The sequence below is a fragment of the Pelagimonas sp. genome (assembly GCF_058892305.1).
Genome location: NZ_JBZXVN010000036.1, coordinates 1 through 54,387, shown reverse-complemented (window position 1 = coordinate 54,387; position 54,387 = coordinate 1). Strand labels below are relative to the sequence as shown.

47 protein-coding genes and 1 pseudogene are annotated in these 54,387 nt (G+C 56.5%); 27 read left to right on the top strand and 21 right to left on the bottom strand.

Features of this window, described 5'->3' with window-relative positions:
* Nucleotides 1-6 precede the first annotated feature (6 nt).
* Nucleotides 7-177: pseudogene (locus AC5EFR_RS15605) on the top strand (biotin/lipoyl-containing protein); the annotation flags it as partial.
* Between the two features lie 119 nt (nt 178-296).
* A complete protein-coding gene (locus AC5EFR_RS15600) occupies nt 297-608 on the top strand; it encodes a hypothetical protein (protein WP_493576713.1) in 312 nt (103 codons plus the stop codon).
* A gap of 12 nt (nt 609-620) precedes the next feature.
* Here AC5EFR_RS15600 and AC5EFR_RS15595 read toward each other — a convergent pair whose 3' ends face one another.
* From AC5EFR_RS15595 to AC5EFR_RS15580, 4 genes are all read right to left on the bottom strand, one after another.
* Nucleotides 621-1,121 (bottom strand): hypothetical protein, encoded by a 501-nt coding sequence (locus tag AC5EFR_RS15595; RefSeq protein ID WP_493576712.1) that lies wholly within the window; start codon nt 1,119-1,121, stop codon nt 621-623.
* Complete coding sequence (locus AC5EFR_RS15590; RefSeq protein WP_299923236.1) at nt 1,122-1,508, bottom strand: GFA family protein; 387 nt, start codon at nt 1,506-1,508, stop codon at nt 1,122-1,124.
* Between the two features lie 112 nt (nt 1,509-1,620).
* Entirely contained in the window at nt 1,621-5,352 is a 3,732-nt protein-coding gene (locus tag AC5EFR_RS15585; RefSeq protein WP_493576711.1) for a translocation/assembly module TamB domain-containing protein, read from the bottom strand.
* Nucleotides 5,352-7,160 (bottom strand): autotransporter assembly complex protein TamA, encoded by a 1,809-nt coding sequence (locus AC5EFR_RS15580; RefSeq protein ID WP_493576710.1) that lies wholly within the window; start codon nt 7,158-7,160, stop codon nt 5,352-5,354. Before AC5EFR_RS15580 ends, AC5EFR_RS15585 begins: the two co-directional genes overlap by 1 nt.
* Before the next feature lie 267 nt (nt 7,161-7,427).
* On the opposite strand from AC5EFR_RS15580, the gene AC5EFR_RS15575 reads away from it, so the two are divergent.
* Both AC5EFR_RS15575 and AC5EFR_RS15570 read left to right on the top strand, forming a co-directional pair.
* Nucleotides 7,428-8,426: an Lnb N-terminal periplasmic domain-containing protein gene (locus AC5EFR_RS15575; RefSeq protein ID WP_493576709.1), complete on the top strand. Its 999-nt coding sequence runs from the start codon at nt 7,428-7,430 to the stop codon at nt 8,424-8,426.
* 155 nt (nt 8,427-8,581) lie between these two features.
* Complete coding sequence (locus AC5EFR_RS15570) at nt 8,582-9,940, top strand: GH1 family beta-glucosidase (protein WP_493576708.1); 1,359 nt, start codon at nt 8,582-8,584, stop codon at nt 9,938-9,940.
* Nucleotides 9,941-9,986: 46 nt separating this feature from the next.
* Here the strand turns inward: AC5EFR_RS15570 and AC5EFR_RS15565 are convergent, their stop codons facing one another.
* Entirely contained in the window at nt 9,987-10,538 is a 552-nt protein-coding gene (locus AC5EFR_RS15565; protein ID WP_493576707.1) for a cupin domain-containing protein, read from the bottom strand.
* 135 nt (nt 10,539-10,673) lie between these two features.
* Nucleotides 10,674-11,663, bottom strand: coding sequence for a LacI family transcriptional regulator (locus AC5EFR_RS15560; protein WP_493576706.1), 990 nt, complete (start codon nt 11,661-11,663; stop codon nt 10,674-10,676).
* A gap of 209 nt (nt 11,664-11,872) precedes the next feature.
* Between AC5EFR_RS15560 and AC5EFR_RS15555 the strand changes: the two genes are divergently transcribed.
* The 4 genes from AC5EFR_RS15555 to AC5EFR_RS15540 all read left to right on the top strand — a co-directional run bounded on the left by AC5EFR_RS15555 (nt 11,873) and on the right by AC5EFR_RS15540 (nt 16,142).
* On the top strand, nt 11,873-13,111 hold the full coding sequence (locus tag AC5EFR_RS15555) for an ABC transporter substrate-binding protein (protein ID WP_493576705.1): 1,239 nt from the start codon (nt 11,873-11,875) through the stop codon (nt 13,109-13,111).
* Between the two features lie 147 nt (nt 13,112-13,258).
* Complete coding sequence (locus AC5EFR_RS15550; RefSeq protein WP_493576704.1) at nt 13,259-14,155, top strand: carbohydrate ABC transporter permease; 897 nt, start codon at nt 13,259-13,261, stop codon at nt 14,153-14,155.
* Entirely contained in the window at nt 14,148-15,050 is a 903-nt protein-coding gene (locus AC5EFR_RS15545) for a carbohydrate ABC transporter permease (protein ID WP_493576703.1), read from the top strand. Before AC5EFR_RS15550 ends, AC5EFR_RS15545 begins: the two co-directional genes overlap by 8 nt.
* A 6-nt stretch (nt 15,051-15,056) precedes the next feature.
* Nucleotides 15,057-16,142: an ABC transporter ATP-binding protein gene (locus AC5EFR_RS15540; protein ID WP_493576702.1), complete on the top strand. Its 1,086-nt coding sequence runs from the start codon at nt 15,057-15,059 to the stop codon at nt 16,140-16,142.
* Between the two features lie 703 nt (nt 16,143-16,845).
* Here the strand turns inward: AC5EFR_RS15540 and AC5EFR_RS15535 are convergent.
* From AC5EFR_RS15535 to AC5EFR_RS15525, 3 genes are read right to left on the bottom strand one after another with little or no spacing between them, the layout of a single operon-like run.
* A complete protein-coding gene (locus tag AC5EFR_RS15535) occupies nt 16,846-17,817 on the bottom strand; it encodes a glutathione S-transferase family protein (protein ID WP_493576701.1) in 972 nt (323 codons plus the stop codon).
* Between the two features lie 12 nt (nt 17,818-17,829).
* On the bottom strand, nt 17,830-18,657 hold the full coding sequence (gene ygiD, locus AC5EFR_RS15530) for a 4,5-DOPA-extradiol-dioxygenase (RefSeq protein WP_493576700.1): 828 nt from the start codon (nt 18,655-18,657) through the stop codon (nt 17,830-17,832).
* A gap of 58 nt (nt 18,658-18,715) precedes the next feature.
* Nucleotides 18,716-19,138 (bottom strand): DoxX family protein, encoded by a 423-nt coding sequence (locus tag AC5EFR_RS15525; protein ID WP_493576699.1) that lies wholly within the window; start codon nt 19,136-19,138, stop codon nt 18,716-18,718.
* Nucleotides 19,139-19,291: 153 nt separating this feature from the next.
* Here AC5EFR_RS15525 and AC5EFR_RS15520 point away from each other — a divergent pair, with 153 nt between their 5' ends.
* Complete coding sequence (locus AC5EFR_RS15520; protein WP_493576698.1) at nt 19,292-20,188, top strand: LysR family transcriptional regulator; 897 nt, start codon at nt 19,292-19,294, stop codon at nt 20,186-20,188.
* Nucleotides 20,189-20,557: 369 nt separating this feature from the next.
* The gene (gene ilvD, locus AC5EFR_RS15515) at nt 20,558-22,390 is read left to right on the top strand and encodes a dihydroxy-acid dehydratase (RefSeq protein ID WP_493576697.1); all 1,833 of its coding nucleotides are present in this window, start codon (nt 20,558-20,560) and stop codon (nt 22,388-22,390) included.
* A 119-nt stretch (nt 22,391-22,509) separates the two neighbouring features.
* On the opposite strand, the gene AC5EFR_RS15510 is transcribed toward ilvD, so the two are convergent.
* Complete coding sequence (locus AC5EFR_RS15510; protein ID WP_493576696.1) at nt 22,510-23,241, bottom strand: hypothetical protein; 732 nt, start codon at nt 23,239-23,241, stop codon at nt 22,510-22,512.
* A gap of 335 nt (nt 23,242-23,576) precedes the next feature.
* On the opposite strand from AC5EFR_RS15510, the gene AC5EFR_RS15505 reads away from it, so the two are divergent.
* Genes AC5EFR_RS15505 through AC5EFR_RS15485 form a run of 5 tightly spaced genes read left to right on the top strand, consistent with a single transcriptional unit; the run spans nt 23,577 to nt 27,107 of the window.
* Nucleotides 23,577-24,161 (top strand): TetR/AcrR family transcriptional regulator, encoded by a 585-nt coding sequence (locus AC5EFR_RS15505; RefSeq protein ID WP_493576695.1) that lies wholly within the window; start codon nt 23,577-23,579, stop codon nt 24,159-24,161.
* Nucleotides 24,158-24,904 carry an enoyl-CoA hydratase/isomerase family protein gene (locus tag AC5EFR_RS15500; protein WP_493576694.1) on the top strand — a complete coding sequence of 249 codons (747 nt, stop codon included), beginning with the start codon at nt 24,158-24,160 and terminating at the stop codon, nt 24,902-24,904. The genes AC5EFR_RS15505 and AC5EFR_RS15500 overlap by 4 nt, the downstream gene beginning before the upstream one ends.
* A 13-nt stretch (nt 24,905-24,917) precedes the next feature.
* Nucleotides 24,918-26,405, top strand: coding sequence for a class I adenylate-forming enzyme family protein (locus tag AC5EFR_RS15495; RefSeq protein WP_493576693.1), 1,488 nt, complete (start codon nt 24,918-24,920; stop codon nt 26,403-26,405).
* Nucleotides 26,398-26,751: a MaoC/PaaZ C-terminal domain-containing protein gene (locus AC5EFR_RS15490; protein WP_493576692.1), complete on the top strand. Its 354-nt coding sequence runs from the start codon at nt 26,398-26,400 to the stop codon at nt 26,749-26,751. The genes AC5EFR_RS15495 and AC5EFR_RS15490 overlap by 8 nt, the downstream gene beginning before the upstream one ends.
* Nucleotides 26,751-27,107: a hotdog family protein gene (locus tag AC5EFR_RS15485; protein ID WP_493576691.1), complete on the top strand. Its 357-nt coding sequence runs from the start codon at nt 26,751-26,753 to the stop codon at nt 27,105-27,107. Before AC5EFR_RS15490 ends, AC5EFR_RS15485 begins: the two co-directional genes overlap by 1 nt.
* Nucleotides 27,108-27,199: 92 nt before the next feature.
* On the opposite strand, the gene AC5EFR_RS15480 is transcribed toward AC5EFR_RS15485, so the two are convergent.
* From AC5EFR_RS15480 to AC5EFR_RS15450, 7 genes are all read right to left on the bottom strand, one after another.
* Nucleotides 27,200-28,120, bottom strand: coding sequence for an alpha/beta fold hydrolase (locus AC5EFR_RS15480; protein WP_493576690.1), 921 nt, complete (start codon nt 28,118-28,120; stop codon nt 27,200-27,202).
* Nucleotides 28,121-28,274: 154 nt separating this feature from the next.
* Nucleotides 28,275-29,006, bottom strand: a complete 732-nt coding sequence (locus tag AC5EFR_RS15475; protein WP_493576689.1) for an alpha/beta fold hydrolase — start codon at nt 29,004-29,006, stop codon at nt 28,275-28,277.
* Complete coding sequence (locus AC5EFR_RS15470) at nt 29,003-30,055, bottom strand: branched-chain amino acid ABC transporter permease (RefSeq protein WP_493576688.1); 1,053 nt, start codon at nt 30,053-30,055, stop codon at nt 29,003-29,005. The genes AC5EFR_RS15475 and AC5EFR_RS15470 overlap by 4 nt, the downstream gene beginning before the upstream one ends.
* Before the next feature lie 10 nt (nt 30,056-30,065).
* Nucleotides 30,066-31,100 carry a branched-chain amino acid ABC transporter permease gene (locus AC5EFR_RS15465; protein WP_493576687.1) on the bottom strand — a complete coding sequence of 345 codons (1,035 nt, stop codon included), beginning with the start codon at nt 31,098-31,100 and terminating at the stop codon, nt 30,066-30,068.
* Nucleotides 31,097-31,834, bottom strand: coding sequence for an ABC transporter ATP-binding protein (locus AC5EFR_RS15460; protein ID WP_493576686.1), 738 nt, complete (start codon nt 31,832-31,834; stop codon nt 31,097-31,099). Before AC5EFR_RS15460 ends, AC5EFR_RS15465 begins: the two co-directional genes overlap by 4 nt.
* The gene (locus AC5EFR_RS15455; protein ID WP_493576685.1) at nt 31,827-32,591 is read right to left on the bottom strand and encodes an ABC transporter ATP-binding protein; all 765 of its coding nucleotides are present in this window, start codon (nt 32,589-32,591) and stop codon (nt 31,827-31,829) included. The genes AC5EFR_RS15460 and AC5EFR_RS15455 overlap by 8 nt, the downstream gene beginning before the upstream one ends.
* Before the next feature lie 87 nt (nt 32,592-32,678).
* On the bottom strand, nt 32,679-33,860 hold the full coding sequence (locus AC5EFR_RS15450) for a substrate-binding domain-containing protein (protein ID WP_493576684.1): 1,182 nt from the start codon (nt 33,858-33,860) through the stop codon (nt 32,679-32,681).
* A gap of 523 nt (nt 33,861-34,383) precedes the next feature.
* Here AC5EFR_RS15450 and AC5EFR_RS15445 point away from each other — a divergent pair.
* From AC5EFR_RS15445 to AC5EFR_RS15405, 9 genes are all read left to right on the top strand, one after another.
* Nucleotides 34,384-36,795 carry a beta-mannosidase gene (locus AC5EFR_RS15445; protein WP_493576683.1) on the top strand — a complete coding sequence of 804 codons (2,412 nt, stop codon included), beginning with the start codon at nt 34,384-34,386 and terminating at the stop codon, nt 36,793-36,795.
* A gap of 176 nt (nt 36,796-36,971) precedes the next feature.
* Nucleotides 36,972-37,445, top strand: coding sequence for a DUF2946 family protein (locus tag AC5EFR_RS15440; protein ID WP_493576682.1), 474 nt, complete (start codon nt 36,972-36,974; stop codon nt 37,443-37,445).
* Between the two features lie 38 nt (nt 37,446-37,483).
* The gene (locus tag AC5EFR_RS15435) at nt 37,484-39,640 is read left to right on the top strand and encodes a 4Fe-4S binding protein (protein WP_493576714.1); all 2,157 of its coding nucleotides are present in this window, start codon (nt 37,484-37,486) and stop codon (nt 39,638-39,640) included.
* Nucleotides 39,641-39,653: 13 nt separating this feature from the next.
* Complete coding sequence (gene nosZ, locus AC5EFR_RS15430; RefSeq protein WP_493576681.1) at nt 39,654-41,579, top strand: TAT-dependent nitrous-oxide reductase; 1,926 nt, start codon at nt 39,654-39,656, stop codon at nt 41,577-41,579.
* A 3-nt stretch (nt 41,580-41,582) separates the two neighbouring features.
* Nucleotides 41,583-42,851, top strand: a complete 1,269-nt coding sequence (locus tag AC5EFR_RS15425) for a nitrous oxide reductase family maturation protein NosD (protein ID WP_493576680.1) — start codon at nt 41,583-41,585, stop codon at nt 42,849-42,851.
* Complete coding sequence (locus AC5EFR_RS15420) at nt 42,841-43,746, top strand: ABC transporter ATP-binding protein (RefSeq protein ID WP_493576679.1); 906 nt, start codon at nt 42,841-42,843, stop codon at nt 43,744-43,746. The genes AC5EFR_RS15425 and AC5EFR_RS15420 overlap by 11 nt, the downstream gene beginning before the upstream one ends.
* The gene (locus tag AC5EFR_RS15415) at nt 43,743-44,564 is read left to right on the top strand and encodes an ABC transporter permease (RefSeq protein WP_493576678.1); all 822 of its coding nucleotides are present in this window, start codon (nt 43,743-43,745) and stop codon (nt 44,562-44,564) included. The genes AC5EFR_RS15420 and AC5EFR_RS15415 overlap by 4 nt, the downstream gene beginning before the upstream one ends.
* Nucleotides 44,561-45,082: a nitrous oxide reductase accessory protein NosL gene (locus AC5EFR_RS15410; protein WP_493576677.1), complete on the top strand. Its 522-nt coding sequence runs from the start codon at nt 44,561-44,563 to the stop codon at nt 45,080-45,082. Before AC5EFR_RS15415 ends, AC5EFR_RS15410 begins: the two co-directional genes overlap by 4 nt.
* Nucleotides 45,079-45,963: an FAD:protein FMN transferase gene (locus AC5EFR_RS15405; RefSeq protein ID WP_493576676.1), complete on the top strand. Its 885-nt coding sequence runs from the start codon at nt 45,079-45,081 to the stop codon at nt 45,961-45,963. The genes AC5EFR_RS15410 and AC5EFR_RS15405 overlap by 4 nt, the downstream gene beginning before the upstream one ends.
* Here AC5EFR_RS15405 and uxuA read toward each other — a convergent pair.
* The gene (uxuA, locus tag AC5EFR_RS15400; RefSeq protein ID WP_493576675.1) at nt 45,960-47,159 is read right to left on the bottom strand and encodes a mannonate dehydratase; all 1,200 of its coding nucleotides are present in this window, start codon (nt 47,157-47,159) and stop codon (nt 45,960-45,962) included. The two genes, AC5EFR_RS15405 and uxuA, sit on opposite strands and share 4 nt — an antisense overlap.
* Before the next feature lie 92 nt (nt 47,160-47,251).
* Nucleotides 47,252-47,716, bottom strand: a complete 465-nt coding sequence (locus AC5EFR_RS15395; RefSeq protein ID WP_493576674.1) for an Lrp/AsnC family transcriptional regulator — start codon at nt 47,714-47,716, stop codon at nt 47,252-47,254.
* A 95-nt stretch (nt 47,717-47,811) separates the two neighbouring features.
* Between AC5EFR_RS15395 and AC5EFR_RS15390 the strand changes: the two genes are divergently transcribed.
* Nucleotides 47,812-49,236, top strand: coding sequence for an aminotransferase class V-fold PLP-dependent enzyme (locus tag AC5EFR_RS15390; protein WP_493576673.1), 1,425 nt, complete (start codon nt 47,812-47,814; stop codon nt 49,234-49,236).
* Nucleotides 49,237-49,251: 15 nt separating this feature from the next.
* On the opposite strand, the gene AC5EFR_RS15385 is transcribed toward AC5EFR_RS15390, so the two are convergent.
* Nucleotides 49,252-50,082 carry an amidohydrolase family protein gene (locus AC5EFR_RS15385; protein WP_493576672.1) on the bottom strand — a complete coding sequence of 277 codons (831 nt, stop codon included), beginning with the start codon at nt 50,080-50,082 and terminating at the stop codon, nt 49,252-49,254.
* 194 nt (nt 50,083-50,276) lie between these two features.
* A complete protein-coding gene (locus tag AC5EFR_RS15380) occupies nt 50,277-52,166 on the bottom strand; it encodes a sensor domain-containing diguanylate cyclase (protein WP_493576671.1) in 1,890 nt (629 codons plus the stop codon).
* Between the two features lie 159 nt (nt 52,167-52,325).
* On the opposite strand from AC5EFR_RS15380, the gene AC5EFR_RS15375 reads away from it, so the two are divergent.
* Both AC5EFR_RS15375 and AC5EFR_RS15370 read left to right on the top strand, forming a co-directional pair.
* Nucleotides 52,326-54,050: a sensor histidine kinase gene (locus tag AC5EFR_RS15375; protein WP_493576670.1), complete on the top strand. Its 1,725-nt coding sequence runs from the start codon at nt 52,326-52,328 to the stop codon at nt 54,048-54,050.
* 8 nt (nt 54,051-54,058) lie between these two features.
* The coding region (locus tag AC5EFR_RS15370; RefSeq protein ID WP_493576669.1) for a response regulator at nt 54,059-54,387 on the top strand (329 nt) is incomplete at its 3' end.

Sequence of the window (54,387 nt, the reverse complement as noted above, 5' to 3'; positions counted from 1 at the left end):
GCCTAGGTCGCGGTCACGGTCGGCCAAAAAGTCAGCGAAGGCGACCTCCTGCTCACCATCGAAGCCATGAAAATGGAAACCGCCCTCCACGCCGAAAAAGACGCCGTGATCACAGCTATCCACATCTCACCAGGCGCTCAAATCGACGCAAAAGACCTTCTCGTCGAATTGGGGTAAGATCAGACTGACGAAAGGTGGGTAAGCGTTCCCACTTTGTCCGAGGGGCAGGTTTGGGTTTGAAGAAGAGATATGTTTTGGGTTGGACGGCTGTGGTGGTGGGTGCGGCATTTGCAGTCATGCATAGGCCTAGCCCATGCCCGGATCTCACGCATCTGACGGCGAAGGCGCGTGTTGTGGACACGCTAGCACAGGCCGCCAAGGTCCAATTTTCGGTACCGGTGCAATCGGCGAAAGCGAGCCTTTGGTCAGCCGTTGAAATTGTTGATATCAGCGGCCCGGCGATGATGTTTGAACCCGATGACATGGTTTATGTCACCTATAGGCTTTCAAAATGCGGGGCGGGCGAGGCTCAAACACTTCGGTTTCAGTGCAATCGCACATGGGGGCAACCGTTGGAGGCGGATTGTCCAAAGCTGTTTATGCAGTGATCGAGGAGTTGGCTAGGGGATCGGTTTTGGCGGCATAAGGCCTTGAACTTGCGCAGGGTTGAGATCAAAATTTGGCATTGATTTGAGCGGGGCAGGTGCCTTTCGGTCGGCTATGTGATCTCGTGTTGGGAGCGGTCCGAGCCAGTCGCCTTGCCAAGAGACCCCACATTTGCGCAGAGCGATGATAATCGCAGGTGGTGTTTTTGATCGTCCAAAGGCCCGGCCCATACCGTCGTCGGCGTTGATGGTTTCATAGGCCGAGGGTGGGGCTGAGGATTGGTCCAGCAACACCGCCCAAGACATGTGCCAGCCCAATTGTCCGGATAGGACGTAGGTATCGGTGTTGAGATCAATCCACCGGGACAAGTGATAGGGTTTGTAGTCGGTTTCTTGTACAATGCCTTTGTCGAGCAAACAGGGGAGGATAGCGGGGGGAGGCACCGTCAGGGTGTCACCGACGGCAATGGAGGCCCAATGGCCAATGAGGAGCGCGAGACAGAATGGGTGTTTCATTCAGTGCGTGTCCAATTGTTCCAACCCATCTTTGATTTCATAGTAATCGCCTTTGTCAGCAACGAATATGTGCTTGCCCATCTGAAGGCCGGTTGGGGTGTCAATACATCCGGCGGCGATGGCGATGCCGGGTTCGGTATTGAGGCGGTAAAACAGGGACGAGCCGCAGAATTTGCAAAAGCCGCGTTTGGCGAAATCAGAGGAGGCGTACCATGTGAGGCCTTCGTCATTGGCAAAGGTCAGGTCGGTGACATCGCTGGCTTGGGTTGAGGCCCAGATATGCCCGCTGGCGCGACGACATTGGCTACAGTGACAGGCGGTGACGGTTTTGCGCACGGCGGGCACTGAAAAACTGACTTTGCCGCAATCGCATTTGCCGGTGATCATCTGGGTGTCTCCCTCTTGGATGCTGGCGATTTTAATGGCGGGTGGCGGGGTGCCACCCCTGTTTTTGCTGTGTTTTTGTAAGCACGCCTTACAAGTTGGGGCGGGTCAGCGGCTAGTAATCTTTTTCGAAGAAGATGCCGATCCCGGTGTCACCGTCGCTATCAAGGCGACCGCGAACCGTCACATTCGGGGTCAGGTCGAGGTTGAGGTTGATCTGGCTGTCGCCACCGCTTTTGATCGTCACATCGGTATAGACGTTGTCGGAGACATATTTGCCGATCTTGGCCTGAGCTTCGCCGTCTTCGTCGGTTCCAATGTCCAGCTCATCCACACCAAGGTTTTGGCGCAACCGTTCGGTGATCCCAAGCCCGCCCCGGCCTGACAGGGTGCGGATCGCCGCGGCCAGTTGCACCGCCTGAAGGGCCGAAATGGAGGTGACGTTTTTGCCAAAGAGGAAATAGCTCAGCGCCTCGTCCTGCGGCAGTTCGGGAACCGAGGTGACGGAGAGCTCGGGTGATGATGCCAGCCCAAAAAGGCGCAGGGTGACGGTGACGTCTTCGACTTCGGAGGAGGCGGAGAAATCAATCACCGGGTCAAAGCTGCCGCGCAGGCGAGCGCTTCCTTCGGTTAAATCTAGGCGACGGCCCAACAGGTCAATCCGCCCGCGAATAAGGTCAAACCCGCCAATGGGAACGATGTCGTTTGACGTGCCAGTGAGCCGCAAAGAGCCGCCCAATTCGGCATCAAGACCGCGGCCGCGAATGAACAGTTTGGCCGGAGCGGTGATGGTGAGGTCGAGCGGATAGGCGACGGAGGGCTCCGGGGCGGTGTCGGGGGTTTCATCCAGCCCGGCAAAGCGCAGGGTGCGTTGAACCTTGGCGGAGGGGTTGAGATGGCGAAGCCCTTCGAGGGCCGAGTAGGACGGGTTGAACTGGGGGATGCGCATTTCGGCGCTGGTGAAGACGATGGCTCCGCCAATGCCCGCCCCGCCGGTGAGCGGGCCTTGGACGCGCAGATCCCCCTCTAGATTGACTTCATAAAGGCTTGGGTCGCGTAGGGTGACATTGGCCAAAGTTGCGGAGAGATCGGCGGTATAGGGCGCGGTGAGTGAGATCGGACCGGCCGCCCGGAAGCGCCCGCCCGATGCAATTTTGCCCGAGATATCCAACGTGGCGCGTCCCGATGAGAGAGTGACAGGCCCGTCGATCTTTTCGACGGTAATGCCGAGAGCGGGGGTGGTAAAGCGCCCTTGGGACAGGCTGATTTGCCCGGTTAGGGACTTGAGGGCAGGGGGGCCATTGATCGACAGGTTGAAATCCGCCTGACCCGAGACAGCCTGACCTTTGAGATAGCGGTTGACGATGGCCAGTGGGGCCGTGCCGGTCATCCCAAGATCAAGGCGCGAGGCATCGGCGGCCACGCGCCCTTGGGTGGACAGGGTAATACCCCCCGGACCGTTGCCCGAGGCGCTGACTTGCCAATCGGACGCTTGCTTGACCGCTGTGCCAGAAAACTGCACCGCGCCGGGAAAATCGGGGACAATACGCGCCAGATCAGGCAGAGAAATTTGATAGCGAAGATCGCCGGTTGTCGGGCCAAACTGACCAGAGAGATCGGCGTTTAAGCCGGAGGCCGTCAGGTCGAGTTGCCGAATCGTGACGTTGTCACCTTTGCGGGTCGCGGACAGGGTGTAGCGCGAAACGCCGCGCAACAAAGGCTCTACCGTCGCATTTCCAAAGCGCGGATTGGAGAGCGTGCCATTGGCGGCCAGATCAAAGGACAGGTCCTGCATATCGGCGTGGCCCTTGGCCGAAAGGGTGGCCGCCCCCGCCAAGGGTTGGCCAACAAGACGGGCATAGGCAGCAAGCTGGCCGATATTGGCGGTCAGATCACCCGATGCCACCCATTCGGAAGGGGCCGTTTGATCCACGCGGCCGCTGAACTTGGCATTTGTTGCGCCGGGCAGGGTGGAGGAGGCGGTGACCAGCCAATCCTCGCCCTTTTGACGGGCCGTGGCGTTTAACGTGGCGGGGCCGGTCAAGGCAGGCAGGGACAGGCCGATATTGCGCAAACGGGCGTTGAAATCGGCGGTGCTGGTGCCGTCGGATAGGGTTCCGGTGAGTGACAGGCTGGCCTCGGGGGTGTCAATCAGGGCCGGGGTTATGTGCAACCCATCGGTGTCGCGAGAGGCACTAAGCGAAAGCTCTCCACGTCCCAGGATCAAGGGATCAACCTGTTGAATGCCGGTCTGGATGTCTTGGGTCTCGCCTAGGAAGCGCAGCGCAAAGCCACCCGTCAGCGGGGAAATGTCGCCAGTAATAGACAGGTTCGCGGCACCTGAGAGTTTCAGACCAGCCAGATCATCAAATCGGGTTAGATCGGTGGCTGACAGGGTGACATCCGGCGTGAGGGTCAGGGTTTTGAGCTGTGTCGGGTCAGACAGGGTCAGCGCCCCGATGAGCCCGTAGTCTTGGCCCCTCACGGCAAGATTGCGAAGCGTCAGCGGGGCAGAAGGGGCCCAGTCAAACGCCAATCCGCCGTTTAACGCGGTTCCGATTGCGCGGGCCAGCGGGGCGTTGTCGGGTAGGATCGAGGCGGCGTCAAAGGTCAGATCGCCGGTGACGTGCCCCGCGCTTTGATCAATCTTGCCGGCCCCGTCAAAGCCGACCGACCCAAGGGTCAACCCGTCTTGGACCAAGCCCATGACCCGCCCTGATAAGTGCCATTCGGCCCCAGTGGTCGCGTCAAAGCCCCCCGACAAGATCGCGGCACGAATGGCGGTGCGGGGGCCGGGCAGTGGCAGAATAACGCGTTCACCGCTTGGCGGGGTGATCGCGCCATCAAGCAACAAGGTTTGAGGCCAGCCATCCGCACCTATGGTGCCGGACCCGTGGAGATGCAGGGCCGCTGCGGTTAAATTGAGTTGGCTGATCTGTAGCGCGCCGACCGCGTCGCGTTTCCCCCGCGCCTGAAGTTGCACAGAGTCGCCAAGGAAGTCGGCGAAGTCGGGCACAAAGACCGGGGCAATATCGCCACCAAGATCGGCGGCAAACCGCGAGGCACCGTCGGCATCCGTCAGCAACGTGACGGTCCCGGTCAGGCGTTTTTGCCCGTCGGTGGACAGGTTAATCTCGGCCTTGAAATCGTCAACTGGATCCCGGCCCAAAGCCGTCAGATGCACCGAAGGTTTGCCGGGCAGGGACAAGAGATTTGCGGCAAGGCCGTCTTCGGGTTCTTGCAGATTGAGGTTGAGGTCTAGCACCCGGCTCGCATTATTGAAGCCACCGGACAAAGCGATCTTGCCGGGCTGATCCAACCGTTCAAGGTTTAGATCAACACGCCCGGCCCCGTCGGCCAGATTGGCAGACCCGTCAAAACGGACGGTGGCGGTGTGCCCAAGCAAAGCTTTGCCCAAAACGGCCTTTGCGATCGACATTTTGGCAATGTCGACGGACACAGGTAGGTCAGGCAAGGCAAAAGGTGTGGCGGCGGCAGCCGGAATGGCCGGATCGGAAGGGGGCAGCGGCGCGCGCGGCAGATCAATATTGCCGATCGAGATTTCGTCTATCTCGATGGCCCCTCTCAGAAGGGCCGAGCGGCTCCAAATCAGGGCGACTTCGGTGGCGCGAAACCAAACGCCATCGGTGTCGGTCACGGTGATCTCGTCGATGGTGGCGCGGCTGGACAAGGCCCCGCTGAATCCGTTGAGGGTAACGGTGCGGCCGGGGGCAGAAAGAGCGTCTTCTAAAAGGCCCTGAATATAGCCGCGATCGCTGTTGCGGTCTTGCGCCATGGCCGAAAGCGGGGTGAGGAGGGCGAGGCACACCGCCAAAAGACGCAGCATCAAAACGCCTGCCCAATGCCGATATAGACTTGGACGCCATCGTCGGTTTGACCTGCCAAGGGCCCCGCTAGGTCAACACGGATCGGTCCAACCGGTGTCTTATAGCGCAGGCCAAGGCCACCGCCCGCGTGCCAGTCCCCGTCCTTAAAGCCATCGGCACCGACGAAGCCAGCATCGGCAAAGCCGACAAGGCCGATGGTGTCGGTCAGGGCATAGCGGATCTCGGCGGAGGTTGCGGCGAGCGCCTTACCGCCAAGATCTTGGCCATCATGTGTGGCCCCGAGCGATTCATAAGGTTGGCCGCGGACTGTGCCGCTCCCACCGGAATAAAACAGGAAGCCGGGGGGCGCATCGACAGCGTCCGGGCCGGTTAGCGTACCAAGTTGTAAACGCCCGGCCAAAACCGTGCCGGTGTCCCCCAAACTGGCATAGCCCCGACCGTCAAAGGTAAACCGCGTTCCGCTTTCGCCATTGCGCGCGTCATGGAACGGTTCAAATTCAGTGTTGATGTAATAGCCTGATGTGGTGTCGAGCTTGTCATTGCGCCGGTCGTAGGTGAGCGCCATGGGCAAGCTATAGATCAGCAACTCGCGGGTGGTTTGCGGATCGGCAAATCGGTCGGTCACTTCGGAGTAACTCACAGCGAGACCCAAATCCCCGGTCAGGTGTTCGTTGAACTCGCGCGAGGCACCAAGGGTCAACCCAACTTTGCTCTCGGTATAGTCGGGCTCGTCCTCATGGCTTAGCTCGAACTCGGTATAGAATTGAGTGTCGGGGCCATAGACGGCGGGCTTTTCAAGGCGAAAGGTCAGGGCGTAGTCGATGCCAAGGCCCTCTGCGCCAATCTGGGTGATTTCTCCGTCAATGCGCAGGCGTTCAGCCCCGCCAAACAGATTGCGATGTAGCCAGAACCCCGACAAGGTCAGCCCATCAAGGGTCGAAACCTCTGCGCCGCCGCCGATACGACGCGCCTTGCGGTCGATGACATTGATGGTCAGGTCAAGGTTGCCGTCGGCGCCGGGTTGGTCGGCTTCGGCGATTTGAACGGATTGAAATGTGCCGGTGCGGCGCAAACGGGCCGCCGCCTTTTCAACATCATCTGGATGGTAACGATCGCCGCGTGGAATACCGGCGATTTGACGGACCCGTCCCGGTTTGACCGTGGATTCGCCGGTGACAGTCACATCGCCAAACCGCAACCGAGGGCCGGGAGCGATTTGAACCCCGACGTTGAGCTTGCTGGCACCATGGTCGGCGCTGATGTCCTGTGCAGCAATATTGGCCTTGGCATAACCTGCGGCGCGCCAATCGGTGACGGCGCTTTGGGCGGCATTGCGCACAGCGGTCGCGAGGGCGGGTTGACCGGGCGCAAACCCCTCTGGCACCGAAGCACCCGGAGCCAGAGGGCCCAAGCGGGCCTTGCCAAAAACAAACCGTTGGCCGGGTTCGACAAGAATGCGCAGGTTTTTAATTTGGCCGGGCGGATGAAAGGGGTCAATCTGGGCCGCTTCTTGGCCGTCAAGCTCAATCCGAACACTGGCGGAATAGTAGCCTTGGGCATAGAGAGCTTCGACCATATTTGCATAGTCGGCTTGCGCCGCAGTTAGCACATCTCGTGGTGTCACATCGGGTTGACCCACCAGCGGCAGGGCGATGGAAGCGTTTTTGAGGCTGTCTCGTAACGCATCGTTGTCAGTGTTCAGGAGGCTGATCTTGGCCTTGTCTAGCGCAAAGGCAGGTGTGCAGAGAGATCCGGCAAGCGCCAGTCCCCAAAGTGCCATTCGTATGCCATTTCCGCTGCGCGACATGATTTGCCCCACCTTTTTATCTTAATCTATGTCAGCGCGTGGCCTTGGGCCATGGTGAAATGCACCTTTTGACGTCAATTGGCGATTTTGCTCCGAGGCCCGAATAGCGAAGACATTGTTTGCGTGGCGTCGCTCGGCTAGGGTCGCGCGGATACGTGGCTTTTGTCTTTGGGCGAAGGCATTGAGAGGCAAGGCAAATGAGGCGCAATCGCGGCTTTCGATCGAGGTCGCGACCTCATGAATGAATTTGGTTGGCGAGCAAGGTAGATGATGAAAGCTTTGAAGGGTATCGCGGGTGTTTTGGCGGTTAGTGGCATCGCAGTGGCCACCATTTGGGCGGTGATGGCGATTTGGTACCGTTTTCCGACCACGGAAATCATCCGAATAGGTTTATGCGGCACGATGACATTGGCCGGGGTGATTGGTGCTCTGACGCTTTTCGGCCGCCATCGCATCAAAGGCGTGATGGCTTTTTCTCTGTCTTTTGTGGCCATTTTGTTCTGGTGGAACACCTTGCCGCCGCCCGCTGATCGTGAGTGGGCACGCGACGTGGCGCGCCAACCGTATGGCGAGATAAGCGGAGATACCCTCACGCTTCATGATATCCGAGATTTCAATTGGCGCAGCAAAGAGGACTTCGACGAGAACTGGGTCAGCAAAGATTATGACCTCAGCCAGATCAAAAGCACCGATGTGTTCTTTTCCTATTGGGGACCGCAATACATGGCGCATTTGATTGTCAGTTTTGGGTTCGCCAATGGCGATCATCTGGCTTGGTCGGTTGAGGTGCGTCGCCAAAAGGGCGGCGGCTTTTCCCCGGTTGCCGATATGTTCAAGGCCAACACCCTGTCGATTTTGGCGGCGACCGAACGCGATATTGTCGGGTTGCGCACCAATGTGCGAGGTGAAGATGTTCAGCTCTACCGGTTGCAGGTCCGTGAGGCGGCGGCGCGCCGGATTTTAACCGGATTTGTCGAAGACGCCACGGATTTGGCGGCCAAGCCCCGTTGGTACAACTCCTTGTTCACCAATTGCACCACGGTCGTCACCAAGATCATGGACGGGGTTGGGGCTGGCCAAGCATGGGATTGGCGCGTTGTTGCCAATGGCTATCTTCCGGAATTTGCCTACGACATTGGCGCTGTGAACACCGATGTGTCGTTTGAAGAGTTGCGCGATTTGGGTCGTGTTGCCCCACGGGCCATAGAGCATGGGTTGGAGCCGGGGTTCTCGGATGCGATCCGGGTTGGTGTTCCGGTTCCCTAGAGTCAGAGCCCTAGGTGAGATGGGTCAATTTCCGGGTTGCCTGAAAAACTAAATCGTTTTAGTAGATGTTTTACACAGTACCAACCCGCTCTTGGCTGTGCCTATGGGGTTTCCACCCTGATCAGCTGCCGAGAGAGTGTTCCAAAGGACAGGACATGACCCAGAATTCGCTCGCGCGTCGTTTTCCCAAGGATTTCAAATTTGGTGTGGCCACCGCTTCGTTTCAGATAGAGGGGGCCACCAAACAAGGCGGACGTGGCCCGACGATCTGGGATGCGTTTTCGCATATGCCGGGGCGGGTCTATGAGGGGCATACCGGCAATGAGGCCTGTGACCATTACAACCGCTGGCAAAGCGATCTTGATCTGATCAAAACGCTCAACGTCGATGCCTATCGGTTTTCGATTGCGTGGTCGCGGGTCTTGCCCGAGGGGCGGGGCCGGGTGAACCAAGAAGGTTTGGACTTTTATGACCGGTTAGTGGATGGGTTGGTTGCGCGCGGCATCGCCGTGTTCCCGACCTTGTACCACTGGGATTTGCCATTGGCGCTTACCGGATATGGCGGTTGGACAGACCGCGATACGTCGGATGCCTTTGCCGAATACACAAGCCATGTGGTGCGCCGGTTGGGCGACCGGATTGATGCGCTGGCGACATTTAACGAACCGTGGTGTTCTTCCTATCTTGGTCACTATGTTGGTAAACATGCGCCGGGCGAAAAGAATATCGACGCGGCAATGGCGGCGACCCATGTGATCAATCTTGCCCATGGCAAGGCCGTGATGGCGGCGCGGGCCGAACGCCCCGATATTCAAATGGGCGTGGTTCTCAATTCAATCTCGACCTATGCGGCGACGGATCACCCCGATGATGTCGCGGCGGCCGAGCGGCATTTCCAATTTCATAACGAAATCTATTTTGGCCCGATGTTCAACGGCCGCTATGGCGATCAGTTCCTTGCGGCCTATGGTGACAAGTTGGGGATGCAAGATGGGGATATGGAGATCACCAAACAGCCGCTGGATTGGTGGGGGTTCAACTATTATTACCCGGCGTCGGTCAAACATGATCCCAGCCCAAGCGCCGAGTTTCCGGCTACGGTTGCGGTGCCCTCGACCTCGTCAAATGTGCGCACCGACATCGGGTGGGAGATCAAGTCGGAAGGTCTGACCCATTTGTTGACGCAAGTTTACGACCGCTTTGATTTGCCACCCTGTTACATCACGGAAAACGGTGCGTGTTATAACATGGGTCCGGGCAAAGACGGTGCCGTCGATGATCAGCCACGTCTCGACTATCTGGTGGATCATATCGGCAAGGCCGCTGATGCCATGGATGCAGGCATTCCGCTGCGCGGTTATTTTGCGTGGTCACTGATGGATAATTTCGAGTGGTCCGAGGGGTATAAAATGCGCTTTGGCATTGTGCATGTCGATTATGAGACTCAGGTCAGAACCATCAAAAAAAGTGGGTATTGGTATGCAGATTTATGCGCGGATCACGCCGCTGAGTGAGGTGAAAAGGTCAGGTGAGGGTACCCTCACCTGACTCTAAGGGCGATTAGCCGGGAATAATGGGCTGTACCGGGGGCTGTTGGGCTTCCCATAGCGCTTGAAACTCGACAAGACCAAGATTGGCGATGGTTTCGTTGTTGGGGCCAAGTACCTCGTAGATCACGCCATCGGTGCCGCGATTGCTAAACAGAGCAATACAGTCAATGTCGCCCCCGCCTTCGGTATGAGGGGCGCCACCAGCTTTCTTTTCCACATAGCTTGCGGTGGGCCGGATTTCCGCCAAATCGCCGGCGTCATTATAGATGCGCAATTCACCCTGAAGGATAAAGGTGCTGTAATCGGCGTGGTGGCGGTGTTTGACCACCTGCTCATTGGCCGCGAATTTGAATAAGACGTCGACGATCTTTTTCTCAGCGTCGACTTTGACCACATGGTACCAGATGTGGTCAAACCCATCGAGCGTATTCCAGATGATATTGCTTTGGTCAAAGCTTGCATCTTGGACTGCGGCGCTGGCCGTTGCGGCGTTCAGCCCGGCGAGTGTTGTTGCGCCCAAACCCACGAGCCCCTGTCGACGGGTTATTTTGAGTTGTGTCATATGCCGTTCCTTTCTCATCACGTTTTGGCCTTGTGATGGAGGGAAAAAAGCAGAAGACATGTGTGAGATTTTTGCAAATTTTGCGCAAGGGTTTCGCAAATTCAACCTGCTTAGACGAACTGGCCTCGCGTGGGTTTATTTCGGCACTTCCAAAAACTGCATCACCGGTTTTTCCGGGTGCTCGATCCGTTCAATGGCGGCCCGTGCGAGGAATTCACCGGCGGCAAGCGCATCCTCGTGCAAAGCATGGATCGCCGGGCGGAACCGTTGCAGGAACGGAATCGCCTCTTTGGAAAAGACATCGACTTGATCACCGACGGTGAGCCCGGCCTTTTCAAGGCCGGAAACCCCGGCCATACAGGAGTTCGCGGAGCCGAAAATCACCCCGTCTGTGGCGACGTTTTCCTGAAACAGATTTGCGATTTCTGTTTCGATCTTAACGGCCGTATCATCCGAAGTGATGCGTTGCATGACATGTAGATCAACCCCTTGGGCGTTAGCCTCTTGCGTGGCCCCGCGGATCATCTCCTGCGCGTAATTGTGGTCACGCGGCGGCGCGACAAGGCGGATTGATCTGCGCCCCTGTTGCGCCAAACGCCGGACCGCCAATTTACCAAAGGTAAAGTTGTCAAAGTCGAAATAGGCATGTTTATCGGCCCAAACTGTTCGACCATGGGTGGCAAAGGGAAACCCCTTGTCCAAAAGATAGCGCACGCGGGGATCTTCGGGCAGGATCTGGTTTAGGATCACCGCATCGGCGGCATTGGTTTCAACAATGTGCCGAACAGAACGCATCGGGTCTTCGTCATTGAAAAACGGCGTGATCGTCAGGTGATAACGGGTATCACGTAGGGCCGTCGCGGTGCCATTGATCAGCCGCGCGGTGAGATTCATCACATCGGCTTCGCTGCTGAGAACCAAAGACAACACAAAGGTCCGCCCGGTGCGCAAGCGTAGACCCGCGCGGTTTGGCACATAGCCAATTTCGTCGGCGACCTTGCGCACCCGTTCGCGGGTTTTCTGGCCGATGTCTTCGGCACCGGACAGAGCGCGCGATACGGTTGGGACCGCCAAGCCGGTCATTTGGGCAATGGTTTTGAGCGTAGGGCGCGGCGACTTGGTCATGAGTGGTACGATTAGTCCTTAAAACATTGAGCCAATCTAACGCAGTGACTGATGCTGCTCAATTGAAACGGGATCGTTTTCATAGGGTGCGACAAATGTGTTGCAATGTAAATCTAAAACGTTTTAGTTTATCTATAACGATTTAGATTGTGACTCGAAACAACCAGGGCCAGCTAAATCGTCGCGAAACTCTAGGGAGGAGAAGACAGATGAATTGGATGGGTGCGTTTCTAGCGACAACATCTCTGGGCATTGCTGGGGCGGCGATGGCCGAACCGGTGAAACTAGAAGTCACACATTGGTGGACATCCGGGGGCGAAGCCGCCGCCGTTGGTGCGTTGGCCGATGTGTTTTCGAGCAAGTCGGAACATGAATGGGTTGACGGGGCAATTGCCGGAGGTGGCGGCACCGCGCGGCCCGTTATGATCAGCCGCATCACCGGCGGAGACCCAATGCACGCCACCCAATTCAACCACGGCCGTCAGGCAGAGGAGCTGGTTGAGGCGGGTCTGATGTTAGACCTGACCGATGTGGCCGAGGCCGAGGGTTGGCGCGATACCATAAATCCGGTTGATCTTTTGGACAGCTGTACGATCGACGGTCGCGTTTATTGCGTGCCGATCAACATTCATTCCTGGCAGTGGTTGTGGCTTAGCAACAAGGCCTTTGCCGATGCGGGCGTTGACGTACCAAGCACCTGGGGTGAATTTGTGGCAGCGGCTCCGGCGCTTGAAGCCGCTGGCAAAGTGCCCTTGGCCGTGGGTCAGCAAAGCTGGCAGACATCCGGTGCCTTTGGTGTCTTGAACGTTGCCGTCGGCGGCGAGGATCTGTGGCGCAAAGTCAATGTCGACAAATCCGAAGAGGCGGCCCGTTCGCCCGAAATGACCGCCGTGTTCGAAGCCGCGGACACCGCGCGTAAGCTCTCGGCCGATTCCAATGTGGGTGACTGGAACCTTGCCACGGCGATGGTGATCAATGGTGACGCGGGCGCGCAAATTATGGGTGATTGGGCGCAGGGTGAATTCGCCGTTGCCGGTAAGGTCGCGGGCGAAGATTACACATGTTTGCCGGGTCTTGGTGTGCATGAGATTATCTCGACCGGGGGGGATGCGTTTTACTTTCCCAAACATGATGATCCCGCCGTGACCGCCGCGCAAAAAGAGCTTGCCAGTGTGATGTTCTCGAAAGAGGCGCAGGTGGCCTTTAACCTGCAAAAAGGATCGCTTCCGGTTCGGGGGGACATTGATATGTCCGCCGCCAATGATTGTATGCGCAAAGGTCTCGATATTCTTGCTTCTGGCGCAATCTTGCCGTCTGGTGAAATGTCGCTTTCTGCCGATACGGACAACCAGCTCAAAGACTTGTTCTCGGAGTTTTGGAATGACCCAAGCATGACCGTTGAGGTCGCTCAGGATCGGTTTGCTGATATTATCGGTTCTGCTGACTGATCTTCGCAGTCTTAGCAGCTCGGTCGGTACCTGACCTCCCGGAAAAGGTGCCGACCAACACGACCCAATTCATAGATGATGACGACCTATCTCAGTTGGGGCCAAAGGCTTGCCCCGATGATTCCCCGACGATCCAAGGATTCACCAATGCCCGATCCTTCCAAGCGCCCCAATCCGTTGTTTCGCAATTTAACGGCCAAGGTCGCGGCCCTTCCGATGATTGCAACGGCGCTTATTGTGTTTGTCGGATGCACCGTTTGGACCGTCTACCATTCGTTCACCAAGTCGCGGATGTTGCCGAAATCCGAGTTTATCGGATTGGACCAATACGAACGTCTTTGGGGCACGCGGCGTTGGTTGGTTTCGGTCGAAAACCTGTTGATTTTCGGGGCCTGTATGATGGTTTTGAGTTTGGTGATCGGGTTCTTTTTGGCCACGCTTCTTGATCAGAAAATTCGGTTCGAAAACACCATTCGCACGATCATCCTATATCCGTTTGCCTTGTCTTTTGTTGTGACCGGATTGGTGTGGCAGTGGTTGCTAAACCCGGATTTTGGAGCCCAACAAATCTTGCGTGACTTGGGCTGGACCAGCTTTGAATTTAACCCGTTATATGATGTCGAGATCGTCATTTACGGCGTTTTGATCGCTGCGGTTTGGCAGGGGTCCGGTTTTATCATGGTGGTGATGCTGGCGGGCTTGCGCGGCATTGACCAAGACATTTGGAAGGCATCGCGGGTCGACGGCATTCCGACGTGGAAGACCTATGTGTTTGTCATCATTCCAATGATGCGCCCGGTGTTTGTGACGGCTCTGGTTTTGATCGCCAGTGGCATCATCAAGGTCTACGATCTGGTCAAGGCGCAAACCAATGGCGGCCCTGGCATCGCCTCTGAAGTGCCGGCGAAATACGTCATCGACATGATGTTCAACAATCTCAACCTAGGGCAGGGCTTTGCGGCTTCGACTATGATGCTGCTGAGCGTCGCGGTTATCCTGATTCCCTGGGCTTATCTGGAATTCGGGGGCAAGAAACATGGCTGATGTGACATCAATGGGCCAAGGCCCACGCGGCCCCAAACCCAAGAAAAGCGTGAATGGCCGGACGGTTATGCTCTGGTCGGTTTTGGCGGTGATCCTGTTTTACTATGCGTTGCCGCTCTATGTGATGATTGTGACCTCGCTCAAGGGGATGCCGGAAATTCGGGCGGGCAACATTTTTTCCCCGCCGTTAGAGATCACTTTTGAACCCTGGAAGAAGGCCGCCTTTACCGCCTGTACGGGATTGGTCTGCGAAGGGCTGAGCGCCGGGTTTTGGAATTCGGTACGCATTTTGATTCCCTCGCTGATCGTGTCGATCGCGGTGACGTCAGTGACGGGCTATGCTCTGGCCAACTGGAAATTCAAAGGTTCTGAGGTCTTCTTTACCATTCTGATTTTCGGGGCCTTTATCCCTTATCAGGTGATGATTTATCCGCTGGTGATCCTACTGCGTGAATTGGGTCTGTTTGGCTCGATTTCTGGCTTGGTCCTGATCCACACGATCTTTGCCATGCCGATCCTGACACTCTTGTTTCGCAACTATTTCACCTCACTGCCGGAGGAGCTTTTCAAGGCCGCCCGTGTGGACGGGGCCGGGTTCTGGGGGATTTATTTCCGCATCATGTTGCCCATGTCCTTGCCGATTTTCATGGTGGCAATGATTCTGCAAATCACGGGCATCTGGAACGATTTCCTGTTTGGCGTGATCTACACCAAGCCCGAATATTACCCGATGACCGTTCAGCTTAACAACATCGTCAACGCGGTGCAGGGCGTCAAGGAATACAACGTCAATATGGCGGCAACCCTTCTGACGGGTCTGGTGCCGCTGATCATTTACTTCGCCTCTGGCAAACTCTTTGTGCGCGGCATTGCTGCTGGCGCTGTGAAAGGCTGACTGCTCATGACTATGCAAACCCCCTCGGTCTCTATTCAGGGTCTGCAACTGAATTTCGGTGCTGTTGAGGTTCTCAAAAATCTTGATCTGGATATTGCCCCTGGTGAATTCTTGGTACTGCTTGGGTCGTCGGGCTGTGGCAAGTCCACTTTGCTGAACTGTATCGCCGGGTTGCTTGATCTGACCGATGGGCAGATTCACATCAATGGCCGCAATGTGACCTGGGCCGAACCCTCCGACCGAGGCATTGGCATGGTGTTCCAAAGCTATGCTTTGTACCCGCAAATGACGGTCGAAGGGAACATGAGCTTTGGTCTCAAAAACAGCGGCATGCCCAAGGCCGAGATCAAAGAACGGGTCGCCCGTGCGGCCTCTGTGTTGCAGATTGAGCCGCTGTTGAAACGCAAACCCTCGGCCTTGTCCGGTGGTCAGCGTCAGCGCGTGGCGATCGGCCGGGCCTTGGTGCGCGATGTGGATGTGTTTTTGTTTGACGAACCCTTGTCGAATCTTGATGCAAAATTGCGAACTGACCTCCGGGTCGAACTGAAACGCCTGCATGGACGACTGAAAAACACCATGATCTATGTGACTCATGATCAGGTCGAAGCCATGACACTGGCCGATCGGATCGCGGTGATGAAGGACGGCAAAATCATGCAGCTTGGCAGCCCTGACGATATCTATAACAGGCCACAGAACCTCTATGTGGCTGATTTTATTGGGGCCCCTGCGATGAATTTCGTCCAAGCGCGTTTGGAAAATGAAACGGTGATTTTTGGCAGACATGCTTTGCCGGTTGGCTTGTACCCGTTCGAAACCCCACCAACGGTTGGCCCTGTTGTTCTTGGGGTTCGGCCTGAGAACCTGCTAATTGGTTCGAATGCCATACGCGGTGATTTGCAATTCGAAGTGACCGCGGATTTGGTGGAAAAGATGGGTGCCGACACCCTTGTCTGGGCCGAGCTAGAGGGCAAACCCTTTCGCATCCGGGTTGACGGCCAAGCGGGGGTCAAGGTTGGCGATAGCTTTATGGTTGGCATCAAAGGCTCGAGCTGCTCACTCTTTGATGCCGTTAGTGAGCGGCGACTATAAACGGCAGTTGCGTTTAAGGCCGACATCCGGCGCTAAACACGCCGCTGTCTCCACAATGCGAAAAATGTCCGCATGGAGCCCTTTTTGACGGATGCCGCATTGGACAGGACCGACCTCTGTCGGCAAAGACACGGTCGAATTGTATCGCACCGGCATCATTCGGAGAGCTTTGTGAGAGAGGGCCAGCACCACACAACTTCACCCCTATTGGGTTACCCTGGGGGCCCTCTGGAAATTGCGCGCCGTGTCTGGATTTGACTATGCTAGAAAAATTTTCTGGCGCATTGTACTCACGACTGTGGTGCGCGAAACTTTGAGTTTGATCCCGCTTCGTTTGAAAAACAAAACCACCTCTAATCACATGGTGGATGATGTACGCATCCTTGGACGTTGAGCAGTGGGAGCCCGAGAGCGCTTTCCATATTGATGATGCGAAGCACGCCCTAAACACAGCTGGTCGCAAGGCCGATCTTCCTAGGTGTTTTCCAGCTCCGATGACAATGGTGGGACATTTCACGTTGTCTATGAAAGCCGCCTACCGCCAGAAAGAAATGGATCAGTGCGGTCTATATTGACAGTCCGGAATGGTCGCATGTCGCGGGTCACTCTTGCCATGCAAGTTCTGATGTCGCACCTTGAGCCGCTACAAAGCTGGACATTGGAACAACCGCGGCGAATTGGTGCTTTGCCGGCTCTGCCCCCTTCACGCCGCCCGCGCAGTGGCCAGCAGCTTTGCGATATGCGCAGGCCCTGTGGGACGAATGCCAAGTGGGTTCAGCGCTTTGATCGAATAGTAGCCCTGGGTGATGTGGTCCATGTTCACGGTGTCGATGACGCCGGGCAAGTTGAGGATGCGTTCCATATATGTGGACAGTTTGGGATAATCTGCGATGCGCAGACGGTTGGTTTTGAACAGCCCGTGATAGGCCGCATCAAACCGGATCAAGGTCACGAACACGCGGATGTCGGTTTCGGTCAAACGATCGCCGAAAAGGTATTCGCCTTGCAACAGGGACTCCAACCGGTCGAGCGTGTCGAAAATGCCGGTGATTGCCTCATCATAGGCCTCCTGCGAGGTTGCGAAACCTGCGCGGTAAACACCGTTGTTCAGCTTCTCGTAAATCGGCTCGTTCAGCGCCTCGATCTGGTCGGCGAGGTCGTCAGGATACAGGCGCAGATCAGACGGAACCAGCCCCTCAAACGCCGTGTCCAACATGCGCAGGATGTCCGCGCTTTCATTGTTCACCATGACGTTTTTCTTCATGTCCCACAGGACGGGCACCGTGGCGCGACCAGTGAAATTTGGATCAGCCTGCGTATAGATCTGGTGCATATAGCTGGCTCCAAACAGCGGGTCATCATCGGCACCGGGATATCCGCCAAAGCGCCACCCTTGGTCGGTCAAGGTCGGGTTCACCACAGTGACCGGCAAGATGTCCTCGAGCCCCTTTAGTTTGCGCGCGATCAAGGTGCGGGACGCCCACGGGCAGATCAGCGCGACGTAAAGACGATAGCGTCCTGCCTCGGCCTTAAAGCCGCCTGTGCCCGTGGGGCCAGCGCTGCCATCAGGTGTGATCCAGTTGCGAAAGGAAGAAACCTGACGCAGAAAGCGCCCGTGTTCATCCGCGTTCTGTACCGGTTGCCAATTCTCAACCCATTTACCGTTCACAAGCATCGTATCATTCCTTCACATCGCGTGGAAAACAAAGGAGCGCATCGAAAGCGTCCCCAGATCAAAACTGTCATTCATAAAGGTCAGCTGGTCGCGGGCATCTGACGCCCCAGCAATGGTCAGCGTCGGGATATAGTGATCCAGCGTCGGGTGCGCCTTGCGCAATAGCGCGCCAAGCTGCGGTCGGTTTGTCAGGGCAGCAAAATCGCGCTCGGACAGGCGATCAGCAAACAGCGTGTCAAACTCAGTGGCCCAGTCTTTTGGCCGCCCCTGTGCCCAATCCAAGGCCCGCAAATTATGCACCACGTTGCCAGAGCCAAGGATCAGCACGCCGCGATCCCGCAAATCTGACAGCAGCTTTCCGGTTTCAAGATGCCAGTTCAGATCTTTTGTCATGTCGATAGACAGCTGAAACACAGGCACGTCCGCATCTGGGTACAGGTATTTCAGAACCGTCCAAGCCCCGTGATCAAGCCCCCAAGTGTCGTCCTCTTGCGCGTGATGGCTGGCCAACAATGAGACCACCTCGCGCGCCAATTTCGGGTTTCCGTGGGCGGGGTAAGTTTCGTTGTACAACGCTTGTGGAAAGCCGCCAAAGTCGTGGATCGTTCGCGGCATGGCTGAAACGTCAACCAACGTGGAACCGCGTGTCATCCAATGGGCCGAAACCACCAGGATTGCCTGCGGGCGCGGCAGCGCGCGGCCAAGATTGATCCAACTGCGGCTGTAGGCGGTATCCTCGATAGCATTCATCGGCGATCCATGCCCCAAAAAGACCAGAGGCATACGGTCGCTCGCTTTGAGGCTGCTTTTCAACTGCTGAAGGGACTGGGTCACGCTCATTTGGACTCTCCTAGACTGGTCAAAGGCCACCGAAGTGGCCTTTGAGGGATCATGTTAATCAGGCGTATTGACCCAGAACTTTTTCAATGACGGGGAGTTTCAACGCGTATGTTCCGCTGCCCAGAAGCGCGAGCGAAGCTTGTGCGACGGCCCAGAACAGTGGGAATTCCCAGCCGCCACCTGCGCTACTGAACATCCAGCCATTGCCGGAATGCACCCATACAGCGCCCAAAAGAACCGGCAGGACGGCCAGTGATATCAGCCGCGTTGCGACGCCAAGGATCAGTGCTGCGCCGCCAGCCAACTCGGCCAGAATGGTCAGGTAGGCCACGATGGCGGGCAGGCCCAGACTTTCGAAGTAACCGACGGTGCCGGGCACGGTGAAGACCATAACTTTGGTTAGCCCATGGGCGATGAACGTGATGCCGGTCGCGACACGCAAAACAGTCGCGGCATAGGGAGCGGTTTTTTGGTCAATCATGTCAAGTCTCCTTCTCGGGGTTCAGGCTGGCAGCTCGATCTGAGCCGTTTCGTCCTTTTGAGAAGACATTAGGCCTTGCAGACCATCAACAGAATGGCGACTTTGTGGAATGACTTTCCACATTTTGTTCCTTATCGAAAGGGGACGTCTTTCATGGATATCGTCGATGGGCTCCGCGCCTTTGTGGCCACAGCGCAGACCGGCTCTTTCACGGCAGCGGCCGATCAGATGGGCATTTCAAACCGGTTAACGTCGAAATACGTGGCCGAGCTTGAGGCCCGTCTTGGCGTTCGCCTGTTACAACGCACCACCCGCAAAGTGGGTCTGACCCCCGCCGGCGAAGATCTTTTGGCGCGCGCCCCGGCCCTGTTGGACGAGCTTGACGATCTGCTGACCGAAGCGGGCGAAGGCTCGCGCGGGTTCACGGGCACCATCCGGGTGTCCGCCCCGGTGACCTTCGGCGAGATTTATGTGGCTGGGATGCTCGGCCGGTTTGGTACGCAGCACCCGAACCTGCGGATAGACTTGCGGCTTAGCGATCGTTATGTCGACTTGGCGCGCGACGGGATTGATCTGGCATTTCGCATTGGCGTCACCCAGACCTTATCCGTCAAAGCGCGCAAGCTGGGGATGTTGGAAATCATGGCTGCGGCTTCGCCCAGCTATCTGGCGGTCCACGGAGAACCCAGCCAGCCGCACGAGCTAAGCGACCATGCGTGCATCGTGGACACCAACCGCCAAGCCACACACAAATGGGGGTTCTTTAAGGGCGGGGAAGACCACAGCGCCTCGACCGCCGGGCGGTATATGGTGAACTCGGCTCATGCCGCCTGCGAGCTGGCGTTGGACGGGCATGGCATTGTCTATGGGCCGAAGTTCTCACTATCGGCGGCAATTGATGCTGGACGTTTGAAACGCCTCTTTCCCGGTTTCGAGGGCGAGACCCTTCCCGTCAGTGCCGCCTATCTTGAGGGGCGGACCTTGCCGCGCAAACTGCGCGCGCTGATCGACTTTGCGCACAGCGACATCCGTCGTTCGGGGCTTTTGTAGGTCATATTATTATTAAGACCCTACAACCGTGCTTCAATCCGTCGTTCGCGCTCGATGGTAGAAATTCGACAGTCATGTTTCACCTGACATGTTTGGGTATGTGCGCTTGTTAAATTTGGGAAATGTGGACATGCAACGCTCTCGTCAGAACGGCTGCTTCCTCCGCAGTGCAGACTTTGATCGTTCCAATTGCGCGACTGCCTGTGTTGGTCAAATTGCGCTATTCGGGCTGCATGCAGATGGCATACTGAAATTTTCAATCTCTTGTGTCGGGGTTTTGGGCAACATAAGGTCGTTTTCGGCTTTCCTGTCGGATGATCTTTGCTAAAGACGAGGGAGCCAGAGAGACAGCCGCAAAAGAGAGTGCCAATGCCCCTTTACCGTTCCAGAACCTCGACCCATGGCCGCAACATGGCAGGCGCCCGCGCCCTTTGGCGTGCGACAGGCATGGGGGATGGCGATTTTGGCAAGCCGATTATCGCGGTCGTCAATTCGTTCACGCAATTTGTGCCCGGTCACGTGCATCTCAAAGACCTCGGCCAGATGGTCGCGCGCGAGATCGAAGCCGCCGGTGGGATTGCCAAAGAATTCAACACCATCGCCGTTGATGACGGGATTGCGATGGGCCATGACGGCATGCTCTATTCGCTGCCTTCACGCGAAGTGATCGCCGATAGCGTTGAATATATGGTCAACGGCCATTGTGCCGATGCGATGGTCTGTATCTCGAACTGTGACAAGATCACGCCGGGCATGTTGATGGCGGCGATGCGCCTGAATATTCCGGTGATTTTCGTCTCTGGTGGCCCGATGGAGGCCGGCAAGATCGATATTGAAGATCTCGATATGACCAAGGTTGACCTTGTTGATGCGATGGTTGCCGCCGCCAGCGACACCATGACCGACGAACAGGTGCAGCATATCGAAGAAAATGCCTGTCCGACTTGTGGGTCGTGTTCGGGGATGTTTACCGCGAACTCGATGAACTGTTTGGCCGAGGCGCTGGGTCTGGCGCTGCCGGGCAACGGTTCGACGCTGGCAACCCATTCGGACCGCAAGAACCTATTCCTTGAGGCCGGTCGCAAGATTGTCGACATCACCAAGCGCCACTATGAGGGCGAGGAAAAAGGTCTTTTGCCGCGCGAAATCGCGACCTTTGAAGCCTTTGAAAACGCTATGTCGCTTGATATCGCCATGGGCGGGTCGACCAACACGGTTTTGCACCTTTTGGCGATTGCCCATGAGGGCGGAGTCGATTTCGACATGACCCATATGGATGCCCTAAGCCGCAAGGTGCCGTGCTTGTGCAAGGTCGCCCCCAATACTGAAAACGTCCATATGGAAGACGTGCACCGCGCTGGTGGCATCTTCTCGATCCTGGGTGAGCTGTCGCGCGCCGATCTTTTGCATTTGGATGTGCCAACCGTGCATAGCGCCACCATGGGCGAAGCGATTGCCAAATGGGACATCAAGGTTGCCAACAACCCTGAGGCCGAAAGCCTGTTCAAGGCGGCACCGGGTGGGGTTCGTACGACCGAGGCGTTTAGCCAATCCAACCGTTACAAAGAGCTGGATAATGACCGTGAAAACGGCGTTATCCGCACCAAGGAACACGCCTTTAGTCAGGACGGTGGCCTTGCGGTTCTGTTCGGCAACATCGCGTTGGACGGCTGTATTGTGAAAACCGCTGGGGTGGATGCGAGCATTTTGCAATTCACCGGCACGGCCCATGTCTGTGAAAGCCAAGACGCCGCCGTGAGCGATATTTTGACGAACAAGGTCAAAGAAGGTGACGTGGTGGTGATCCGGTACGAAGGCCCGCGCGGCGGTCCGGGAATGCAAGAAATGCTTTACCCGACCAGCTATCTGAAATCCAAAGGGCTTGGCAAAGCCTGTGCGCTTTTGACCGATGGCCGGTTCTCCGGCGGGACATCGGGATTGTCGATTGGCCACGTATCGCCCGAGGCGGCCGAAGGTGGCGCGATCGGCTTGGTGCGTGATGGCGACAAGATCGAAATCGACATTCCCAACCGCTCGATCACGCTTGTTGTGTCGGACGAAGAGATGGCGGCACGTCGCGCTGAGCAGGACGAAAAGGGTTGGGAGCCCGCGGCCCCACGTAAACGCAAGGTGTCCAAAGCGCTCAAAGCCTATGGCATGATGGCAAGTTCCGCTGCCAAAGGGGCTGTCCGCGTCATCTGACCCTAGCGGTGTCATGCGAATTTGTAGCCGCCGCCCCTATGTCTAGGGGCGGCGGTTTTTTTGCGATCAGGACGACAGGCTTATTCCCAGTCGACCATTTTGGGCAAAATGAAAAACAATCACGACAGTTTTGCAGCGCTGATTATTCTTCGCTTGATGTCTTTGGCATCACTGTCCTTGAGCGCTGACCTGTTCACCTCAAGAAGTAACTTTTCAACTGAAACGGCGGGGCGTGTATTTTCTTGAGTTGTTGGAATAAGAGAATTCAATGTGTGGGGACGCAAATCAATTAAATCAATAATTGGAGATGCCGGGCCAAATTGCATTGCTGCGCTGGTTTCAAGCTTTTCGGTTTTCACCTTTGCGTGTTTTAATTCCGCTTCCACCAATTTAACGACGCCATCAAGATCACTTGAGCGTTTCGACTTTTCCTTATACTCCTTAAGGTCTAGCGAGAGCCTTGTGCTTCTTAAGTGTTGCCACCAAACGCTTTCAGTCCATGTTCGTGGATCTCTTGTTGAAAAAAGAAAAGTGGTTTGAAACACGTTTTTTCTCTTCTCACCAAGCTCGCTCAATGTGTCTTCTATGGCACGCGCGAGCTGAGGAGCTGCATCATAGGCGTTGATATTTCGTCTTCCCGGAAGGAGTCCGCTAAGATCCTCTGACGAAATAACTATATCAGTTCCGGTTTTGGCGGTGGCCAAAGAGTCTGAAAGGGACGCCTTGAATCTATTTAGCAAATTTGGGCGTCCAATTTGGGAAAACCGTCTTGCCAGATGCGTCGCCTCTTTGATGTCTTCTTTTAGGAAAATCGACGCGTCATTTGAAAGGTTGTCTTTGTTCTCAGCCAAGAATTTCTGAACGCTCTTTGTTCCAGTTTTATGAAATCCCATATGAACGACGGCACGTTGCAATGTATAGCGCTCCGGTTTTGTTGTTGTAATGTGGTAGCAACATAGGGCGTATTTGTCAATTTTGCTTTGTTATCAATGTGATGGGGCGTTGCGGGTTACGTTCCATTGGTAACTTGGCGTTCGTAGTTGACAGCGTGCACTGTCCAGACACTGGTTCTCCTAGATTTTGCCATACGTGCGGCTTTCGGTGGTGTTGCAGTGTGGTTTGCTGTGTGTGGGGCGTCGTCGAATAGGACCTTGCAATGTGAAATATGAATGAGTATTCATGTTTTATGGCAATGACGGCACCCAAAACAAAACGAGGCGCAGCACGCAGAGAAATGATCCTGCGGGCAGCGGAAAAGGTATTTGGCGACCGGGGGTTTGCGGCGTCAACCATCGCCGATCTAGCCCGCGAGGCAAACACGGCCCTTGGGACGTATTACATCTATTTTGATAGCAAAAACGCGGTGTTCCGCGAGCTGGTTTTGGAAATGGGTACATTGACCCGGCGAGTGATGAGCGACGCGGTCGACGGCGCGCCAAACCGGCTAGAGGCTGAGCGCTTGGGCTTGCGGGCTTTTTTGGGGTTTGTTGCGGAACGCCCTGCCTTGTACCGCATCGTCGAAGAGGCACGCTTTGTCGATCCGGACGCCTATCGGGACTATTTCACTCAATTCGCGGCAGCCTACCAAGATCAGCTTGAACGCGCCGAGGCCGCGGGGGAAATCAGACCGGGAAATGCCGAAGTCCGTGCTTGGGCCTTGATGGGGATTGCCAAGAATTTGGGCGATCAATTTGCGCTCAACGGCGGCGCGGATTTGGACAAAATCGCGGATGAAGGGTTTGACCTGATCCGCAACGGATTGGCCCCATGAGCGCGCTGGCGCATCTGACACGTTGCGAGGCTGGGCTGGAGTTACAGCTAACCGCGCCGCGTGCGAATGCGCTTGAGCCAGTTTTCCTCGATGAAATCCGTGCGCGGCTTGACGAGATCGAGACTGTTTCACCACAAACTCTGACAATTCGAGCCGGTCGAAATTTTTGTTCCGGCGGGGATGTCGCGCGTTTTGCCAAGGCTGTGGAGGCGGGGCTGGGGCGGGATTATGCCCGCCAAGTTGTTCCAAAACTGCAAGAGATTGTTTTGCGTCTTGTGACCCTGCCGTCGGTTGTGGCGGTGGCGGCGCGCGGGGCGATCACCGGCGGCGGGGCCGGGTTGCTGTTTGCCGCCGATTGCGCGGCGGTGCACCCAAACGCCTTTGTTCAGCCCTACTACACGCAGGTCGGGTTTGCCCCGGATGGCGGCTGGACCGCGTTATTGGCAGAGCGAATTGGGGCGGCGCAGGCTCTGAATTGGATCATTTCGGATCGCCGGATCGGGGCGGACAAGCTCTGTGACGTTGGGCTGGCGAGTGCCGTTTCTCAAGAGCCCGAGCAAGAGCTCAAGACACTCCTGCAAGGGGGCAATTCAGAGACCTTTCGGGCCGCAAAGCGATTGATTTGGGACACCGCGCGGCTGGCTTTGTTGGAAAGACGATTGGCGGCGGAGACAGACGCGTTTTTGGGGCGCATCGACGCCCCAGACACGCGTGAGGGAATGGCAAAGTTTCTACATCCATGAGGAGAGGGTGCAGATGTTTGATTTTGTGCCGGATATGGCGGCAAAACGGGCCGAGTTAAGCCCAAATAGGGTCGCTTTTCGCGATGAGGCCTTGGGAGAGGATTGGAGTTTTGACCGCGTAAACCGAGCCGCCAACGGCATGGTCGACGGGCTGCGGAAACAAGGGTTGGCGCAAGGAGATCGTGTTGCGATCCTCTGCGGAAACTGCCCTGATTTCTTTGTTGCGCTGTTTGCCTGCCAGAAGGCCGGTCTCATCCTATGTCCGTTGAATTGGCGTCAACCGGCGGCGGAGCTGATTGATACTATTGACGCCTTTCCGCCCAAGCTGATCCTGCACGACGCGGGATTTTCCGATGTGGCCAAGGCGATCGCGCTCCGATTTGGGGCCAAGCTTATTGGCTTGGATACGGCGAAGCTGTGGATGGAGGCGGGGCAGTCGGGCACTGCCGGTTTGATCCCGGCAACGCGCTGTTGGTATTTGCTTTTCACCTCTGGCACGACGGGGCGACCCAAGGCGGTGATCCAGACCGCGCGCATGGCCTGGGCCAACGCCGTCAACATCGGGCAGGCGATTGGGTTGACCGGTGCCGATGCCTCGATCAATTTCCTGCCGCTGTTCCACACGGCGGGGATCAACCTTTATACCCTACCAGTGTTTTTGAACGGCGGCATGTCGCGGGTGCTTTCCAAGTTTGATGAGGCCCGAGTCATCGACCTTCTTACATCCGGTGAGATCACCCAGTTTTTCGGCGTTCCCGCGATTTATCAGGCGCTTAGCCTGTCGCCGGATGTCGATGCGATAGATTGGTCGCGCATTCGCTGCGGCTGTGGTGGGGCCCCGTTATCCGAACCGCTCATCCGATTTTTCGCCGAACGTGGCGCGCGCGTGTTGAACGGATTTGGGATGACCGAGACCGGGCCAACGGTATTTTTGATGGATGAGGCCCATGCCGAGGCCAAAATAGGGTCTGTTGGTCGGCCACAAATGTTGACGCAATGCCGCTTGACCGGGGTTGCCGACGGGTGCGAAGGCAGCGGTGAAATTGAGCTTTGCGGGCCGGGCATCACGCCGGGGTATTATCAAAATCCCGAGGCCACCAAATCCGCCTTTACACCGGATGGATGGTTGAAAACCGGCGATGTGGGGCGGCGCGATGGCGACGGGTTTGTCTATATCGTTGACCGGATCAAAGACATGTTCATTTCGGGCGGCGAAAACGTCTATCCGGCCGAGGTGGAGCGGGTTCTTGTGCAACACGATGCGGTGCTAGAGGTCGCGGTAATTGGTGTTTCGGATGACCGCTGGGGCGAGGTTGGTGCGGCCTTTGTCATGGCCCAGCCGGGGGCGGATTTGGATGTCGAAGCCCTGCGGCTTTGGTGTCGGAGCAAGCTTGCCGCCTATAAGGTGCCCGCCCATGTCATTAGCGTCGCGGATTTCCCGCGCACAGCGGCGGGCAAGATCAAAAAGCCAGAGTTGAGACAAGGATTTTCCCATGCATGAGCTAAGCGCGATTTGGCACCCGACGCAGGCGGATTTTGATCTCTTTGCGCAGGTGTCTGGGGATGACAACCCGATCCATGTTGACCCTGAGTTTTCGGCCAAATCGGCCTTTGGCCGCACGGTTAGCCACGGAATGCTAATCTATTCCAAGCTTTGGGGTCTGATCTGTGCCGCCCATCCGGGTGCGCGGAGCTTGTCTCAGACCATGATGTTTCCAAATCCCTGTTTCACCGGTGAAGATATCCGGCTTGAGGTGCGCGGCGCGCTACCGGGCACGGCAATCATGCGGGCGGTGCGGGTGAAAGATGGGGCCGAAGTGTTTGTTGGTGAGGCGGAGGTGGCGTAATGCAGATTGGCGACAAAGCAGAAGTAACCCGCCAGTTTTCGGCACAGGATGTGACCGGGTATGAAACCCTTGCGGGAACGCGTGGGGCTCACGTTCCCGAACCGCTGATTGCGGCGTTGTTTTCGTATCTGTTGGGCGTGAAACTCCCCGGACCGGGGACAAATTACCTTAAGCAAGAGATTGGTTTTATTCGGCAAGCGCCCTTGGACGCAGTTGTGAGCGCAAGTGTTGAGGTGACGCGATTACGGCCGGACAAGAAGATCGTCGACCTCTGGGCCAAGGCGGTTCTAAGCGACGGCACCGTCATTGCCGAGGGTCGATCCTTGGTGAAATATGCCGACACTGGGCATGGCTAACAGCCCGAGGTAAAAGAAGAAAGGCAGGGGCCGAGGGGCACCCTGCCTTCTGTTCGTGGAACCTCGGGAGACAAGTGAAGGATGCCACGAATTCAATGGGCCGACAAAAAACCCTGTAGATCGCGACCGGTTTCGGCGGGGCGGTCGAGCATCGGAAGATGGCCGCAACCCGACGGGGTGATCAGCGTGCTATTGGGCAACGCATCGGCCAAAACCTGCGCCCCGGTAGGATGGAAAATCCTGTCGTCTTGGCACCAGATCACCAAGGACGGCATGGCAAGAGCTGGCGCAAGTTGGTCGCTTGGTGTGACCTGCGATCCGTTCACCGCATCCCAAATCATTTGATTGCTGTCCGCACGGGCGATTTCGGCGGCGGCCCATGTGCGTGCCATAGGGCGTGGCAAAAACGGCTCTTTGGGGAACAACCATGCCATGCGCGCGTCGTAGCCAGCCTGATCTTTGACAACAAGCGGGGCGGTCCCTTTGGCAATTGCGGTTTCCATGTCGGACGGTGTCGGGGACGTGACGCCAACCGGGCTGCCGATATAGGACAGGGTGATGATTTGATCGGGGCGTTCAGTCGCCATCATGCTGGCGATTTGCGAGCCCATGGAGTTGCCGACCAAATGGAACTTTTCAACGCCCATAGCATCAAGGGTTTCAAAGATATTGGTGACCTGCTGCGCAAAATTATAGTCGGCGGCGTCAAGCACCGGGTTGTCACCAAAACCGGGCAGATCAAGCAGGATCAAATGGTGATCTTTGATCTGGCGCGACATGTCGAGCCAATGTTCCTTGCGCGCAAAAATGCCATGCAGAAAAACAACCGTATCGCCGCTGCCGCCCTCAAGGTATTGGATTGGCCCTTTTGAGGTGTCGACCGTTTTGGCGGTCATGCCAGTGGCAAGATGCAGGGTCGACAACAGAAGGTTTGAGGCTTTGGCGGGCCAGATTTCGGAGGCTGCAAAAAGGCCAGCCAGAAGCACCGCCAATGATATGAAAAAGCGTTTCATGGTCTGGGCCTCCCCGCCCAAAGTGAACCGAACTGTTTACTTCTCTCGTTGTAAACGAATTGGTTCAGTTTTGGGAAGACTTTTTTGACGTGGCCAAAGGTTTCTTTTTGAACCCAGCGGAGGATGCGCGGGATGTTGTGCTTCTTGTTTTAGTTCACGGTGCGTCAAGGAATTCCTGCAGGACCCGCACAAAAGTCTCGGGTTCTTCGAGATGCGGGCTATGGCCTGATTGGGCAAAACATTGAAGTTTCGATTGCGGTGCTGTTTTTGCCAACCATTCGGCGGTTGAGGCGGGATAGACCCGACTTTGGCCCCCATAGCCGACAAGATAGGGCACGTCGATCTTGTCGATCACATCGCGCAAATCCAGCGCCATCAGCTCATCCCAATACCCGGCCATCACTTTGGGATCGTTAGACAGAATCTGCTTGAGAGCCTGATCGCGGCTGAAACCCGGGGCGGCGGATTTGGTTGCAAACATCGTGGTTGCGATTTTTTCCGCCGCCTGAGGCCAGGTGTCATGAATTTCGCGGGTTGTCGCGGCTTGGCGTTCAGGTGTTTGGCCGATCAAGCCATGGTGCCAGTCCGGGGTGTTCACGGGCTTGGGACTCATATCCAAGGTGATTAGCCCTGTGATCCCGGCGATGCCGTGTTGCGCGATGTAGTTCCAAGCGATGGCCGCCCCCATGGACCAACCGACGATAACGGTGGGGCCAGTCTCGCAAAGCGTGTCACGCAATAGGTCGGTACATGCTTGTATGTTGGCGGTGCCGCGCCTGTCGCCATGACCGGGCAGATCGGGGGCCACGCCACCAAGTTGCGCCAGAACAGGGTCGAAAACGGAACCACGCATTGTCCAGCCATGCAGGAAAATCGGCGCGGTCATTTATCGCCCCTAAGACGCCCGACAATGCCGGTGGGGAAGAAATAGACCGAGAGGATGAACAACACCCCAAGCCAGAGCAACCAACGATCCGGGTCCAAAAGACGCGAGAGCAGCGGTAGAAATTCGGTGGCGCTGGCCGCGCTTCCCATGAGGTCCTGAAGGTAGGTTTGGGCCAAGACCAAGAGGGTTGCGCCGACGGCCGCGCCCCAAATGGTTCCCATGCCGCCGATCACGACCATCAGCAAAAGATCGAGCATAATAGAAAAGCTTAGTGTGGTGTCCGGGCCGACATAGCGCAGCCACAGGGCAAAGAGCGACCCGGCCAAGGCGGCCACGGCGGCGGAGAGGCAGGTCGCGACGGTGCGATACCACACCACCCGATAGCCAATCGCCTCGGCGCGGAAATCATTTTCCCGAATGGCTTGCAAGACGCGGCCAAAAGGCGAATTCACAACCCGCAACATCAGCAAGAATAGCGCCAGAGAGCAGGTGAAAATCAGGTAGTAATTCAACAGCTTGCCATTGATTTTAACACCAGCAACTTCGCCCAAACGGTTGGCGGGGCCAAGGTCGCGGGGGATTTTAAAGGTGAACCCATCTTCGCCACCGGTGAGCCAGCTTAGCTGGGACACAAGAACCGCCACGGCAGAGGCGACCGCCAGTGTGATCATTGCGAAAAAGATGGCGCGGACACGCAAAGAAAACAGGGCGATGAGGAAGGCAAAGGCCGCCGCCAAGGTGGCTCCGGCGAGGCTCCCGACAAGGATCGCGCCAAACCCCCGGCCCATATGGAGCGAGGCTAGACCAACCCCATACGCCCCCATGCCAAAGAACATCGTATGGGCAAAGCTAACCACGCCGGTATATCCCAGAAGCAGGTCATAACTGGCGGCTAAGACGATGAAAATCGCGATGCGCGCGGCGGTATCGAGCGATCGCACGCCGGGAAACAAGAACGGCGCAAGGGCAAGGCCAAGGAAGATAACGAGTACGACGATGGTCAGCACTTTGGAGCGGGGCGTGTCGTTGGACAAAAGCGTTTTAAGCATTGTTAGAGCCTCATTTCGCTTTGACCACGGGCATCATGCCCTGTGGACGCCACATCAGGATCGCGGTCATCAGACCGATGTTGGAGACCAGCGCCAGTTTCGGTTCGAGAAAGGCGATGTAGTTTTGCAGCAGGCCGACAAGGAGGGCCCCGATAAAGGCGCCTTCGACCGAGCCAAGCCCACCGATGATCACGACGATAAACACAAGGATCATCATCTCTTCGCCCATGCCGGCGGTGATGACCTCTTGATAAAGGCCCCACATCACACCGCCCAAACCGGCGAGCGCCGAGCCCGCAACAAAGACCCCAACAAAGACGATGCGCAGGCGATAGCCGAGGGCCTCGACCATCTCGCCGTTTTCGACACCGGCGCGCACGATCAACCCGATCTTGGTGCGGCGAAAGGTGAGGCGCATGGCGACGAAAAGGATAAGGCCAATGGCAACCGCCAACAGGCGGTATTTTTCGAGCGCGGCCCCCCAGAAGGTGATCGACCCTTTGAGCATTTCAGGACGGGTGAGAAAGATTTCCTCGGGCCCCCATATGACGTGGATCATCTGTTCGATGACGATCAAACCGCCTACGGTGACAAGGATTTGTTTGAGGTGCGCCCCATAAACCGGTTTCACGATGATCCGTTCAAACGCCCAGCCAAGAAGCCCGGTGACCGCCATGGCCGCGAGAACTGCCAGAAGAATGGCGATCAGGTTGAGCGTGAGCGACGGGGCACCGGCCCAATGGGAAAGGCCAAAGAGGGTTGATACACCGACAAAGGCCCCCACCGAAATGAACGCCCCATGGCCAAAGTTGATCACATCCATCAACCCGAACACCAAGGTCAGTCCCGAGGCCATGACAAAAATCATCATGCCCATGGCAAGGCCGGACACGGTTAGGGTGAGCCAGCTAGACGGATTGCCGATGGCAAGGAACCCCAGCGCCACAAGGATTGGCACCAGCAAAACGGGCAGGGCGGCGGCGAAACGTTCCGACAATGGGACCGACGCAAAGGTCGGTTTGTGATCGGGGGCGAGGGTGGTCATGGGCTTGCCTCCATGGAAAGGCCCATCAATTGTTCCTGAAGGGTGGTGTCACTGGCCAATTCCTGCATCGTGCCGGACCAAGTGATACGCCCGTCTTCCATGACGGCGGCGTAATCGCCAATGGCCTTTGCGACGGCGAAATTTTGTTCGACCATCAAGATACTGGCCCCCTGGTTTTTGAGTTCCTTGAGCGCGGCCGCCATGGTTGAAACAATTGCCGGTGCAAGGCCCTTGGTGGGTTCGTCAATCAGATAGAGCTTGCGCTCTTCGGCCATGGCGCGGGCGATGGACAACATCTGTTTCTGACCCCCCGACAGGTTCCCGGCCTCGGCCGTCCAAAAGGTTTTGAGTGGTGGAAAGGCGGTGAAAATCCAGTCACGGCGGGCGGGCGATAGAGGGCCAGAGGCCGCCGCCAGCGTCATGTTTTCTTCGACCGTCAGATCGGTGAAAATACCCATGTCTTCGGGAACAAATCCGATACCAGCCCGCGCCCGAGCCGGGGTTGGCGTCGCGGTGATGTTGGCTCCGTCAAATGTAATGTCGCCAGTGTGGGTTGTCCAAAGTCCCATGATGCTGCGCAATGTGGTGGTTTTACCAACGCCATTGCGGCCCAACAACATGGTGACCGCCCCGCGTTCTACGCAAAGATCAACACCATGCAGGATGTGATATTGCGCGATATCGGTATGGACGTTTTGCAATTTCAAAATGGCGTCAGAGGTTTGGTTAGACATCGGCCAACTCCTTGCCCATATAGGCGTCTTGCACCACGTCCGAGGCCATCACAGTGGCCGGATCACCATCCGCAACCAGCGCACCGTTGTGCAAAACGATGATCCGATCGGCGAGGGTGCGGATCACATCCATCTTGTGTTCAACCAAAAGAATGGTGCGATCGCGGTCGGCCTTGAGTTCGGCAATCAGATCAAGAACCACCGGGGCTTCGTCGACGCTCATCCCGGCGGTGGGTTCGTCAAACATGTAAACCTTGGGGTCGATGGCGATCAGCATGGCGACCTCAAGCTTGCGCTGATTGCCGTGGCTAAGTTCAGACACCGGTTGGTTGCGTAAATCATCAAGGCGGACACGTTCCAGAACCGACATGGCCTCGACCGTGATCGCGTGATGGCTATCGGCAAGGGTCAGCAAAGAGGCGCGCGCGCCGCGATGGGCCTGAATGGCGAGCCGGACATTTTCGAGAACCGAGAGGCCGGGAAACAGGTTGGTAAGCTGAAACGCCCGGCCCAATCCGCGTTTACAGCGATCAGACACAGACAGGCGGGTGATGTCGTCACCCATAAGCGCCACGTTGCCCGCGCTGGCGGGGATTTGGCCGGAAATCAGGTTGAAATAAGTGGTTTTGCCTGCGCCATTGGGGCCGACAATTGCGGTAAGTTCACCGGCATGAAAGGCGCAAGACACCGCGTCTACCGCCACATGGCCACCAAATCGCACGGTCAAACCGTCCGTTTCCAGAAGCACCTGGGTCATTGTTTTGCCTGTTGGATCAAGGGGAAAAGGTGCAGAGGAGCCTATAGTCACGGGCGGCCCCTCTGCGTTATGCGCGCGGGACGCGCATCACTGGTTTCTGAGCGGGATCTTCATTTCATCAAGGCCAATTTCGCGTACCAGAACCGGCACGCCATAGTCTTTGCCGTCCTGAATTTCGGTGCGGAAGTGGTACATGGATTGCATGGCCTGATGGTCTTCGGCGCGGAACATCATCTTGCCTTTGGGTGTCTCCCATTCCATGCCTTCCATGGCGGCAATCAGCGCATCTGTATCTTCGGCCCCGCCGGCCTTTTTGATCGCTTCGACAACCGCGATGCCCGAGGCCATGCCGCCCGCGGTGAAGAAATCAGGTGGGGTGCCGTGGCGCTCAAAGTGTTCCTTGACCAGCCATTCGTTCACTGGGTTTTGTGGGATTTCGTAGTAGTAATAGGTCGCGCCCTCGAGGCCGGGCAGTTCTTTGTAGGCTTTCAACGCGGCCAGAATGTTGCCACCTGTGGCGATCTCAACCCCAAAACGCGATGGGTCCATAGCGTTGATTTTCGACATGGGATTGCCGCCACCAGCCCAAATAATGAAGAGCTTCTTGTCGCCGCTCTCACCTTCCATGGCGTTGAAAATCCGCTCGGCTGCGGCGGTGAAATCGGTGGTGTCGGTGGGCACGTATTCTTCGTGCGCAATCTTGGCTCCGGTGGCTTCGAGCGCCTCTTTGAATGCGGAAACCCCGTCGCGGCCAAAGGCATAATCCTGTGCCAGCGTCGCGATGGTCACCCCGTCGCCGCCAAGGGCAACCGCGTTGGAAATCGCATCCTGAGACGAGTTGCGACCGGTCCGGAAAATGTAGCGATTCCAAGCGGAACCGGTGATGCTATCGGCCACGGCTGGCTCAACAATCAACACCCGTTCATATTCTTCGGCGACCGGCAACATGGCCAAGGCGACCCCCGAACTTACCGGACCAACGGCGATATGGACGTCATCGTCACCATAGGCTTCGGCCAAAAGGCTACGACCGGTTGCGGGGTCAAGCTGGGTATCCTTTTCGATCACAACGATCTTTTCGCCGTTAATCTCCATCGTGCCGCCGGTGGCATATTCCAGCCCCATCATCAGCCCGTCATGGGACTGTTTGGCATAGGCCTCAAACGGGCCGGTCTTGCCATAAACATGGGCCACGCGGATCTCGGCACTGGCCGCAGTGGCAAGCGCCAAAGTCAACGCCGCAACACCGGTTTTTAACAAACCTTTCATCTGGGTCCTCCTCCCAATCGCATCTCTCCTGTACAAATGTGAAACATGAATCATAATTCATGTCAACGAAAAGGATCGTCCGGTCGCGGCCTTGCCAGCCTTGTGGATGCCGTGCGTGTCCGTCGCCACGGGCTTGGCGAAGGACTTGGGCCGCCGAACTGAGGAGACGCAGGATAAGGACATAGCTGCCTGAAACGCACAAATCGGTGTCATGCCGCCGTGCGGTCCGGCAACTTCCTTTTCCACAACCTTCACGTCTTTGGGCGATGGGATCGGCGGGGTGTGCCATTGGGACGTCACCTCCAAAACGACCAGAATTGATCGCATATTTGCGGCATCGGTGGCGAATTAGGGGCGGAAAAAGCCTGACACAAAAGCCTATGTAAAAGAGGCTGAGCTGCCTAGGGGCCCCGAGTTTGCTGAGCGCATATCTAAAACGATTACAGCGTCGATAACTAAGTGTTGCAAACTGAGAAATCTTAGATGAAATATGCAAAATACCGGTTGAGCGGCGGGGTGCGGGATGACCATTTCAGAAAAATCTAAAACGATTGCGGACGTTCTGCCTTTGCACGGTACGTGGTCGGTTGTGGATACAGGCAGCGAGGTTGCGTTTGACATGGAACTCCCCGGTGATCTGGTGAGCACAATGGCGCAACAAGGGCTGATCCCCGATCCCTATTGGGGGCAGAACGAATATGATGTGCGTTGGATTGCCGATCGAGATTGGACGGCGCACCGTGAGTTTGAGGTGACGGAGACTGCTCAGGTTTTGGTCTTGTCGCGGCTGGATTGCGTCGCAACAGTTGTTGTGAATGGTACGACAATTTTGCAGGCACAGAATGCCTTTCGTCGCTACCGTGTTGATCTTTCGGATGTGCTTGTTCTGGGACGAAATACAATCGACATCACGTTTCATTCGCCGACCCAAGCCGCCAATGCGGCACAAGCCAAACAGCCGTTCTTCGTACCCTATACCAAGAATTTTCCGGTCCCCAACGGCAATATGCTGCGCAAACCGCAATGCGATTTCGGCTGGGATTGGAACGCAGCGCTGATGCCAAGCGGACTATATGGCGATCTACATCTTGAGCCGTTGGTTCAGACACGGATCGCCGACGTTCTTGTACATCAGACCCATTCGGCAGGATTGGCAAAGGTCCGCGTTGTCGCACAGGTTGAGGGCACCCCCATGCCCGGACAAGCCGAGTTTTGCGGACAGAGTGTGGATGGCCAGATCAATGGCAATCAAGTCGTGTTTACCTTTGAGATCGAAAATCCCGATCTTTGGTGGCCTGCGGGGCAGGGGGCGCAACCCCTGCATCGCCTAAGTGTTACCATTGGTGCGGCAACAGAAACGCGTCGCATTGGGTTACGTGATATGCGGCTGATTTCGGAACCTGATGAGATCGGCCGTAGCTTCACATTTCAGGTCAATGGGCGCGGTATTTTCGCCAAAGGGGCCAATTGGATTCCGCAGGACGCCTTGGCAGGCAATGTCACCGATACGGATTTGCGCGCGCTGCTGACCTCGGCGCGCGACGCCAATATGAATATGATCCGGGTCTGGGGTGGTGGGTGGTACGAAAGCGAGGCGTTTTACGACATCTGCGATGAGCTTGGGTTGATGGTCTGGCAAGACGCAATGTTCGCCTGTTCGCTCTATCCGGCGGATGATGAGTTCCTCGACGAGGTGACGCGCGAAATTGTCGACAATGGTCGCCGCTTGCAACATCGGGCGTGTTTGGCGCTTTGGTGTGGCGACAATGAAATGATTGGGGCTCTGACTTGGTACAAAGAAAGCCTGCAAGATCGCGATCGCTACCTTGTCGCCTATGATCGGTTGAACCGCACGATCGAAACCGCGCTCAAATCGGTGGACCCAGAGGTGAACTGGTGGCCGTCTTCCCCTTCGCCCGGCCCGCTATCTTTTGGCGATGCGTGGCATGATGATAGCTCGGGCGACATGCATTTCTGGTCGGTCTGGCACGAGGGGCGGGACTTTGAACATTACCGTGATGTGCAGCCCCGGTTTTGCTCGGAGTTTGGTTTTCAATCTTATCCGTCAATGCCGGTGATCAAACGCTTTGCCGACCCTAAGGATTTCAACATCGCCGCGCCAGTGATGGAAAGTCATCAAAAGAACACCGGTGGCAATGCCCGGATTGCCGAAACCATGTTTCGGTATTTCCGCTTCCCGGTGGATTTCGAAAGTTTTGTCTACCTAAGTCAGGTGCAACAGGGCCTCGCGATCCAGACCGCCGTTGCCTATTGGCGAAGCCTGAAACCACATTGCATGGGGGCCTTGATCTGGCAATTGAACGACACTTGGCCAGTGTGCTCTTGGGCGTCGCTTGATCACGGCGGTGGTTGGAAATTGTTACACCACATGGCGCGTCGGTTCTTTGCCCCTGTTCATGTAACTGTGGTTCCAGGGGCCGATGGATTTGAGATACGCGCCGTTAATGACACGGGCGAGGCTGTGCAACTCTCGCTGTTGGTCGAGGCAATGACCCCACAAGGTCGCCGGCGGGTTGTTGACCAATCAGAGGCGCATGTTTCCTCAGATCAGGCCCAATCCTTGTCGCGTATCGCGTGTCTCTCAGAGAATGAAATCCTAGTCTTTCATTGGGAAACCGCCTGTGGACATTCAGGCCGGGATTGGTTCGCGCCGCACCCATATAAATCCTATGACTTGATGGATCCGGGTTTGGAGCTTGCGGCATCCCAAAACGGTTCGCGCTTTGACCTGACAATCACTAGCAAAGCACCGGCGTTTTTTGTTTCACTCGAAGCGGATTGCCACGGACGTTTAAGCGACAACGCCTTTTTGGTGCTTCCCGGAAACCCGGTTACGGTTGAATTTACCCCAGATGATAGGGATCAGTTCCCGACATTTCGCCTTAACGACCTCTATTCTGCGACCTGTACCTAAGATTTAAACCTACCGATCAGGGCGGGTGAAATAAACGCGCTGATCTCTCTTAGGTGCGCATAGATCAGAACGACCTCTGACCAAAAAAGAATCTCAAACAGCCTTGACCATAGTCAAACCCTGGGACGATCCCGACTGGTAGCGACTTAGTCGAGAGATGAAATTTGAGAACATCCATGATGGTCCCTGTCGCCCAGCTTTTTCACAATATACTGCGCCCCGTGGCGCGGCTGAGAAAGCTGCGTGATTTTTGGGCCGTCTTGGGCGTTGTGGCCCTTTGCCTGCAAAGCTTTGCCCCGACAATGGCGCAGGCTGCTGATCTGGAATGGATGGTCATTTGTTCCGATGACGGGGCCAAATTGGTTCAGGTTGACCTTTCCGAGGGGCAAAACCACGAGCCATGCCCAGATTGTGACGATTGCGCCCTGTGCGCCACCGGGTCGGAAAGCGCCGATCCCACCGACGTTTCAATGATCACAACACATGGTTTGACCGCCCCTCAAACACCTTTTCGCACCGTTCCAATTTTGTGGAACGCCGATTACCTGTGGCCCGTAACACGCGGCCCCCCGAGCGCGAACAATGATAAAAAGGACCGCGTATTCCGCGCGTTCCCGGTGTCGAACTCTAAAAAGGGAGAGGCGCTGTGAACGTAACAAGCGCATTCTTCTCACGCCTGTTTCTTGGCATGAAAATCGGCCTGCTCTGGCTGGTGGCAATGACGGCCCCAGCATTTGCAGACAGCCTAGACAGCTTTTTGCCTGACTTGGTTCCCTCCGAACTGGCCCCCGGCGCAGATGCCTTTGGACCGGTTCGCGATGATGTAAAGGTCGCTCCGATCCTCCAAGCGGGCGAGACCATTGCATGGGCTTTCCTGACCTCTGATTTTGTTGGCACCACCGGCTATTCGGGCAAGCCGATCCACGTTGTTGCGGCCATCGACAATGACGCGGTTCTTACCGGCGTCAAACTTGTCAAACACTCTGAACCAATTGTGTTGATCGGGATTCCCAACTCGAAAATGGTCAAACTGACCGAAGGCTATACCGGTCTTGATCTCAAGGCCGAGGCGGCGTCGGGCGGTGAATCCCACGATCTCGACATCATCTCCGGTGCGACCGTGACGATTATGGTCATTGATGACAGCCTCGTACGGGGCGGTATCAAAGTGTCGCGCGCGCTTGGCCTTGGGGGGCTTGCCCCGGTAACCCGCGATGGTCCACGTCGCGAGGTCGATATGGCCAAGGTTGAGAGGACCGATTGGGCCATCCTGTCGGGTGACGGGTCGGTGCGCCGCATGACCTTGGACATTGGTCAGGTCAACAAAGCCTTTGAGGACATGCCCGATCCGCGTGCCGCCAAGCGCCCCGAAGCGGGTGACCCCGGCGACACCTATATCGACATGCATCTGGCGTTGGTCTCGGTGCCCAGCATCGGCAAATCCCTGCTGGGCGAGGCCGAGTACAACAACATGCTTGAATGGCTCGAAGAGGGTGAGCAGGCGATTTTGGTGCTTGGTCGCGGGGCTTATAGCTTCAAGGGGTCGGGCTATGTTCGCGGCGGGATTTTTGACCGTATCCAGCTTATTCAGGGCGACAATTCGGTTCGCTTCTTTGACAAACAACAACGCCGTCTTGGCGAGCTGGCCACGGATGACAGCCCGAGCTTTGTTGAGCTCGACATCTTTAAAATCCCGGCAGATGCCGAATTTGATCCTACCGAACCCTTCCGTCTGCAACTGCTGGCGCAGCGGTCCGTTGGCGCGCTCGAACGGGTGTTTTTGACCTTCGACCTTGGCTACAAACTGCCGGAGCGTTTCTTGTTGCCCAAGGCCGCTGCGCCAAAAGTGGTCGATGATGCCACGGCCGAAGCCGCCGCAAAAACCGCCCTGTGGCAGCGCATCTGGAAAGACCGCACGGTTGAAATCGCTGTGCTGGGCGTGATGCTATTGGTGCTGACTGCGACGTTCTTCTTCCAGTTCCAAGCCACCATGAATGCGCGCACCTTTTATTGGTTCCGCATCGGGTTTCTCACCATGTCGCTGTTCTTTATCGGCTGGTACGGCAATGCGCAGCTCTCGGTTGTGAACCTCATGGCGCTGGCTGGGAGCCTCAAAGGTGGCTTTACTTGGGACGCGTTCCTGATGGACCCGCTGGTGTTCATTCAATGGTTCGCCATTGCTGCGGCGCTGTTGTTCTGGGGTCGTGGGGCCTATTGCGGCTGGCTGTGCCCATTCGGTGCGCTTCAAGAACTGACCAACAAGATCGCGCGCGCCTTTAAGGTTCCTCAGATCACCCTGCCATGGGGGCTGCATGAACGGCTCTGGGCGGTGAAATACATGATCTTCCTGGGTCTGTTCGGCCTGTCGATGGTGTCGATCCCGCTGGCGGAAACCTATGCCGAGGTCGAACCGTTCAAGACCGCGATCATCCTCAAGTTTGTTCGTGACTGGCCGTTTGTCATCTTTGCCTTGGCGTTGGTGCTGGCCGGTCTCTTCATCGAACGCTTTTACTGCCGCTATCTGTGCCCGCTTGGCGCGGCGCTGGCGATCCCGGCACGGATTCGCATGTTTGACTGGCTGCGCCGGTACAAAGAATGCGGCTCTCCCTGCCAGACCTGTGCCAATGAATGCCCGGTTCAGGCGATCCACCCCACAGGTGAGATCAACCCCAATGAATGTGTCGACTGCCTGCATTGTCAGGTTCTCTATCAGTCCGATGCAAAATGTCCGGTCGTGATCCGCCAAGTCAAACGGCGTGCCAAGGTCGGGTCGGCGGAACTTAAGGTTCCTGCGGGAACACCGCCGACAAATCACCCAAATGCCAAACCCACCAATGTTTCGTGAAGGAGGAACTCCAATGTCCGAAGAAACCAATGAAAAAATGTCGGTAACACGCCGCGGCCTATTGGGCGCGACCGCGACCGGTGCTGCTGTTGCAGCGACTGGCGTCGGCTCTGCCCTTTTGGGTGCAAGCGAAGCCAAGGCGGCCACCGCCGCGAGCTGGCACCTCGCGCCAGGCGACCTTGATGAATACTACGGCTTCTGGTCCTCGGGTCAGACCGGTGAATTGCGCATCCTTGGGATGCCATCCATGCGCGAATTGATGCGTGTTCCGGTCTTTAACCGTTGCTCGGCCACCGGCTGGGGTCAGACCAATGAATCGCTCAAGGTTCTGACCGAAGGTCTGTTGCCTGAAACCAAGGAATACCTCGCTGCAAACGGCAAGGTCACCTATGACAACGGCGATTTGCACCACCCGCATATGTCGTTCACCGACGGCACCTATGACGGCCGTTTCCTATTCATGAACGACAAAGCCAACACCCGTGTGGCCCGTGTGCGTTGTGACGTGATGAAATGCGACAAGATCATCGAGATCCCCAACGCGCATGATATCCACGGTTTGCGTCCACAGAAATTCCCTCGCACCGGGTATGTCTTTGCAAATGGTGAGCACGAAGCACCCCTCGTCAATGATGGCACCATTCTGGATGAGCCAGAGCAGTATGTGAACATCTTCACCGCCATCGACGGTGACGAGATGGAAGTTGCATGGCAGGTGATCGTGTCGGGGAACCTCGACAACACCGATTGTGATTATCAGGGCAAATATGCCTTCTCGACCTCGTATAACTCGGAAATGGGTATGACCCTTGCCGAGATGACCGAAGCCGAGCTTGACCACGTTGTTGTTTTCAACATCAAGGCCATCGAAGAAGCGGTTGCCAATGGCGATTACCAAGAGCTTAAGGGCGTCAAAGTTGTTGATGGCCGCAAAGGTGCGCCGGGCAAACTGACCCGCTACATCCCAATCCCGAACTCGCCACACGGAGTGAACGCGGCTCCGGACAAGCGTCACATCTGTATCAACGGTAAACTGTCGCCAACCGTATCGGTCATCGACGTTGAAAAACTCGACGCTCTGTTTGATGCGGACGCCGATCCACGTTCAGCCGTTGTCGCAGAACCACAGCTGGGTCTCGGCCCGCTCCACACCGCATTCGACAACCGTGGCAACGCCTACACCACCCTCTTCCTTGATAGCCAAGTGGTTAAGTGGAACATCCAAGATGCGATCGCGTCTTATGGCGGTTCCGATGTTGACCCGATCAAAGACAAGGTCGACGTTCACTACCAGCCCGGCCACAACTCGACCTCGATGGGTGAAACCGCCGAAGCAGATGGCAAGTGGCTGATTTCGATGAACAAGTTCTCGAAAGACCGCTTCTTGAATGTGGGTCCGCTCAAGCCTGAAAACGAACAGCTGATCGACATTTCCGGCGACAAGATGAAGGTTGTCCATGACGGCCCAACCTTTGCTGAACCTCACGATAGCATCATTGTTCACCGCTCCAAAGTGACGCCGCTTGATGTTTGGGATCGCAATGACCCAATGTGGGCGGATGCAGCCGCGCAGGCGGCCGCTGACGGTGTTGATCTGGAAGATGGTGCCGAAGAAATCATCCGCGACAAGGACGATCCAACCAAAGTACGTGTCTATATGACATCGGTTGCTCCGGTCTTTTCGTGGGAGAAATTTGAGGTCAACCAAGGCGACGAAGTCACCGTCTATGTCACCAACCTCGATGACGTTGATGACGTAACCCACGGGTTCTGTATGGCCAACTTTGGTGTCGCGATGGAAGTCGGACCACAGGCAACCGCATCGGTCACCTTTGTGGCCGAACGTCCCGGTGTTCACTGGTTCTACTGCCAGTGGTTCTGCCACGCGCTGCATATGGAAATGCGCGGCCGTATGTTCGTAAAACCACGCGAGGCGTAAGACATGCATTGGCTCCTGTCCCTCTCAACATTCCTAGCTTTGGTCGTTTTCTCCCCAGTATCGGCCAAGGTTTGGGATGTCCCAGTGCAGGACGGAGCCATTGCTGAAACCTTGGCTCAGGCGGCGGATGGCGACACCCTCCGCCTGAGCCCCGGCACCTATTTTGAAAATGTGGTGCTTGATCGGCCGATGTTTTTGGATGGCATGGGCCATGCGATCATTGACGCCGGTGGCACCGGTAGCGTGATCACCGTGACCGGTGATGGCGTGACCGTGCAAAACGTAACTGTTCAAGGGTCGGGCAACAGCCATGACACCATCGACAGCGGCATTCAGCTCAAGAAAACCGCCTATGCTCCGCAAATCCTGAACAATGTGGTCTTGGGCAATCTCTACGGAATTGACATCCACGGTGCCAAAGACGCCATGGTCCAAGGCAACCGGATCGAAGGGCGTCTTGACCGCCATATGAATATTCGCGGCAATGGTGTTTACGTCTGGAACGCCCCCGGTGCCACGGTTGACAACAACGATATTCGGTGGGGCCGCGATGGGATTTTCGTGAACTCCTCCAAAAAAAACACCTTTACCAACAATCTGTTCCGCGATCTGCGTTTTGCAGTTCACTATATGTATGCCGACAACTCTATCGTCGCCAACAATGTCTCAATCGGCAATGATCTGGGCTATGCGGTGATGTTCACCACCAACGTCAAAGTCACCGACAATGTGTCGATTGATGACCGCGAACATGGGGTGATGATGAACTATGCGAACAAATCCGAAATCCGCGGCAACTATGTGCGCGGCGCCAAGGAAAAATGTTCGTTCCTCTATAATTCCAACCGCAACACCTTTGCCGACAATTGGTTCGAAGGCTGTGGGATTGGCATCCATTTCACCGCCGGGTCTCAGGATAACCGCATCCTTGGCAATGCCTTTGTTGGCAACCGCACACAGGTGAAACTGGTCTCGACCGATTGGCACGAATGGTCCGAAAATGGCCGTGGCAATTATTGGTCCGATAATGCCAGCTTTGATGTCGATGGTGACGGGATCGGCGATCAGCCATACCGCCCCAACGATAGCATGGATCACGTGCTTTGGACCCAGCCAAGCGCGAAATTGTTGCTCGGATCACCGGCGGTTCAATTGGTACGCTGGTCGCAATCCGCATTTCCGGCGCTGTTGCCGGGCGGGGTGGTCGATAGCCACCCGATTATGAAACCCGTCAAACCCGACGCCTTTCGAAAGGTCCCCCATGACGGCTGATGTTTTGAATATCTCCAACGTTGACAAAGATCGCGGCAAGACGCGCGTCTTGAATGATGTGTCGCTGATGGTGCAGCCGGGCGAACGTGTGGCTCTGCTCGGCCACAACGGGGCCGGTAAATCGACGCTGATCAAGTCGATCCTTGGGTTGACGCCTATTCATAGCGGCGCGATCACCGTTGACGGCGCGGCCCCCGGAACCGGCGCGGCCCGTCGCGCGACCGCCTATTTGCCCGAAGCCGTGTCATTTCACCCGGCTTTGACCGGGCGGGAACAGCTCACCTTGTTTGCCAAGCTTGACGGGGCCAAGGCAGATATCGCTGGCTTGCTAGAGCGTGTCGGCCTGTCCGATGCCTTGGATCGCCGGATTGGCACCTATTCCAAGGGTATGCGGCAACGACTTGGTTTGGCGCAGGTTTTGCTCGGCAAACCTGCCGTCGCTTTACTTGATGAACCGACAAGCGGCCTTGACCCGATTTCACGCCAAGATCTCTATGCGATAATTGACCAACTGGCGGGGCAGGGGACGGCGGTGCTCATCGCCTCGCATGCCCTGACCGAGGTCGAGGCGCGCACCGATCGTATCGCCATCATGAGCAAGGGCCATTTGGTCGCTGATGACACATTGACCGGCTTGTCGCGCCGCGCCGGATTGCCGATCCGCTTGCGGGTGCGGGCCTCAAAAGATGCTGATGCGATTGCCGCCCAAATCGGCGGGCAACGGATCAACGGGGCCTCGGTCGAACTCAACTGCACACCGGATGATAAAATGGCGCAGCTGCGCCGGATCACCGATTTAGGCGACGCGGTGGCTGATCTCGAAATCACCCCGCCCAAGCTCGAAGACCTGTACCGCCATTTCGCGGCCCAAGACGCATCGGAGGATTTGTCATGACCCGCGCCCTTGCCATTGCCTCTTGTGAAATGCGCATCCTGCAACGCAACCTATGGTTGGTTGTGGCCACGGTGATCATGGTGCTGTTTGCGCTGGCGTTGACCTTTGCCGGCTCTGCCCCGACGGGGGCGCTTGGGGTCGACATGCTGACCATTTCGGTGGCGTCTATGACCACCCTGTCCGTCTATCTCGCCCCGCTTTTGGCGTTGATGATCTCCTTTGATGCCATCGCCGGGGACGCGGATCGCGGGTCATTGGCCCTTTTGCTCTCGTACCCAGCCAGCCGTGGCGAAGTTTTGCTCGGCAAGTTCATTGCCCATCTTGGTGCTTTGGCCATCGCCATGATCATCGGCTTTGGCTCTGCCGGGATGGTGGCAGCGTGGTTCGGTGGGGCAGGGGCCGAAAGCCTGCTGGCGCTGGCCCGTCTCATCGCCACCTCGATCATTTTGGGTGCCGTGTTCATCACGTTGGGCTACTTGGTATCGTCGCTTGCCACGTCCTCAACCGCTGCGGCGGGGATGAGCGCGGGCCTGTGGTTGATCTTTGTGGTGCTCTATGACCTTGGCCTTTTGGGCGCGGTTGTGATGGACGAAGGCGGCAGCTTTACCCAAACGATTTTCCCTTGGCTGATGGTCGCCAACCCAGCCGACGCCTTCCGGGTTTGGAACATCGCGGCCTCCGAAGGTGTCGCGCTGACCAGCGGCATGACCGGTGCCGCACAGGCTTTGCCGATTTGGGCGGCTCCGGCCTCGCTCTTGGCGTGGCCCTTGATTGGGTTCGCGGCGGCGCGTTTGGCCTTCCGGAGGATTGAACCATGAGATTTGTCCTTTTGGCTCTGGTCACACTCACATTGACCGCCTGTCAGGAAGAAGAAGCCAAAGCGCCGCCACCGCCGGTGGACATGACCGCCGAAGCGCTCAGCTTTTTCTGTCAGATGAACATCTCTGATCACGGCGGCCCCAAGGCGCAAATCCATCTCGAAGGCTATCCCGCCCCGATCTTTTTCGCCCAAGTCCGCGATATGGTCGCCTATCTCAAAAGCCCGGAACGCGACGCCAAAATCCTTGCCGTCTACGTGAGCGACATGAGCATGGCCGCAAGTTGGGAAGAACCGGGCACCAGCAACTGGATTTTTGCGGATGGCGCCCAATATGTTGTCGGCGCGCCGGTTCGGGGTGGCATGGGTGCGCCAGAGATTGTACCATTTGGCACCTATGAAGGCGCAGAAGCTTTCACTACAAAATACGGCGGGCAGGTCTTGCCAATGTCCGAAATTCCCGACGACGCCGCGCTTGGCGCCGTCAATCTGGCGCAAGTGTTGGAGACCCCGTCATGACTGTTTTTTCTCGCCGCCGATTTTTGACCATTGCCGCCGCATCCGGCGCTTTGGCGGCTGGCCCCCTGTCTGCGGCGACGCCGATGGCGCGCTGGTCGGGTCGGGCGTTGGGCGCTGGCGCGTCGATGCAATTGGTTGGGCTGGATGACACCTCTGCAAGTGCGGTCTTTGCCGAGGTTGAGGCCGAAATCCTGCGGCTTGAGGCGATTTTCAGCCTGTACCAACCCGCCAGCGAGTTATCGCGCCTGAACCGGGATGGTGTGCTTGAGGCCCCATCGTTTGATCTGTTGCAGGTGCTTAGCCTGTCGACCCGCCTGCATGCCGCCACCGGTGGCCGGTTCGATCCGAGCATTCAGCCGCTTTGGCATGCCAAGGCAACACGGGGTGATGTTGAAGCGGCCAAAGCGTTGATCGGTTGGGATAAAATCCAATATGACAGCGCGCGCGTGACCCTTGGCAAAGGTCAGGCATTGACCTTCAACGGCATCGCCCAAGGCTATATCACCGACAAGATTGCGGCGCGCCTGCGTGAACATGGGCTACGTGATGTTCTTGTCGATATGGGGGAGGTCATGGGCCTTGGTGCCCGCGCCGATGGCACTCCTTGGAAGCTCGGCGTGACCACTCCCACCGGCGAAATCGTGCAACGGGTTCAGCTAAGCGATCGCGCCATTGCGACCTCGGCGGCTGAGGGTACCATTTTGGCCGAGGGGTCGCATATTCTGCATCCCGCTGGCCAGGTGTCGGCCCATGGTCTTGTCTCGGTCTCTGCATCAACTGCGGCTTTGGCCGATGGCTTGTCGACGGCGCTTTGCCTGATGGACGACGCATCCGAGGTTTTGGCCCAGTTCCCGGATGCCAAGCTAGAGTTTCGCGCCTAAGACGCGCAAGCCGCCATCACGCCCCGCAATTCCGCCAGCCCGCGCATCCGCCCCAAAAGCGGATAACCGGGCTGACCACCTTGTTGAAGATCATAGAGCAGGTCCTGACCATGGTCGGGCCGCATCGGGATTTGCCAATCGCTGCGCCCTTGCGCCTTGCGCTTGGCTTCTTCGGCCATCAGCGCGCGGATTGTCGCCACCATGTTGGTGTCACCACTAAGGTGTAAGTCTTCGTAAAAGCTGGATTTGTCGCCATCATAAGGGGCAAGCCGCGTGGTATTGCGCAGATGTGCAAAATGGATGCGATCGCCAAGCCGTTCGACAAAGCGCACCGGATCAAACGCCGGATCAACCCCCAGCGAGCCGGTGCAAAAGGTGATCCCTGAGGCCGGGCTATCAACGGCGGCGCAGATTTTCGTATAGTCTTCTTCGGTCGACATGATGCGCGGCAACCCCAACAAGGGAAACGGTGGATCATCCGGATGGCAACACAGGCGCAGCCCGAGTTCCTCGGCCAAAGGCGTCACTTCCTTTAGAAAATCCACCAGATTGGCGCGCAATTGATCGGCGGAAATGGCGTCATAACTGGCGAGATGGCCGCGCACGTCCTCAAGCGACCAATTGTCATTTGCGCCGGGCAATCCGGCAACAATGTTATTTTGCAACATACGTTTTTGGATGTCATCCAAACCGTCAAATCGGGCTTTGGCTTCGGCGACAGTCTCGGCACTAAACTCGGCCTGTGCGGCGGGGCGTTTTAGGATGAAAAGATCAAAGGCGGCGAAATCAACGACGTCAAAATGCATCGCGGTACCGCCATGGGGCATTTTCTTGGCCAGATCGGTGCGGGTCCAATCTAAAACCGGCATAAAGTTGTAACAGATCACCTCAAGACCACAGGCCGCCAGATTGCGCATACTTTCGCGATAGGCCTCGATATGGGCGCGATAATCCGGGCCTTTGGTTTTGATGGTTTCCGACACTGGAAGGCTTTCGACCACCTCCCAAGTGATGCCGGTGGGGTCGGTTTCGGGCTGTGCAATTTCGCGCTGGCGCTGCTTGATTTCATCCCGCGTCCAAACCGCACCGGGAAGGATGTGATGCAGGGCGGAAACAACGCCTTCGACACCCACCTGAGGCAGGGCCGCCATGTCAATAATGTCTGCTGGTCCAAACCAGCGCCATGTCTGCCGCATTGTCTCACTCTCCCAATGGTACCGCTACCGGTGGCGTTGGTATACCATTTGCGATGGGCAGGACAAGGGGGGGGACGGGGCCGGGCACCTGATCAGGCGGGTAAATCGCGCCCGTCTGCAATGGCTTCCATCGTGATATAGGACGTGACCGATTCAAGCTCAAAATCCCGGATCAGGCGCTGATAAATGCGGTCAAAATCATTCATATCCCGCGCCACGATCTTGAGCATGTAATCATAGTCCCCAGCGATGCGGAAAAAGTCGATGACATTCTCAATCGCAAGCACCGAGCGGCGAAACGCATCAAGCCAGTCCGCCGAATGATGTCGAGTGCGCAGCATGACAAAAACGGTCAAGCCTAGGCCCACAGCCTGTGGATCAAGCCGGATGGTTTGCCCGGTGATCACACCGATCTGGCGCAATTTGGTCAGCCGCCGCCAACAAGAGTTTTGCGACAGCCCGACTTTCTCGGCCAATTCGCGTTGCGACAAGGACGCATCACGTTGCAAGGCCCGTAAGATGGCTTTGTCGAGGTTATCTAGGCTTTCATCGTTCATTTGATAGTTATAAGGCCTTATTCGTGTAGAAGTTGGTGAGGATTATTGAAAACAGTAGGGGCATTCTCCTCTTAGCGCAACGCAGGAGACCTCACATGCCCCTTTCACTTGATCGAACATCCCCCTTCTTCTCCTTTCAAAAACAGATCAACGGGAGCGACAGCCACGGTCGCCTAAGGGCAGGGTTGATCGGTGAAGGCATGGAAATTTCGGGCCCGTTTGGTCCCAAACCACTGATATACGCCGATTATGTGGCCTCTGGTCGCGCCCTGGTTCAGGTCGAGGACTTTGTCACGCGCCACGTCTTGCCGCATTATGCCAACAGCCATACCGAAGCTTCGTTTTGTGGTCAGCAGATGACACGCCTACGGGCGCAGGCGCGCAAAATCATTGGTGCGCTATGCGGCGCAGGTGACAAGCATGCCGTCATTTTCACCGGATCGGGCGCGACCGCTGGGCTTAACCGGTTGGTGCATTTGTTTGGCGCGGGGCCGGAGACGGTGGTTTTGATCGGCCCCTATGAGCACCATTCGAATATTTTACCTTGGCGGGAAAGCGGCGCAACGGTGATCGAAATTCCCGAAGACGAAAACGGTGGCCCCAGCATGATGGCGCTCGAAGACGCCCTCAAGGCCAACCAAGGACGTCACATCATTGGCAGTTTTTCGGCCGCGTCCAATGTCACCGGGATCATGACCGATGTGAAAACCGTCAGCTGGATTTTGAAATCGCACGGCGCCTTGGCGATCTGGGATTACGCGGGCGGCGGCCCCTATATGAATATGGATATCGGCCTTGCTGACGCGATCGTGACCTCTCCGCACAAGTTCATCGGAGGGCCGGGGGCGTCGGGTGTGATGATCCTACGCAAGGCCGCCGTGCGTCACACGACACCCAGTTTGCCGGGGGGCGGCACGGTCTCTTTTGTGTCGCCTTGGGGGCATGATTATTCCGACGATGTGGCAACCCGCGAAGAGGCCGGCACCCCCAATGTGATCGGCGATATTCGTGCGGCGCTGGCGTTTATGGTTAAGGATGCCATTGGCCAGCCTTTCATTTCCGATCGCTTGGCCTCCTTGCGCGAGCGCGCGTTGACGACATGGGATCACACGCCGGGACTGCGGATTTTGGGGAATGCCAAGGCCAAAGCCTTGCCGATTTTTTCCTTTCAGATGCGTGACCCTGCTGGCTCTTTGGTTCATCAGCAACTCGTGACGCGTATGTTGTCGGATGCTTTTGGTATTCAGGCGCGCGGCGGCTGTGCCTGTGCGGGCCCCTATGCGCATCGCTTGCTTGGGATCGAGGCAAAGCAATCAGCGCATTTGCGGTCCGAAATCTTAGCCGGGCAAGAGGTTGAAAAACCGGGTTGGACACGCCTAGGGTTTTCGCCATTGATGACCGAGGCCAAGGTAGATCAAATCGTTGCTGCTGTTGTAAAATTGGCCCGCGACCCCCATGCCTTTAGTGGGGTTTATCAACTTGATCCGCACACCGCGCGTTTTCGCCCCAAGGCGGCTTGAGTTTCGGGGCCGTGCTCACATCCCATAAAACCGGGCGGCGGTTTGGCCAAGAATGTCGGCCTGTTCCTCAGACCCGAGGTCGCAAATCAGGCTTTGCAGGCAGGTGAACCATTGTGAATATGAACCATCCAATTCAAGCACCGGCCAATCGCTGCCCCACATTAGGCGCGACGGTCCAAAGCATGTGATCAAATGATCGACGGTAGGTTTGAGCGTGTCCGCAGACCAACCGGGGCCAAATTCGGTCGCCAGACCCGAAATCTTGCAATGCATTTGCGGATGCTTGGCCAGTTTCGCAATGCCTTGCAGCCAGTCGTCGCTCAAAGCGGTGCCGCCGCGAATGATGGGTTTGGCGGCATGGTCAATCACAATTGGCAAACTCGGGATCGCCCAGGCCAGTTTGTCGATGCTGGGAAGGTGGCGCGGCTGAATCAGCGCGTCAAACCGCAGATCCAATTCTGGCAACAGCCGCAGGTTCTCCATGACATTGGGTTGCAAAATCCATTCTGAATCTTCGAGGCCTTGCAACACCGGGCGGACACCTTTGATCAATGGATGTTGCGCAAACGCCTTTAGGGTTTGCGGCGCGGTTGGGTCGCTTAGATCGAGCCAGGCGACAATGGCCCCGATAAAGGGGGCTTGCGCTGCTAGGTCGAGCATGAAGTCATTTTCGGACAGGGTTTCAGCGGCCTGAACCAAGACCGTTTTGTCGACCTTCAAATGGTCGAGATAAGGGGCGAGATGCGGCGGGGCATAATCGCGCCGAATGCCAGAGATACTGTCATCAATCCAATCGGTGACACCACGATCAATCTGCCAGAAATGGTGATGGGCATCTATGATCATAGCAGGTTCTCCAATGGCCCGGTTTCTCGCCGAACATGTGACACTGCGTGGGGGCAGTCTCGGCCGGGACTACAAAACGCGACTGATAATGGTGGGTGCCATGCTGTGACACAAGGTCAATTTAAAACGCTTTTTGTAGCGCTGTCACCTAAAACGCAGGCAACGAAAGATGCTTGTGTCACACGGTGGGATGCTCAGTGCGGCCGGTAAAACCCAAACCCGCTCTGCCCGGATCGTTTGACTTGATACATGGCAAGATCTGACTGCATCATTTGTTTTTCGTAATCACGCTCCGTCGCCTCGGCAAGTGAAATGCCGACACTACACCCGATTTCAAGGTGGTTTCCCTCAATTTCAAAGGGTTGAGTCAGCGTTTCGACAATCACCTTCGCCAATCGTTCCAAAACATGCTTGGCCTCATTCGGCGAACATTTCAGCAAGATTGCGAACTCATCTCCACCAAGCCGGGCCACGAGATCCCCTGAGCGAACCGAGGCACGCAGCCTGTCGGACACATGTTTCAACAGCTTGTCTCCGACATGATGGCCATGGGTATCGTTCACGTTTTTGAACTTGTTCAAGTCCAGCATAACCAGAGCGATTTCATCCCCGTTTTCCATGGCGACTTTTGCCCAGAGATTGAAGTCTTCTTCTAATTTCAAGCGATTAGGGAGGCCGGTCAAAGCATCGTGCAGCGAGGCATGCTTGACTTTTTCTTCGGCATTTGCCCGTTCTGTAATGTCTGTGTGGGTGCCGACCCATCCCCCGTCCGGCATCGGCGCATGGGTTGTCGAGATAATTTTGCCATTGCCAAGGCGAAATTCGGCGGAAACGGGTTCCCCCAGAGCCAACTGGGAATATAGACGTTCCAGATGTTCATTAACGTCAGGTTTGAAATCCCCGCGGTTTGCCTCAGCTTCCAGAAGCTCCTGCAGGGTGACACCATGACGAATTTCATGCTTGGGCTTGTTGAAAATTTCGATGTAGTTGTCGTTCCACGTTGTCAGCCTTGAATCGCTGTCAAAAACGGAAACACCCTGTTCCATTCGGTCTAGAATAGTGCGCAGTTCCATACTGGTTTTCTTGGCAATTGCCTCGGATTCCTGAATTTTATGTTCGAACTCTTTGCGATCGGTGATGTCTCGGACGGTTCCAATCAACCCGGTCACAGTGCCATCTTCGACCAATGGTGTCCCAACGGTATGGACCCAGATTTTCCGACCTTTCGCTGTTATGACTTCGGCTTCGACGTCCCAATCAATTCTATTCTCAATGGCCTCTCCGACCACCGCAGAAATAATGTCACGGGACTCAGGTTCATAGAAGGCCAACGCAGCTTCAAGATCTGGTTCATAGTCAGACGGAACGTCGTGAATGCGCTTGGTTTGATCCGTCCAAAACAACGTGTTTGTCTCAAGCGACAGTTCCCAACCGCCGACACCGGACACTTCGGTTATTCGATCCAACATCGACGCGGTGCGTTGGGTGGATTTTGCTTTGTCGGTCACGGATATGGCCGCATCTAGGGCCATTCGTTCACTTTCAAATGTTCGCAGCAACCCTTCAACAGCGGTTCCCAACAACTTGAGTTGTTGTTCTTGTTTTTCTGTCAGGACACGCGGTTTGCGGTCGATGACACAGAAAGAGCCAAGTTTTTTCTCCCCGTCTGTCGAAATGGGATAGCCAGCATAGAAACGAATGTTGGGATCGCCGGTGACCAAGGGGTTGTCGCGAAACCGATCATCCAATTGAGCATCCTCGACAATGAAAACATCGTCCCCATGTATGGCATGGGCGCAAAAAGAGGCATCGCGAGACGTGGAGTCGGCCTCAAGGCCGTGTTTTGATTTGAACCATTGTTCGTCTTGACCAACAATAGATACCAACGCAATCGGACAGTCCAGAATGTCGGCGGCCAAAGTTGTTAACGCGTCAAATTCAGGCGTGCGAGGAGATTGGATCAGCTGGAGCCAATCCAAATATTCCAAACGTTCAGTTTCATTTGCCAGAGGCGGGGCAATCATTGCGGTGCGCCCTTTGCGTAAAGGTCCATCCATTTTCAAGCCGGGCAGGTCATTTCGCATTCTTGTCTCAGACTCAATTTACAAATCGTTAACGATGATCGAGAGATAAGCATCCATCCTCTGTCTGTCACTAACAAGCATCAGTTGAAACTGAACGGCATCGGGTCGCTCGGTCAGGCTCCACTTGCTTTTTCACAAAAAAACCGCCAGTCGAAAAGAATGCGCAGACTGCCATTCATTTTGTCGATTCTGGCCACCCTCGTCGCTGCCATCGTGGTTTTTCGGGTGTCTTATGCGTATTTCCATTCCGAAGAGCTGTCGCGTGCTCAGGGCCGGTTGTCTTTGTACCAAAGCTCGGTCTCGGCCGAGATTGACCGATTTTCCCATCTCACCTTTGTTTTGGCGCGTGACAGCCATGTCATTGCCACGGCAGAAGGGCGCGCGACCGGGGCGCTCAACCAGCGTTTCGAAGAGTTTTCGCAACAGGCTGGCCTTGGCGCGATCTATCTTATGGCGCTGGATGGGGTGGCGATTGCGGCGTCAAATCACAACACACCGTCTAGTTTTGTTGGCCAAAGTTATGCGTTTCGCCCCTATTTTCAGGATGCGCTAAGCGGCCGGCAGGGGCGATTTTATGCTATCGGCACAACCACCGGACTGCCGGGGTATTTCATCGCTGATGCGGTTGCGGGCCGCTCTGGACCTAGTGGCGTTGTCGCCATCAAGATCGAGTTTTCGGCCCTTGAGGATAGCTGGTACAATTCGGGGGAACAGGTGTTGTTGGCCAACGAAGATGGGGTTGTCTTGCTGTCCTCTGATCCGGAATGGCGTTACAAAACGCTGAGCCCTCTAAGTGCGCAGCAACGCGAAACAATCACCGCGGCGCGGCAATTTCCCGGTCAGGCCTTGCAAGAACTTGATTGGCAAGAGCAAGCGGACTCTTGGGCGCGGATTGGTCCGAACCGGCGTATTCATTTAACCACCGATGCGCTGCCGCATGGCTGGCAATTGCACTATTTCGCCAGCGATGATCGCGCGGCCACCCGGAGTTGGTTGGTCACCGCTTTGGTGATTTTTGCGGCCGCTTTGGCCTTGATCGTGACACAGGTTCAACGCGCCCGTCGGGTCGGTGCGGCCCTGCGTCGGTCGGAAAACGAAGAGGCCGAGCTGCGCAAAGCCAATGAACGTTTGGCGGTTGAGATTGAGGATCGTCGTACCGCCGAACGCCGCTTGAAACGCACGCAAAGCGAGCTGGAACAGGCGAGCCGACTGGCCGCTTTGGGACAGCTATCCGCCTCAGTCACCCATGAGCTCGGTCAACCGATTGCCGCGATGCGCAATCATTTGGTTGCAGCTGAATTCGGCGGTCAGGCCCAGCCCGGCTTTCTTGGCAAAATCACCGGCTTGGTGGATCGGATGGAAGGGATCACCCGGCAACTTAAATTCTTTGCGCGCTCTGATAGCGAGGGCTTCAAAGGGGTCGATCTACGCGATGCGGTCAAGGCGGCACTGGCTTTGGTTGATCCCAATATCGCCGCTTTGGGCGCGCAGATCAGCGTTGAAATGCCCGACACAAGGGCCCCCCTGCGCGGAAGTCGGCTTCGTATCGAACAGGTTCTGACCAACCTGTTGCGCAACGCTCTGGATGCCGTCGAAGACAGCGATGATCCCAAACTGTTTGTGACTGTTACGAGCACGCAAACCGAGACCCGGTTTGAGTTGCGCGACAATGGCCATGGCCTAGGGGAAGCGACCTTGGCCGAGCTTCAGGAACCCTTTGTCACAACCCGCGAAAGTGGTCGTGGGATGGGGCTTGGTCTGGCAATTTCAGCGAGCATTGTCCAAGATCACGGCGGCACCATGAGCGCGATGAATGCCCCTCAGGGCGGGGCGATTTTCCGTGTTTCCTTTCCCGTGCCGCCCTTAGAAAGCCCCTCAGAATGACCGGCAAAATGACCCAGCAACCCGCTCTCAAAGTTCTTGTTGTTGACGATGACAAATCCATGCGGCTTTCGCTTGTCGAATTGCTTGAGGCCGCTGGCTGGCAGGTGCAGGCCTTGGCGCGCGCCGCGTTGGTCGCCGATACGCTAGGGCATTTTCAGGCCGACGTGATCTTGTCCGATGTGCGGATGCCGGGCATGTCCGGGCTGGAACTTTTGGCCAGTTTGGATCGTGCCGAAGCCCCACCAATGGTGTTGATTTCCGCCCATGGGGACATTCCGATGGCGGTGCAGGCGATCCAGCAAGGGGCCTATAGTTTCATTGAAAAACCCTATGAGCC

What these genes read in the sequence shown, in the direction of transcription:
- AC5EFR_RS15480 (WP_493576690.1), bottom strand. Translation starts at nt 28,120, where the DNA reads ATGAAACGCTTTTTCATATCATTGGCGGTGCTTCTGGCTGGCCTTTTT.
- AC5EFR_RS15505 (WP_493576695.1), top strand. Translation starts at nt 23,577, where the DNA reads ATGGCAATGACGGCACCCAAAACAAAACGAGGCGCAGCACGCAGAGAA.
- AC5EFR_RS15545 (WP_493576703.1), top strand. Translation starts at nt 14,148, where the DNA reads ATGGCTGATGTGACATCAATGGGCCAAGGCCCACGCGGCCCCAAACCC.
- ygiD (WP_493576700.1), bottom strand. Translation starts at nt 18,657, where the DNA reads ATGAGCGTGACCCAGTCCCTTCAGCAGTTGAAAAGCAGCCTCAAAGCG.
- AC5EFR_RS15455 (WP_493576685.1), bottom strand. Translation starts at nt 32,591, where the DNA reads ATGACCCAGGTGCTTCTGGAAACGGACGGTTTGACCGTGCGATTTGGT.
- AC5EFR_RS15575 (WP_493576709.1), top strand. Translation starts at nt 7,428, where the DNA reads ATGATGAAAGCTTTGAAGGGTATCGCGGGTGTTTTGGCGGTTAGTGGC.
- AC5EFR_RS15425 (WP_493576680.1), top strand. Translation starts at nt 41,583, where the DNA reads ATGCATTGGCTCCTGTCCCTCTCAACATTCCTAGCTTTGGTCGTTTTC.
- AC5EFR_RS15465 (WP_493576687.1), bottom strand. Translation starts at nt 31,100, where the DNA reads ATGACCACCCTCGCCCCCGATCACAAACCGACCTTTGCGTCGGTCCCA.
- AC5EFR_RS15565 (WP_493576707.1), bottom strand. Translation starts at nt 10,538, where the DNA reads ATGACACAACTCAAAATAACCCGTCGACAGGGGCTCGTGGGTTTGGGC.
- AC5EFR_RS15435 (WP_493576714.1), top strand. Translation starts at nt 37,484, where the DNA reads ATGAAAATCGGCCTGCTCTGGCTGGTGGCAATGACGGCCCCAGCATTT.
- AC5EFR_RS15445 (WP_493576683.1), top strand. Translation starts at nt 34,384, where the DNA reads ATGACCATTTCAGAAAAATCTAAAACGATTGCGGACGTTCTGCCTTTG.
- AC5EFR_RS15495 (WP_493576693.1), top strand. Translation starts at nt 24,918, where the DNA reads ATGTTTGATTTTGTGCCGGATATGGCGGCAAAACGGGCCGAGTTAAGC.
- AC5EFR_RS15450 (WP_493576684.1), bottom strand. Translation starts at nt 33,860, where the DNA reads ATGAAAGGTTTGTTAAAAACCGGTGTTGCGGCGTTGACTTTGGCGCTT.
- uxuA (WP_493576675.1), bottom strand. Translation starts at nt 47,159, where the DNA reads ATGCGGCAGACATGGCGCTGGTTTGGACCAGCAGACATTATTGACATG.
- AC5EFR_RS15380 (WP_493576671.1), bottom strand. Translation starts at nt 52,166, where the DNA reads ATGCGAAATGACCTGCCCGGCTTGAAAATGGATGGACCTTTACGCAAA.
- AC5EFR_RS15415 (WP_493576678.1), top strand. Translation starts at nt 43,743, where the DNA reads ATGACCCGCGCCCTTGCCATTGCCTCTTGTGAAATGCGCATCCTGCAA.
- AC5EFR_RS15520 (WP_493576698.1), top strand. Translation starts at nt 19,292, where the DNA reads ATGGATATCGTCGATGGGCTCCGCGCCTTTGTGGCCACAGCGCAGACC.
- AC5EFR_RS15460 (WP_493576686.1), bottom strand. Translation starts at nt 31,834, where the DNA reads ATGTCTAACCAAACCTCTGACGCCATTTTGAAATTGCAAAACGTCCAT.
- AC5EFR_RS15590 (WP_299923236.1), bottom strand. Translation starts at nt 1,508, where the DNA reads ATGATCACCGGCAAATGCGATTGCGGCAAAGTCAGTTTTTCAGTGCCC.
- AC5EFR_RS15555 (WP_493576705.1), top strand. Translation starts at nt 11,873, where the DNA reads ATGAATTGGATGGGTGCGTTTCTAGCGACAACATCTCTGGGCATTGCT.
- AC5EFR_RS15500 (WP_493576694.1), top strand. Translation starts at nt 24,158, where the DNA reads ATGAGCGCGCTGGCGCATCTGACACGTTGCGAGGCTGGGCTGGAGTTA.
- AC5EFR_RS15390 (WP_493576673.1), top strand. Translation starts at nt 47,812, where the DNA reads ATGCCCCTTTCACTTGATCGAACATCCCCCTTCTTCTCCTTTCAAAAA.
- AC5EFR_RS15485 (WP_493576691.1), top strand. Translation starts at nt 26,751, where the DNA reads ATGCAGATTGGCGACAAAGCAGAAGTAACCCGCCAGTTTTCGGCACAG.
- ilvD (WP_493576697.1), top strand. Translation starts at nt 20,558, where the DNA reads ATGCCCCTTTACCGTTCCAGAACCTCGACCCATGGCCGCAACATGGCA.
- AC5EFR_RS15595 (WP_493576712.1), bottom strand. Translation starts at nt 1,121, where the DNA reads ATGAAACACCCATTCTGTCTCGCGCTCCTCATTGGCCATTGGGCCTCC.
- AC5EFR_RS15420 (WP_493576679.1), top strand. Translation starts at nt 42,841, where the DNA reads ATGACGGCTGATGTTTTGAATATCTCCAACGTTGACAAAGATCGCGGC.
- AC5EFR_RS15535 (WP_493576701.1), bottom strand. Translation starts at nt 17,817, where the DNA reads ATGCTTGTGAACGGTAAATGGGTTGAGAATTGGCAACCGGTACAGAAC.
- AC5EFR_RS15600 (WP_493576713.1), top strand. Translation starts at nt 297, where the DNA reads ATGCATAGGCCTAGCCCATGCCCGGATCTCACGCATCTGACGGCGAAG.
- AC5EFR_RS15525 (WP_493576699.1), bottom strand. Translation starts at nt 19,138, where the DNA reads ATGATTGACCAAAAAACCGCTCCCTATGCCGCGACTGTTTTGCGTGTC.
- AC5EFR_RS15550 (WP_493576704.1), top strand. Translation starts at nt 13,259, where the DNA reads ATGCCCGATCCTTCCAAGCGCCCCAATCCGTTGTTTCGCAATTTAACG.
- AC5EFR_RS15580 (WP_493576710.1), bottom strand. Translation starts at nt 7,160, where the DNA reads ATGTCGCGCAGCGGAAATGGCATACGAATGGCACTTTGGGGACTGGCG.
- AC5EFR_RS15395 (WP_493576674.1), bottom strand. Translation starts at nt 47,716, where the DNA reads ATGAACGATGAAAGCCTAGATAACCTCGACAAAGCCATCTTACGGGCC.
- AC5EFR_RS15560 (WP_493576706.1), bottom strand. Translation starts at nt 11,663, where the DNA reads ATGACCAAGTCGCCGCGCCCTACGCTCAAAACCATTGCCCAAATGACC.
- AC5EFR_RS15540 (WP_493576702.1), top strand. Translation starts at nt 15,057, where the DNA reads ATGACTATGCAAACCCCCTCGGTCTCTATTCAGGGTCTGCAACTGAAT.
- AC5EFR_RS15585 (WP_493576711.1), bottom strand. Translation starts at nt 5,352, where the DNA reads ATGCTGCGTCTTTTGGCGGTGTGCCTCGCCCTCCTCACCCCGCTTTCG.
- AC5EFR_RS15405 (WP_493576676.1), top strand. Translation starts at nt 45,079, where the DNA reads ATGACTGTTTTTTCTCGCCGCCGATTTTTGACCATTGCCGCCGCATCC.
- AC5EFR_RS15375 (WP_493576670.1), top strand. Translation starts at nt 52,326, where the DNA reads ATGCGCAGACTGCCATTCATTTTGTCGATTCTGGCCACCCTCGTCGCT.
- AC5EFR_RS15470 (WP_493576688.1), bottom strand. Translation starts at nt 30,055, where the DNA reads ATGCTTAAAACGCTTTTGTCCAACGACACGCCCCGCTCCAAAGTGCTG.
- nosZ (WP_493576681.1), top strand. Translation starts at nt 39,654, where the DNA reads ATGTCCGAAGAAACCAATGAAAAAATGTCGGTAACACGCCGCGGCCTA.
- AC5EFR_RS15410 (WP_493576677.1), top strand. Translation starts at nt 44,561, where the DNA reads ATGAGATTTGTCCTTTTGGCTCTGGTCACACTCACATTGACCGCCTGT.
- AC5EFR_RS15490 (WP_493576692.1), top strand. Translation starts at nt 26,398, where the DNA reads ATGCATGAGCTAAGCGCGATTTGGCACCCGACGCAGGCGGATTTTGAT.
- AC5EFR_RS15570 (WP_493576708.1), top strand. Translation starts at nt 8,582, where the DNA reads ATGACCCAGAATTCGCTCGCGCGTCGTTTTCCCAAGGATTTCAAATTT.
- AC5EFR_RS15440 (WP_493576682.1), top strand. Translation starts at nt 36,972, where the DNA reads ATGATGGTCCCTGTCGCCCAGCTTTTTCACAATATACTGCGCCCCGTG.
- AC5EFR_RS15475 (WP_493576689.1), bottom strand. Translation starts at nt 29,006, where the DNA reads ATGACCGCGCCGATTTTCCTGCATGGCTGGACAATGCGTGGTTCCGTT.
- AC5EFR_RS15385 (WP_493576672.1), bottom strand. Translation starts at nt 50,082, where the DNA reads ATGATCATAGATGCCCATCACCATTTCTGGCAGATTGATCGTGGTGTC.